This is a genomic window from Mycobacterium sp. NGS33 (assembly GCF_059812885.1).
Genome location: NZ_JCALDN010000015.1, coordinates 1 through 56485, shown reverse-complemented (window position 1 = coordinate 56485; position 56485 = coordinate 1). Strand labels below are relative to the sequence as shown.

The following is a 56485-nucleotide window of genomic DNA, read 5'->3' as shown; positions in this document are numbered from 1 at the left end:
GAGCCAGCCGCGCAGCGCCGACATGCCGTCGGCCTGCTGGTTGCCCAGCGTCAGCCCGCGCGCCCGCGCCCGGTCCTCGTCGGTGAAAGTCCCGTCGGGGTTGAGGCAGTCGGCCAGGGTGGTGGCCAGCGCGGCCAGTTGTTCGGGGCGAAACCGGCTGCCCTCCTGGGCCAATCGCGCTTCGGCGTGCTCGCGGGTGGGCATGTCGATCCAGCCGGGCAGGGCGTGGCAGAACTTGCGGATCACGCTCACCTGGCCGGGCCCCAGCGCACCGGCGCGTTGGGCGGCGGCGGTGGCCGGCAGCGCGGGTGGGATCGGTTCGCCGGTCAGGCCGTGGCGTGGGCCCAGATCGCGTGCCTCCTTGAGGCGCCGGGAGGCTTCGGTGCGGCTGATCAGGGTGGCCTCGGCGATCGCATGCACCACCGTGCCGCCGAGCTCGACAGACGGCGCCTGGCGGGCAAGGGAATTGATCACCGGATGCTCGACGGCGGGGATGCGCCGGCGCTGCTTTTCGCACCGCTGCAGTACCGCCAGCTGTTGGCGCGGATTCAGCGCCTCGACGTTGAGCGCGCAGACTCGATCCCAGGCGGCATCGAGCGCGTCGAACGCCGCGTCGATATCCTGCTGATCAGTCACACCGCCAAACTAGCCACACCCACCGACAAAAAACGCGCCGGTGTTACTCCTGAAACTGAAGTGGCGCAAGTTTTTTCGCTAGAAATCCAGACCCGAGAACATCAGCCGGGTGGGGTCGTACTTCTGCCGGACGGTCGTCAGGAGCGACAGATTCGGACCGTAGTAGCGCGCGGGCGCGGTATTGGCCTCCAGGTAGTTGACGTAGCCGCCGACCGAGAACTGTTGTACCGCTTGGTGCGCCGCACCCAGCCAGGTGCTGGCGGCGGAGAGCTGGTTGGCGGCGGGCTCGACGTACCACTGCACCACCGCGGACTGATTGCGCCACGGGAACGCGGTGTCGCCCGGGGCGACGTCGGCGACCGCGCCGCCCAGCGGATCGATCAGCACCGAAGCCTGCCCCGCGCCCGACGCCGGCCAGTGCCCCGCCGCGGTCGCAATGGCATGGGCCGCAGCAGAAGTCATCGGCCCGATAACGTCCGGACCGGCCACGAAACCGCGCGCCGGGCTGGTCGCGCTGCCACCGGCCAGATAGGTCACCAGGTCCATGTGGCTCAGCGTCTTGTTCGTCACGGCGCTGGGCGCCAGTCCCACCGCCGATTTGAGGGCGTCGGCCACACCGGAGCCACTCCCGGCCGGGGACGTCGCCAGCACATGGCAATTCGCCTGCGCCGAACCCACCGACAGATCGACCATCCCCCAGGTGTTCCGGTCGGCGCCCGCGAGCCACGACTGCCAGCCGGTGAGCACCTGCACCGCCGACGACGGCGGGAAGTCCAGCCGGACCAGGTCGCTGTCCGCGGTGGCGAAGGTCGCGAAGGTCATCGACGTCGTCACCCCGAAGTTGCCGCCGCCGCCACCGCGCAAGGCCCAGAACAGATCCGGGTTGTCGTTGGCCGACGCGGTCACCACGTCGCCGCTGGGCAACACCACCGTCGCCGACTGCAGCGCATCGCAGGTGAGTCCGGCACGCCGGGCGTCGGCGCCCACCCCGCCGCCCAGCGCGAGCCCGGCCATGCCGACGGTGGGGCAGGTGCCGACGGGAACGGCGCGGCCGGCGCCGGCCAGGGCCTGGTGTACCGCATACAGATTGGTCGCCGGGGTCACCGTGACGTTGTTGCCGTCGAAGTTCGCCCCGCCGGGCAGGCCGCGCAGATCGAGCACCATGGTGCCGTTGGCGCTCGACGCACCGACGTACGAATGACCGCCGCCGCGCGGCGCGATCTTGAGATTGTTAGTCTTCGCGAACGCGACGGCCTTTTGCACGTCGGCCTGCGACGAAACACGCACTACTGCAGCGGGATTGGAGCCGTTGTAGAACGAGTTGAAAACCTGCTTGCCGGTGGAGAATTGGGCGCCACTGGCCGGCAACAGCACACTGCCGCCGATCGAGGAGGCCAGGCCGCTCCAGCCAGTGGGGTCCGCGGCCGCCGGGGCGGTGCCGAACACCGCTCCCGTCGCCAACATTCCGACGGCGCCGCGAAGAAACGTCTGACGCGAGATCTCGTGGTGGGGTGGGCGGGTCGTCATGGGGCGGATTCTGGTTCATCGGCCGCCCGGAAGTCCGGTGCCACCGCCCGTGTTACGTCACAGTGTGGCGTCGATATGCCCAGCGGCCTTGCGCAATCCGGCCGCGTAATAACCGATGCCGCGCCGGCCGCGACCACACGAAACGCTTATTGTGCGAACCTTTACCCCACCGTGTCGCAAACGTGACAGTGATAGCTCAGAGTTCGTAAGCGTGATTCGAGTGCCTCAGGCGCACTCCATGGCGGACGGGGAGGCTGCGTGAAGGCACTTGCACGAACTCATCAATGGATTTGGGTTTTTCGTCATCAGCCCTTCACCATCCGCCTGCTGGCTGCGGCCGCCGGCCTGCTGACCGTGGCCTCGGCGTTCGCGGCGCCGGCCGGGGCAGAAGGAAACGGCGACGACTTCATCGACGCGCTCAACCACGCCGGCATCGACTTCGGTGAGCCAGGAAACGCGATGTCCGTCGGCGAGTCGATCTGCCCGATGCTGTCACAGCCGGGCGGCAATTTCGCGGCCGCCGCATCCAGCGTCGCCGGCCGCGGCATGTCACCCACGATGGCACGCGTGTTCACCACGATCGCGATCCAGACCTACTGCCCCCAGGAGATGGCAAACATCGCCAACGGCAACCTGTCCGGCGCCATGCCGCAGGTTCCGGGCATGCCGGGCCAGATCCCCGGGATGACCGGACAGATCCCCGGAATGCCGGGACAGGTTCCCGGGATGGCGGGACAGATTCCCGGGATGGCCGGACAGGTCCCGGGAATGGCGGCGATGCCCGGGCAGGTTCCGGCGCTGCCCAGGTACTAGGCCCAGGTACTAGCGGGTGCCCAGCGGGTCGATGGTCCAGGCGATATAGAACATCGCCGCCCCCACCGCCGCGGTGGTGATGAAGTCGGTTCCCTTGCCGCGCACCACCAGAAGGCCGGCCCGGTCCTCGGACAACAGCAAGCGCAGCAGCGCGGCCACGCCGACACCGATGCCGATCAGCAACGAACCGCGGCGCCAGAAGTTGGCCCCCACCAGGGCCAGCGCCGTCGCGAAGATCAAGCCCACCAACAGAATTGGCCACTGGGCCCGCAACACGGTCCGCGCGGTCATCCCCGCTCGGCCAGTTCGACGACGTTGGTCAGCAGGAACGCACGGGTCAGCGGGCCCACCCCGCCGGGATTCGGTGAGACGTGGCCGGCCACCTCCCACACGTCTGGGTGCACGTCGCCGGCGAGCTTGCCGTCCACCCGGCTGACACCGACGTCGAGCACCGCCGCGCCGGGACGCACCATGTCGGCGGTCACCATGTGCGGCACCCCGACGGCGGCGACGATGACGTCGGCCTGCCTGGTCAGAGCCGGCAGGTCGCGAGTTCCGGTGTGGCACAACGTCACCGTGGCGTTCTCGGAGCGACGGGTCAGCAGCAGGCCGAGCGGCCGGCCGACGGTGACACCGCGGCCGATGACGACCACGTGCGCCCCGGCGATCTCAACGTCGTAGCGGCGCAACAGATGCACGATGCCGCGCGGGGTGCACGGCAGCGGCGCGGGGTTGTTGAGCACCAGCCGGCCCAGGTTAGTGGGGTGCAGGCCGTCGGCGTCCTTGTTCGGGTCGACCCGCTCCAGCGCCGCGTTCTCGTCCAGGTGCTTGGGCAGCGGCAGCTGCACGATGTAACCGGTGCACTCGGGGTTGGCGTTGAGTTCGTCGATGGTCTCGTTGAGCGCCTCGGTGCTGATGTCGGCGGGCAGGTCGCGGCGGATCGAGGTGATGCCGACCTTCGCGCAGTCGGCGTGCTTGCCCCGCACGTACGCCTGAGACCCGGGGTCGTCGCCCACCAGGATGGTGCCCAGCCCGGGGGTGCGGCCCGACGCGGTCAACGCGGCCACCCGCTGTTTGAGGTCGACGAAGATCTCGTCGCGGGTGGCCTTGCCGTCCAGCGTGATTGCTCCCACGCTGACAGTCTGGCAGACATCGACGATGGCGACCCGCCGCGCCCGGCTTCGCCGCGCTCGCGATCGCCGGCAGACATCGACGATGGCGACCCGCCGCGCCCGGCTTCGCCGCGCTCGCGATCGCCATTAGGCTCCGGGTATGTCTACCCCGCCGGACGTGTTGAGCCCCGCGAAACTCGGGCCGATAACGCTGCGTAACCGCACCATCAAGTCCGCCACCTTCGAGGCGCGCACGCCCGAGGCGCTGGTGACCGACGACCTCATCGAATACCACCGGCTGCCCGCCGCCGGTGGGGTCGGCATGACGACGGTCGCCTACTGCGCCGTCTCCCCCGGCGGGCGCACCGAGGGCAACGGCATCTGGATGCGGCCGGAGGCCGTGCCCGGGTTCCGCCGGCTCACCGACGCGATCCACGCCGAGGGCGCGGCGGTCAGCGCGCAGATCGGCCACGCCGGCCCGGTGGCCAACGCCAAGTCCAACAAGGCCAAGGCCCTGGCGCCGGTCCGGTTCTTCAACCCGATCGGGATGCGATTCGCCAAGAAGGCGACGCGGGCGGACATCGACGACGTCATCGCCGGGCACGCCAACGCCGCCCGCCTGGCCATCGAGGCCGGCTTCGATGCCGTCGAAATCCACCTGGGCCACAACTATTTGGCGAGCTCGTTTCTGTCCCCGCTGATCAACCGCCGCGACGACGAGTTCGGCGGATCGCTGGAAAACCGGGCCAAGGTCGCCCGCGGCATGGTGATGGCCGTTCGGCGGGCGGTGGAAAAGGAGGGCACGCCCATCGCGGTGACGGCCAAGCTGAACATGGCCGACGGGGTCCGCGGCGGCATCAGCACCGAGGAGTCGCTGACCACCGCCAAGTGGCTCGAGGAGGACGGCGGGCTGGACGCCATCGAACTCACCGCCGGCAGCTCGCTGGTCAACCCGATGTACCTGTTCCGCGGCGACGCGCCCCTCAAGGAGTTCGCCGGGGCGTTCAAGCCGCCGCTGAGCTGGGGCATGCGCATGACGGGCAAGAAATTCCTGCGCGAGTACCCCTACCGCGAGGCCTATCTGTTGCGCGACGCCAAGCTGTTCCGCAACGAGCTGAAGATGCCGCTGATCCTGCTCGGCGGCATCACCAACCGCGAGACGATGGACCTGGCGATGGCGGAGGGATTCGAGTTCGTCGCCATGGCCCGCGCGCTGCTGGCCGAGCCGGATCTGATCAACCGGATCGCCGCTGATGGCGCCGGACACCACGTGCATTCGGCCTGCACGCACTGCAATCAGTGCATGCCCACGATCTACACCCGGACGCATTGCGTGGTCACCGGCGCGCCCGATGTGGTCGCGGGCGCTCCCCGGTAATCCACAGGGGCGCAAGCTACAGTTGTGGCGATGTCAGCACCAGCCCCGCCAGCGCTAACCGTCCATCACGAAGGATCGGAACGCACCTTCGCAGCGGGCCACGATGTAGTAGTCGGGCGCGATCTGCGAGCGGACATGCGTATCACCCACCCGCTGATTTCGCGCGCCCACCTGCTGCTGCGTTTCGACCAGGGCAAGTGGCTGGCCATCGACAACGGTTCGCTCAACGGAACTTTCGTCAATGGCCGGCGCGTGCCGGTGGTCGAGATCCACGACGGGCAGGCCCTCAACATCGGCAACCCGGACGGACCGCTGCTGACCTTCGACGTCGGCCGCCACCAGGGCATGGCCGGACGTCCGCCCCGCACCGAATCGATGAACATCCCGGTGGCGGCACCGCCGCAGGCCGCGGCGTGGTCGGCGCAGCCGGCCCCGCCCGTCGGGGTCCCACCCCCGCCCCCGCCCGGCCGGGCGCCCAACTGGGCGGCGCCGCCGCGGCGCCCGCAGCCCGCGCCCGCGCAGCGCCAGCACCCGCCGGGACACACCATGTACGGCGGTGGCGGGCGCCCGCCCGCGTTCCCACCCAGCGCACCGCCCCCGCCGCACGCCGCACCGCCGATCGCGCAGATGCCCGCCGTCGGGTCCCCGCACACCCAGATGGCACCTGCCTCCGCCAAGCCGCCCGAGGTGGCGAACCTGGCCACCAAGATGTTCCAGGCGCTGATGCCGTCGCGCTCCGGCGCGATCCAGAAGCCGGCCGGCTCGCAGACCATCGGCCGCGCCACCGACAACGACATCGTCATCCAGGACGTGCTGGCTTCGCGCCACCACGCCTTCTTGATCCAGACGCCGCTGGGCACCGAGATCCGCGACGCGCACAGCGTGAACGGGACGTTCGTCAACGGCGTCCGGGTCGGCTCGGCGGTGCTGACCGAGGGCGACGTCGTCACCATCGGCAACGTCGACCTGGTGTTCACCGGCGACAACCTGGTCCGGCGCACCGAGGCGGCCACCCGCTCCGGCGGCCTGGAGGTCAACTCCGTCTGCTACACCGTCGACCACGGCAAGCAGCTGCTCGACCACATCTCCCTGACCGCGCGGCCCGGGACGCTGACCGCCATCATCGGCGGTTCGGGCGCGGGCAAGACCACGTTGTCGCGGCTGATCGTCGGCTACACCAGCCCGACGTCGGGCAACGTCACCTTCGAGGGCCACGACATCCACACCGAGTACGCCTCGATGCGCAGCCGGATCGGGATGGTCCCGCAGGACGACGTCGTGCACCGCCAGCTCACGGTCAACCAGGCCCTCAACTACGCTGCCGAGCTGCGCCTGCCGCCCGACACCAGCAAAGAGGAGCGGGCCCGCGTCGTCGCGCAGGTGCTCGAGGAACTCGACATGACCCAGCACGCCGACACCCGGGTCGACAAGCTCTCCGGCGGCCAGCGCAAGCGCGCCTCGGTCGCCCTCGAGCTGCTCACCCAGCCGTCGCTGCTGCTGCTGGACGAGCCCACGTCGGGGCTGGACCCGGCGCTGGACCGCCAGGTCATGCTGATGCTGCGCCAGCTGGCCGACGCCGGCCGCGTGGTGCTGGTGGTGACCCACTCGGTGTCCTACCTAGACGTGTGCGATCAGATCCTGCTGGTCGCGCCCGGCGGCAAGACCGCGTTCTGCGGGCCGCCGGATCAGGTCGAGGCCGCTATGGGAACCCGCAACTGGGCCGACATCTTCGCCAAGGTGGGCGCCGACCCGGACGAGGCCAACCGCCGCTTCAAGGAGCGCAACCAGCAGTCGTCGCGGCCACCGACGCCGGAGAGCCCGGCGGATCTGGGCGAACCACCCCAGACCGACCTGTTCCGGCAGCTGTCCACGATCGCCCGGCGCCAGGTCCGACTCGTGGTGTCCGACCGCGGTTACACCATCTTCCTGGCGATCCTGCCGTTCCTCATCGGCGCGTTGTCGCTGACGGTGAAGGGCCCCCACCCCGGCCTCGGACCGGCCGACCCGCTGGGTCCCGCGCCCACCCAGCCGCAGTACATCATGGTGTTGCTGAACATCGGTGCCGTCTTCATGGGCACCGCGCTGACCATCCGCGACCTGATCGGCGAGCGGGCCATCTTCCGGCGCGAACAGGCGGTCGGCCTGTCCACCACCGCCTACCTGCTGGCCAAGATCGCGGTGTTCTGCGTCTTCGCCACCGGCCAGGCGGCGATCGCCACCATCATCGTGCGGCTGGGCAAGGGGGCGCCGACGGCGCATCCCCAGTTCTTCGGCAACTCGACGTTCTCGCTGTTCGTCACCGTCGCGGGCACCTGCGTGGCCTCGGCCATGCTGGGCCTGCTGCTCTCGGCGGTGGCGCAGTCCAACGAACAGATCATGCCGCTGCTGGTGGTCTCGATCATGTCGCAGCTGGTGTTCTCCAGCGGCATGATCCCGGTGTATCAGCGCATCGGCCTCGAGCAGATGGCGTGGCTGACGCCCGCCCGGTGGGGCTACGCCGCGGGCGCCTCCTCGATCGACTTCCCGTCGCTGGTCAAGGTCAAGCAGATCCCCACCAACGACCCAATCTGGCAGCACTCGAAGCACATCTTTGTGTTCGACATGCTCATGCTCGCGGCCCTGTCGATCGGCTACACCGGCTTCGTCCGCTGGCACATCCGGCTGAAGCGCTGAGGCCGGGCCGCGCGCACACGACCCCCAACCTGGATGCGATGACGCGATCTGCACAGCCCGTGCTGACGGCTCGAGCTGACCGATCAGAAGGTAGCTTCGCCGCCGGCCGCGACGTGGTCGTCGGCAGCGATCTGCGCGCCGACCTGCGCGTGGCCCACCCGTTGATCGCCCGCGCGCACGTGCTGCTGCGCTTCGACCAGGGCCGGTGGCTCGCCGTCGACAACAACACGCTGAACGGGGTCTACCTCGACGGCCAGCGGGTGCCGGTTGTCGACATCCACGACGGCCAGACCATCAACATCGGCAAGCCCGACGGCCCCCGGATCACCTTCGAGGTGGGTCAGCACACCGGCAGCGTCGGGTCGCTTCCGCCCGCGGCCGCCCCGCCCCGACGGCAAGTTGCTCCCCCGCGCCCGCTCGCCCCGCCCCCGTCGCGGCCCTTCCGGCGGCCGGGTCCGCGCGGCGCCGCGCCGCGGCCCGGGCCCTACCCCGGGGACTTCCCGACCGCGCAGATCGGCGTGCCTGGCCCGCAATCCGACCGGCGACCGCCGCCGGCGCGCGGCGCCTCGATCGGACGCGCGCTCAACAACGACATCGTCGTCCACGACGTGCTGGCCTCGCGCCACCACGCCTACCTGACCCCGACGCCGACGGGCGCGGAAATCCGCGACGCGAACAGCAGCAACGGCACCTTCGTCAACGGCGTCAAGGTCGGGTCGGCGGCGCTGTCCGACGGCGACGTGGTGACGATCGGCAACGTCGACCTGGTCTTCCACGGCGGCGTGCTGGTCCGCCGCCAGGAGGCGGCGTCGCGGGCCGGCGGCCTGGAGGTGCGCGAGGTCAACTACGGCGTGGACGGCAAGAGCCTGCTGGAGCGGATCTCGCTGGTCGCCCGGCCGGGCACCCTGACCGCGCTGATCGGCGGGTCGGGCGCGGGCAAGACCACGCTGTCGCGGCTGATCGCCGGGTACGCCACCCCGTCGGCGGGCTCGGTCACCTTCGAGGGCCACGACATCCACACCGAGTACGCGTCGCTGCGCACCAGGATCGGGATGGTCCCGCAGGACGACGTCGTGCACCGCCAGCTCACGGTCAGCCAGGCGCTGGGCTACGCCGCCGAGCTGCGCCTGCCGCCCGACACCAGCAAGGCCGACCGCGAGCAGGTGGTCGCCCAGGTCCTCGACGAGCTGGGCCTGACCGAGCACGCGAACACCCGGGTCGACACCCTGTCCGGGGGGCAGCGCAAGCGCGCGTCGGTGGCCCTGGAACTGCTGACCGGGCCGTCGCTGCTGATCCTCGACGAGCCGACCTCCGGGCTGGATCCCGCGCTGGATCTGCAGGTCATGACCATGCTGCGACAGCTCGCCGACGCCGGCCGCGTCGTGCTGGTGGTCACCCACTCGCTGACCTACCTCGACGTCTGCGACCAGGTGTTGCTGATGGCGCCCGGCGGCAAGACGGCCTACCTGGGTCCGCCCGGGCGGATCGGCGCGGCGATGGGGACCACCAACTGGGCGCACATCTTCGCCAAGGTGGGCGCCGATCCCGACGAGGCCAACCGCCGCTTCCTCGCGCAGAACAGGCCGCCGCCCACCCGGACCGAGGCGCCCGCCGAGCTGGGCACCCCGGCGCACACCAGCAAGCCCCACCAGTTCTCCACGATCGCCCGCCGCCAGGTCCGGCTAGTGGTCTCCGACCGCGCCTACTTCACCTTCCTGGCGGTGCTGCCGTTCGTGATGGGCGCGCTGTCGCTGACCGTTCCCGGCAGCGTCGGATTCGGTTACGCCGACCCGGTGAGCGAATCGGCCGGCGAGGCCGGGATGATCCTGACCCTGCTCACCATGGCCGCGGCGTTCATGGGTACCGCGCTGACCATCCGCGACCTGATCGGCGAGCGGCCGATCTTCCGGCGCGAACAGGCGGTCGGCCTGTCGAGCACCGCCTACCTGCTGGCCAAGGTCGCGGTGTTCTGCACGTTCGCCGTCATCCAGGCGGCCATCGCCACGGCGATCGTGGTGCTGGGCAAGGGGCCCCCGACGCGACCGGCGGTGCTACTGGGAAACGCCACCCTCGAACTGTTCGCCGGGGTCGCGGCGACGTGCGTGGCGTCGGCCACGCTGGGCCTGCTGCTCTCGGCGCTGGCGCGGTCCCACGAGCAGATCATGCCGCTGCTGGTGGTGTCGCTGATGATGCAGATGGTGCTCTCCGGCGGCATGGTGCCGGTCACCCACCGGATCTTCCTCGACCAGCTGTCCTGGCTGGTGCCCTCCCGGTGGGGGTACGCGGCGCAGGGGTCGACGGTCGACCTGTGGACGGTCTCGCCCGGCCCGCAGAGCCCGCGGGACAGCCACTTCGAGCACACGCCGGGGGCCTGGCTGTTCGACATGGGCATGCTCGCGGTCCTCACGATCGGCTACGCCGCGCTGGTGCGCTGGCGCATCCGGCTGACCCGCTGAGGGCTCAGCCGCCGTCCAGCCGCAGCCCGTGGGCGAGCGCGAAGGCCACGGCCTGATCGACGTCGACGCGGGCGCCGGCCAGCGAGGCCGTCGTCCACAACGTGGGATCCGCCCCCGCGCCGCGCAGGTCGGCGTCGTCCAGGCGGGCGCCGGCGGTCCGCGCGCCGCGCAGGTCCGCGCCGCGCAGCACGGCCTTGCGCAGGTCGGCCTCCACCAGGCTGGCCTCCCGCAGCCGGCAGCCGCTCAGGTCGACACCGCGCAGGTCGATGCCGCCGAGCGTGGCCAGCGTGAAATCCACCTCGTCGAACGTGATCGGCCGCAGCCGGCACTCCACGAACACCGACCCGAGCATCGAACACTGGGCGAACGTGCTGTGCCACAACGACGTCCGCCGGAACGTGCAGTTGCGAAACGCCGAGCCGCGGTGTCTCGACTCGGCCAGGTTGGCGCCGCTGAAGTTGCATTCGGTGAACACGACCCGCTCGGTCTGCAGCCGGCTGAGGTCGTCGTCAGTGAAGTCGTGACCCTCGAATTCCCGGTCGACCCACGGGGCGGTCAATTGGCCGACAGGCTGGCCAGGGCGTATTCGCTGACCGCGATCAGGGCGTCGGTCGCCGAGCGGCGGTCCCTGGCGTCGACGGTGATCACCGGGATGTGCGGCGGCAGGGTCAGCGCCTCGCGCACCTCGGCCACCGGGTAGCGGGGAGCGCCGTCGAACTCGTTGACCGCGACCAGAAACGGCAGGTTGCGGTGCTCGAAGAAGTCCACGGCGGCGAAGCTGTCCTGCAGGCGCCGGCAGTCCACCAGCACGACCGCGCCGATCGCGCCGCGCACCAGGTCGTCCCACATGAACCAGAAGCGGCGCTGCCCCGGCGTGCCGAACAGGTAGAGCACCAGATCTTCGGCCAGGGTGATCCGCCCGAAGTCCATCGCGACGGTGGTGGTCCGCTTGTCCGGGGTGGCCTCCAGCGCGTCGACGCCGGCCGAGGCGTCGGTGAGCATCGCCTCGGTGCGCAGCGGCATGATCTCCGACACCGCCCCGACGAAGGTGGTCTTGCCGGCCCCAAAGCCACCGGCGATCACGATCTTCGTCGACGCGTGGGCGCCGGAGTCGGGCTGCACCTCAGAGTGCGCGTAAGCCACGCAGTGTCCTTCCTATGAGTTCGGAGCGCTCATCTCTGGTCGAGCGCTCGGACAACGTCTCGTGCACCCGAAGGTAGCCGGACAGCACCAGATCTCCGACCAGGACGCGCGCGACGCCGAGCGGCAGGTCTAGGCGGGCCGAGATTTCCGCGACCGACGGGTGCTCGACGCACAGTTGGATGATTCTGCCCCGCGGGTCGTTGGGCGGCCACCGGTGCGCCAGTCCGGCCTGCAGCGCCTGAATCGGCGCCTCCAGGGGGAGGTCGACGTTGGTGTCGGTCCGTCCCGACGTCAGGGTGTACGGGCGGACCAGGTTCCCCTTACGGTGCGCCGGCCAGGTCTCGGGGGTGTCCATCGCGGCTCACGAGACGCCAGACCGGCGGGTGGATTGCACCACGCCCCCGACCCGTTCGACGAGGACGGCCATCTCGTAGCCGATCTGACCGATGTCGCACGACGTCACGGCCAGCGTCGCCAGGTGCGAGCCGTCCCCGACCCGCATCAACAGCAGGTAGCCGTTGGCCATCTCGACCACCGACTGCAGCACCTGCCCGCCCTCGAACAGTTGCGCGGCGCCGGTGGCCAGGCTGGCCAGCCCGGAGGCCACCGCGGCGAGCTGGTCGGCGCGTTCCCGCGGGAGATGCTCGCTGGCGGCGATGGGCAGCCCGTCGACGGACACCAGCAGCGCGTGGGCGACGCCGGGGACCTCGCGGGCGAACCTGGTCACCAGCCAGTCCAGGGACCGGTCTGAGGGATTGTCGGGGGAGGTCATTATTCGTCGGATCCTTGATCGGTGTCGCGGGCGTGCGAGCGTCCGGTGCGCACGCCGCCGAAATGGCTACTGAACGAGGCGCGCACCGCCTCGGGGTCGCGGGTGACGGCCGCGTGCTGCGGCTCCCGGTGCGACGGGGATCCGCCGCTGCGCTGCTGGTCGGGTTCGGCCGGCTCGCCCTGGTCGGCGCGGTTGGCGCCGCCCGGCACCAGCCGGGCACCCGGGGTGCGCACCGGCAGCCCGTGGTCGGTGGTGTGCGCCTCGACGGGCTTGTCCTCGGCCGCGGCCGCCAGCGTCCAGCCCCGGTCCCAGACCGACTGCCAATCCAGGTCGGGGCTGTTGACCAGGTCATGCGGGTCACCCAGCATCTCCGAGAGCATCCGCCGGTAGATGACGTCGTCGTCGACCGGCGCCGCCGGTGCTTCGGGGGCCGACGGGAGGGAGGCGACCGGGGCGGGCCTGGCCGGCTTGTCCTGGCGGGTCTGCGTGCGGCCGTCGGCCTCCCGGGGGCGGGCCGCGAAGAACGCCGACGTGTCCGACGCCGCCCGGGCCGGCGCGGGTTCGGCCGCCGGGGTGGGGATGGGTTTCGGCTCGGGCTTCGGCTCCGGTGTCGGCGCCGCCTTCGGGGCGTTCTCCCACCAGGGGGTCGCCAGCTCGCGGCGCTCGCGGCGGGGCGGCTGCTCGGCGGGCGGCGCGGGGACTTCGGTGATGCCGCTGGAACCCGGGTTGCGGCGCGGCAGCAGCGTGACCGACGGCCCGGCCGCGTCCGGGGCGGTGCGCGACGCGGGCTCGAGCGAGCCGTCGGGCCGCGCGGCGTCGTCGGCGGGCGCGGCCGTCGCGCTGGCGAGCTTGGCGCTCGGCGAGGAGACCGCCCGGATGTGCCGGGCCGCAGCCGACTCGGCGACGGCCGACCTGGCGAGCACCGTCGGCGGCAGGTAGACCTCGGCGGTGGTGCCCGAGCCGGACTCGTTGGCGGCAGGGCCGCGCAGCCCCACCCGGATGCCGTGCCGGGCCGCGATCCGGCCGACCACGAAAAGACCCATGTGCCGGGCGTTGTCAGGGCTGACGTCACCGCCGGCCTGCAGCCGCATGTTGGCCATGCGCCGGTCGGTGTCGTTCATCCCCAGACCGGAGTCGGCGATCCGCACCACGACGCCGCCGTCGCCGCCGCGTGAGGCCGAGATCCGGGCCGAGGTGGTCGGCGGCGAATAGCGCAGCGCGTTGTCGATCAGCTCGGCGAACAGGTGGATGGCGCCGCCGGCGGCCGCGCCGATCAGCGAGCATTCGGGCAGCCCGGCGAGTTCGACGCGGCGGTAGTCCTCGACCTCGGACACCGCGGCGTTGATGACCGTGGCCAGCGTCACCGGGTCGCGCTGGTCGCGGGCCAGCTGCGCGCCGGCAAGCACCAGCAGGTTGGCGCTGTTGCGGCGCAGCCGCGCCGCCAGGTGGTCGAGCCGGAACAGGCTGTCCAGCCGGTCGGGGTTGTCCTCGTTGCGCTCCAGCCGGTCGATGAGCGCCAGCTGCTGGTCGACCAGCGAGCGGCTGCGCCGCGACATCGTCTCGAACATGTCGTTGACCAGCAGCCGCAACCGCGCCTCGTCGCCGGCCAGCAGCAGGGCCTGGGTGTGCAGCTCGTCGACGGCGTGCGCGACCTGACCGATCTCCTCGGTGGTGTACACCGGCAGCGGGCTCGGAATCGGTTCGGGCCCACCGGCTTTCACCCGGGCGATCTCCTCCTCGAGGTCGGTGTGGGCGACTTTGAGCGCGGCGTCGCGCAGGATGCGCAGCGGCCGCACCAGGGCGCGCGCCACCAGCAGCACGACCGCCAACGCGATCACGATCGCGGCCAGCACCAGGACGGTGTCGGTGATCGCGGCCGAGCGTCGCTCGGCGGCCTGGGCGTGCACCGCCTTGGTCACCGACGCGGTGGCGTTCTTGATGACCTGGTCGGCGATGTCGTCGGTGGTCTGGATCGAACGCAGCAGGTCGGCGTTGTCGACCAGCACGCTGGCCGGATCGGACATGATCGCCATCCGGTTCACCATCTGCTGTTGCAGCGCCTTGGCCTCCGGCGAGCCGGCCCCCAGCACCTCGCTCATGCCGAACAGCGTCGAGGGTTCGGTGCCCGCCAGGGTGGCCATCGAGGTCCGCAGCTGCGGCTCGGGCAGGTCGGCCCCGCGGGTGACCAGGATTTTCTGCATCGTCATCTGGCCGCGCGCGCCCACCGCCCGGCTCAGGCCCTGCGCCTGGGCGCGGATCTTCTCGTCGTCGACGCGCACCGAGGCGTTGATGACGTCCTCGGCCGTCAACAGGATCGGCGCGTAGAGGGTGACCCGTTCCCGCAAACCGAGGGCGGGGTCGGCCGCCTTGTTCACCAGCATCTGGCCGCCGTCGAGCAGGTTGTTCACCCCGGAGCGGACGTCGGAGCTGACGTCGGTGTCGTCCAGCCTGGACTGCAGTTCGTACTTGCGCGCCTCGTAGTTCTTCTTGGCGCCGTCGACGTCGCGTCCGGTGGAGCTGGCCAGCAGCGCGACGTCGAGCGCGGACATGTATTTGGTGATGACGGGGACGACGTCGGCGCGGGTCGCGGCCAGCCGCAGGCCGGCCGCGTTGGCCATGGCGCCGTTGATGCGCAGCACCCCGAAGACCGTCGCCAATACTAGCGGGACCAGGACGATCGCCAGCACCTTCCAGCCCACCGGCCAGTTGCTCAGCGACCAGGACGGCGGGCGCTTGGCCGGCGCCGCGGCGGGCGCGCCCACCGGGGCGGGCTGCACGACTTCCGCCTCGGCCGGTTTGGTCGGGCGGGTGAACATGGTCACGTCATCGCGGCCGCGCGACCGGCCGCTGCGCTGACGCTGAGCGCTGAAGGTAACGAGAAACTCATTGAAACTTCCTGCTTTATTCGCCCGCCCCGCGCCAGATAGGCGTGTGCGTGTAGGTGTGGCAATCCGACGAGTATGACAGCCCGCGGCGCAGGCCACCAGAATCGTTACTGAGCAGACAGGTCCCTCCAAGGTGGCGCCGCGCCCGCGCGGCCGCCCCTGGCAAACACCGGAGCGCGCGAAACCCTAGGCGGGCCGAAGCAGCGCGACGAGGAAATCCGAGTCGTCGGTGAAGGGGCGCATGTCCCAGGTGGACAGCAGCAGGTCGGGCGCGAAGCCCGCGTCGACGGCGTCGTTGAGGAACACGTCGAACTCGTAGTCGCGGCCGGCGCCGAAGCCGATCGCGGCGCGGCCGTCGTCGGCGATGTGGGCGCGCAGCCGGCTCAGCACCTGGATCCGGGTGCTCGGCGCCAAGAACGCCATGACGTTGCCGGCGGAGACGATGACGTCGAACGGTTCGGCGATGCCGCGCGGCGGCAGGTCCAGCTCGGCCAGGTCGCCGACCAGCCAGCGGGGGCCGGGGTAGTCCTGTTCGGCCGCCTCGATCAGCGCCGGGTCGACGTCGACGCCGACCACCCGGTGGCCCACCGTGGCCAGATATCCGCCCAGCCGGCCGGGGCCGCAGCCGGCGTCCAGAATGTGGGCGCCGCGCGGCGCCATCGCGTCCACGAAGCGGGCCTCGCCGGCCAGGTCGTCACCGGCGCGGGTCATCGCACGGAAACGCTCGATGTACCACTGCGAATGCCCGGGATCGGCAGCGACCTTCTGCATCCAGATGCTCTGCTCGACCATGCGACCATTATCCCCGTTGTGTTCAAGCTGATGTTCCTGGCGCCGCGGATCCCGCCCAATACCGGCAACGCCATCCGGACGGCGGCGGCGACGGGCTGCGAGTTGCATCTGGTCGAGCCGATGGGGTTCGACCTGTCCGAACCCAAGCTGCGGCGGGCCGGGCTGGACTACCACGACCTGGCGTCGGTCACCGTGCACGCGTCGCTGACGGCGGCCTGGGCGGCGCTGTCACCGCAGCGGGTGTTCGCCTTCACCGCGCACGCGCCCACGTCTTTCGCCGACGTGCGCTACCGGGCCGGCGATGTGTTGATGTTCGGCCCCGAACCCACCGGGCTGGACGCCGCGACGCTGGCCGACCCGCACATCACCGGGCAGGTGCGCATCCCGATGCTGGCGGGCCGGCGCTCGCTGAACCTGTCCAACGCCGCGGCGATTGCGGTCTACGAGGCCTGGCGGCAACACGGCTACGCCGGCAGCTAGGTAGCGGTAAGTTCCGCGACCGGCGGGAGTCAACAGTGATATGCCTACCTTCATCACGATCGGTTACGGCCAGGAGGCCGGATACCACCAGCTGACAGACGACCGCAAACAGGCCGCGCACGCACGCGACGACGAACTCAGCGCCTCCGGGCCGCTCGTCGGCCGAGCCGGGGACCCCGTCCAGGTGCGCAATCCGGACGACGCGGGGGTGCGGGTCGAGCCGGGGCCCTTCCTCCGCTCGACGTTGCCGATCGCGGGGTTCGCGGTCTTGGAGGCCGATGACCTCGAGGCGGCGATCGAGCGGGTGAGTCAGACGCCCTGCGCGGTCGCGCACGGGGTGGTCGAAGTCTGGCCGCTGGTCACCACGCGTCCCAGTGCGTGACCTGGTCGGCGGGCAGCCGCTTGGCCGGGCGGAAGTCGGTGCCCTTGGTGTAGGCGATCGGGAACAGGCCGCCCTGGCTGTAGCGGTCGTTCGGGATGCCCAGGATGTCGGCGACCTGTTGCTCGCCGTCGCGCAGCAGGTGCAGCGTCGTCCAGCAGGACCCCAGTCCCCGCGAGCGCAGCGCCAGGCAGAAGCTCCAGACCGCCGGGAACAGCGACGCCCAGAACGACACCCCACCCAACGGTGACCTGTCCGGGCGACCCTCGAGGCAGGGGATCAACAGCACCGGCGCCTCGTGCATGTGCTCGGCGAGGTAGGTGGCGGAGTCGCGGACCGCGCCCATCCGCTGGCCCCGCGTGTCCCCCTCGGGGTACTCGGCCCCCGGAGCGCTGAGGTAGCCGCGGGCGTTGGCCAGGTAGACGTCGGCGATCGCCTTCTTCTTGTCCGCGTCCTCGACGAACACCCACTGCCAGCCCTGCGAGTTGGAACCGGTGGGCGCCTGCAGCGCCAGTTCGAGGCATTCCCTGAGCACGTCGCGGCTCACCGGCTTGTCGAAGTCGAGACGCTTGCGGACCGAGCGGGTGGTGGTGAGGAGTTCGTCGACGGACAGGTTGAGGGTCATGTGTGGAGACTACCGACGGCCGCGAAACTGTATTCCACGACGCGTTTCTCGAGTGAGCCCGTTGCTAGTTACAGCCTCGCGAAGACCATCAGCGGAAGTCGCGGGACTTGGAGCCGACCGCCAGGGTGATGCGGCCCAGCCGCTCGGCGACGACGGTGATCGCGCCGCTGGCGTTCTGGACCTGCCCGCGCACCAGCAGCGCCGGCGCCGAGTTCGCCAGCTTGCGATGCCGCGCCCACACCCACGGCGCGCAGAGCACGTTGACCATCCCGGTCTCGTCCTCGAGGTTGATGAACGTGACCCCCTGCGCCGTGCCGGGCCGCTGGCGATGGGTGACCGCGCCGGCGATCAGCACCCGGTCGCCGTCGGGCACCGAGCCCAGCTTCCCGGCGGGCACCACCCCCATCGCGTCCAGGTCGGCCCGCAGGAACTGCGTCGGATAGCTGTCCGGGGAGACGCCGGTGGCCCACACGTCGGCGGCGGCCAGTTCCAGCTCGCTCATCCCGGGCAGCGCCGGGATGCGCGACGACGAGCCGACGCCCGGCAGCCGGTCCGGGCGTTGGGTGGCGGCCGCCCCGGCCGCCCACAGCGCCTCGCGCCGCGACATGGCAAAGCAGCCGAGCGCCCCGGCCGTCGCCAGCGCCTCGGTCTGCGGCACGCTCAATTGCAGCCGGGTGGTCAGGTCTAGCAGAGAAGCGAACGGGCCGTTGGCTTTTCGTTCCTCGACCAGTCGCTCGGCGAGGTCGTCGCCGATGTGGCGCACGGCGCCCAACCCGAGGCGGACCTCGGTGCCCGCGTTCTCCAACGTGGCGTGCGCCAGGCTGGCGTTGACGTCCGGGCCATGCACCGTCACGCCGTGCCGGCGCGCATCGGCGACCAGCGACTGCGGCGAGTAGAACCCCATCGGCTGCGCGCGCAGCAGCGCCGCGCAGAACGCCGCCGGGTGGTGCAGCTTGAACCACGACGAGTAGAACACCAGCGACGCGAAGCTCAGCGCATGGCTTTCCGGGAAGCCGAAATTGGCAAAGGCCTCCAGCTTTTCGTAGGTGCGGTCGATCACCTCGTCGGGCGCGCCGTGCAGCGCGCGCATGCCCTCGTAGAACCGGCCGCGCAGCCGTCGCATGCGTTCGGTCGAGCGCTTGGATCCCATGGCGCGGCGCAGCTGATCGGCCTCGGCCGCGCTGAAGCCGGCGCAGTCGACCGCGAGCTGCATCAGCTGCTCCTGAAAGAGCGGCACTCCCAACGTCTTTCGCAGTGCCGGTTCCATGGAGGGGTGGTCGTAGACCACCGGGGCCTGCCCGTTGCGACGCCGGATGTAGGGATGCACCGACCCGCCCTGGATGGGGCCGGGACGGATCAGCGCGACCTCCACCACCAGGTCGTAGAACACCCGCGGCTTCAGCCGCGGCAGCGTGGCCATCTGCGCGCGCGACTCCACCTGGAACACGCCGACGGAATCGGCGCGGGCCAGCATCTCGTACACGGCAGGCTCGGACAGGTCGAGGCGGGCCAGGTCCACCTCGATCCCCTTGTGCTCGGCCACCAGGTCGATGGCGTAGTGCAGCGCCGAGAGCATCCCCAGCCCGAGCAGGTCGAACTTCACCAATCCGATTGCCGCACAGTCGTCTTTGTCCCACTGCAAAACGCTGCGGTTCTCCATGCGCGCCCATTCCACCGGACACACGTCGGCGATCGGGCGGTCGCAGATCACCATGCCGCCGGAATGAATGCCCATGTGCCGCGGCAGGTTCCGGATCTGGTTGGCCAGATCGAGCACCGGCTCGGGGATGCCCTCGACATCCGGGGAGTCTGCAAGCCCGTTCCAGTGGTTGATCTGCTTGCTCCACGCGTCCTGCTGGCCCTGCGAGAAGCCCAGGGCGCGGGCCATGTCGCGCACGGCGATCTTTCCCCGGTAGGTGATGACGTTGGCGACCTGGGCGGCGTAGTCGCGGCCGTATTTGTCGTAGACGTACTGGATGACCTTTTCGCGCTGATCGGACTCGATGTCCATGTCGATGTCGGGCGGCCCGTCGCGGGCCGGCGACAGGAAGCGCTCGAACAGCAGCTCGTTGGCCACCGGGTCGACGGCGGTGACGCCGAGGGCGTAACAGACCGCGGAGTTGGCCGCCGATCCGCGGCCCTGGCACAGGATGTTGTTCTCCCGGCAGAACCGGGCGATGTCGTGCACCACCAGGAAGTAGCCCGGAAACGTCAGCTGGGCAATGACTTTGAGCTCGTGTTCGATCTGGGCGTAGGCGCGCGGCGCGTTCTCGGCCGACCCGTAGCGCCGGCGCGCCCCGGCCATGGTCAGCTGCCGCAGCCAGCTGTCCTCGGTGTGCCCGGCCGGCACGTCGAACGGCGGCAGCTGCGGTGCGATGAGCGCCAGCCCGAACGCGCACTGCTCGCCCAGCTCGGCGGCCGCGGTCACCACGTCGGGGCCCCCACAAGGCACATCCGCGAACAGCCGGGCCATCTCCTCACCGGAGCGCAGGTGCGAACCGCCCAGCGGGGCCAGCCACCCGGCGGCCGAATCCAGGGACTCCCGCGCCCGGATGGCGCCCATCGCCATGGCCAGCCGGCGCCGCGACGGCCCCGCGAAATGCGCGCCGGTGGTGGCCACGACGCCCACCCCGAAGCGCGGGGCCAGCGCGGCCAGCGCGGCGTTGCGTTCGTCGTCGAGGGGTTGACCGTGATGGGTGAGCTCGATGCTGACCCGCTGGGCTCCGAACCGGTCCACCAGGTCGGCCAGCGCCCGCTCGGCCGCCGCCGGGCCACCCTCGGAAAGCGCCTGGCGTACATGGCCTTTGCGGCAACCCGTCAGGATGTGCCAGTGTCCGCCGGCGGCCTCGGTCAGTGCGTCGAAATCGTAACGGGGCTTGCCCTTCTCGCCGCCGGCCAGGTGTGCGGCGGCCAGCTGCCGCGACAACCTCCGGTAGCCCTCGGTTCCGCGGGCCAGGACCAGCAGGTGTGGGCCGGGCGGATCCGGCGCCTCGGTGCGCGCGCCCGGGCCGAGCGACAGTTCGGCACCGAACACGGTGCGCATGTCGAGTTCGGCCGCCGCCTCGGCGAACCGCACCGCCCCGTACAGGCCGTCGTGATCGGTGAGCGCCAGGGCGCGCAGGTCAAGCCGGGCCGCCTCCTCGACCAGCTCCTCGGGCGTGCTCGCCCCGTCCAGGAAGCTGAACGCCGAATGCGCATGCAGTTCGGCGTAGGCGACGGACGAGCGGGACGTCCGTCCGTCATCCGGCGGGCGGTACGTCGCGCGCCGGCGCGACAGGGGGGCGTCCTCGGGAAGCCCCGCCGGCTCACCGGCGCGGCGCGGCTTGCTGTCGAGCACCCGCTCCATTTCCGCCCAACTCGGCGGCCCGTTGAACCAGCCCACACCCGCAGTCTATCGAAAGTATGTTCGATAGTCGCTATCGTGAGAGGGTTGGTTCATGCCGGTCATCATCGATCCGCGCCGCCATGACGCGGTGCTGTTCGGCGCCGGCAGCGCGCTCGGCTCGGCATTGGCCGCGCAGCTGCGCGAAATCGGGGTGGGCGTCGCCGTCGCCGCCGACGACCCGGTGCGCGCGGCCGACCGGCTGCAGGTGCGGCCCGGCCGCTGCGTGGTGGTCGCGGGGGACGCCGCGGGCGTCGAGGCCGCCCGCGCCGCCGGGTTCGCGTTGGTGATCGGCCTGGACCCGGCCGGGCGCGACGCGCTGGATGGGGCCGGGGCCGACGCGGTGGTCGCCGACCTCGGCGAGGTCACCGTGCGCACCGGTGACCGCCGGATGTCGCAGCTGCCGGATGCGTTGCAGGCCTTGGCCGATGGGCTGGCCTCCCGGCGCCCGGCCGTGTTCTTCGACTTCGACGGCACGCTCTCCGACATCGTCGACGACCCGGACGCGGCGCGGCCCGTCGCCGGGGCCACCGAGGCGCTGGAAAAGCTGGCCGCCCGGTGCCCGGTCGCGGTGCTGTCCGGCCGCGACCTGGCCGACGTGGCGAAACGCGTTGGCGTGCCGGGCATCTGGTACGCGGGCAGCCACGGCTTCGAGCTGACCGCCCCCGACGGCACCCACCACCAGAACGAGGCCGCGGCCGCCGCGATCCCGGTGCTCGAGCGGGCGGCGGCCCACCTGCGCGAGGAGCTGGGCGGGCTCGACGGTGTGGTGGTGGAGCACAAGCGGTTCGGGGTCGCCGTGCACTACCGCAACGCCGCACGCGACCGCGTCGGCGAGGCGCTGGCGGCGGTGCGCGCCGCGGGCCGCCGCGACGGGCTTCGGGTCACCACGGGCCGCGAGGTCATCGAGCTGCGCCCAGACCTGGACTGGGACAAGGGCAAGACGCTGCGCTGGGTGATCGATCACCTGCACGAGGCCGGGTCGGGGGCGCTCACGCCGGTCTACCTCGGCGACGACATCACCGACGAGGACGCGTTCGACGCGGTGCGCACCGACGGCGTGCCGATCCTGGTGCGCCACGGCGATGATGGCGACCGGGCGACCGCCGCGCTGTTCGCGCTGGACAGTCCCGCGCGCGCCGCCGAATTCACCGACCGGCTGGCCGACCAGCTGGCGCGCTAGGCAGACACGTATTCCGCCGCGCCGTCGTCGAGCACCACGCGGGGGCCGGAACCCTCCGCGCCGGACGCCTCGGTGCGAAACACCGCCTTGCCCGGTTCGGTGCGCCAGATCAGCGTGGTCAGCGTCTCGCCGGGGAACACCGGCGAGGTGAACCGCGAGGCGATCGAGGTGATGTTGGCCGCGACGCCCCCGCCGAGCTCGGACACCAGCGCGCGACCCGATACCCCGTAGGTGCACAGCCCGTGCAGGATCGGCTTGGGGAATCCGGCCAGCTCGCGGGCGAACCACGGGTCGCTGTGCAGCGGGTTGCGGTCGCCGGAGAGCCGGTAGATCAGCGCCTGGTCCTCGCGGGTGGGCAGCGCGATCCGGGCGTCGGGCTCGCGGTCCGGGAATTCCGGGGCGACCGGCCGCTGACCCGGCATCCCCCCGAAGCCGCCCTCGCCCCGGATGACCAGCGTGGTGAGCGTCTCGGCGATCAGCTGCCCGGACTCCGGTTCGGTGCCGCGGCCGCGCAGCACCAGGATCGCGTTCTTGCCCTCGCCCTTGTCCTGGATGTCGGCGACCTCGGACACCACCGAGAGCTTTCCCGCCGGGGGGAGTGGAGCGTGCAGCCGGATGCTCTGCGATCCGTGTAACAGCATGGCCCAGTTGAACTTTCCGACCAGGCCCGCCGCGCCGAAGGCCGGGCAGCAGATCACCGCGTAGGTCGGCAGCACCTGCTGGTCGATGTCGTGGCTGTTCTCGGTGGTGAAGGCCAGGTCGTCGATCCCGGCGCCGACGCCGAGCGCGTAGAGCAGCGTGTCCCGATCGGTCCATTCGAACTGCATGGGTTCGGTGACCGCGCCGACGGCACTCGGATCAATCGCCATGGAAGTCTCCTGATCGTTGGTAGGGATCCTCGGTCCACTCTGGCATCCGGCGAAGCGCGGGCATGATCAAGGCCCTCCGCACGGCGCCGGGCGGTAACAAACCATGGCAAACCCTTCCCACCGAAGCGGTCGGCAGGGCAGGCTATCTCCCATGCCCAAGCGCAGCATGATCCGCACGTTCTCCGTGGCGCTCGCCGCCCTCACCGCCGCGATGATCGTCGCCGGCTGCGGGGGCGGTTCACCGCAGGCGCGGTCCATCACGGTGACGTTGATCCGGCACGCCCAGTCCGAGGCCAACGCCAGCGGCGTCATCGACACCGAGGTGCCGGGTCCCGGCCTGACGCCCGAGGGCAAGGGACAGGCCGAACAGCTCGCGCACCAACTCGGCCGCAAGGACTACGACAGCGTTTACGCCTCCACCATGACCCGGACGCAGCAGACCGCGGCCCCGCTGGCCGCCGAACTCGGCAAGCAGGTGGAGGTGCTGCCCGGCATCCAGGAGATCAACGCCGGCTGGTTCAACGGCAGGCCCGAGTCGATGGCGAAGTCGACGTACATGGTGGCGCCGGTGGACTGGATCAACGGCGACGTCTCCAACAGCATCCCCGGGTCGATCAGCGGCAAGGAGTTCAACGACCAGTTCACCGCGGCGATCAACAAGATCTACAACAGCGGCCACCGCAACCCGGTGGTGTTCTCGCACCGCAACTCGATCATGGTGTGGACGCTGATGAACGCGCGCAACGCCAAGGACAGCCTGATGAGCAGCCACCCGATCCCCAACACGGGTCGCGTGGTGATCAGCGGTAACCCACTGACCGGCTGGACGCTGGTGGACTGGGACGGGATCCGCGACTTCCACAACTAGTCGCCACTGCGCGACATCGGCGGTTGACGTGCGCGGCCGCCGCCGCCACGATGTCTTCATGCGGTATGTCGTTACCGGCGGTACCGGGTTTATTGGTCGCCGCGTCGTGTCTCGTCTTCTGGAGTCCCGCGCCGACGCGCGGGTGTGGGTGCTGGTGCGGCGCCAGTCGCTGGGCCGCTTCGAGCGGCTCGCGACCGATTGGGGCGAGCGGGTAAAACCGCTGGTCGGCGCGCTGCCGGAGCTGGAACTGAGCGACGAGGTGCTCGCCGAGCTGGGTCGGGTCGATCACGTGGTGCACTGCGCGGCGATCTATGACATCACCGCCGGTGAACCCGAACAGCGGGCCAGCAACGTCGAGGGCACCCGCGCGGTGATCGCGCTGGCGCAGCGGTTGGACGCGACGTTGCACCATGTGTCGTCGATCGCGGTGGCCGGCGATTTCCCCGGCGAATACACGGAGGACGACTTCGACGTCGGCCAGCGGCTGCCGACGCCCTATCACCAGACCAAGTTCGAAGCCGAGCTGCTGGTGCGCTCGGCGCCGGGCCTGCGTCATCGCATCTATCGCCCGGCGGTGGTGGTGGGCGATTCGCGCACCGGCGAGATGGACAAGGTGGACGGCCCGTACTACTTCTTCGGGGTGCTGGCCAAGTTGGCGGTGCTGCCGTCGCTGACCCCGATCTTGTTGCCGGACACCGGCCGCACCAACATCGTGCCGGTGGACTACGTCGTCGACGCGCTGGTCGCCCTGATGCACGCCGACGGCCGCGACAGGCAGACGTTCCACCTGACCGCCGAGAAGACCATCGGCCTGCGCGGCATCTACCGCGGCGTGGCCAAGGCGGCCGGGCTGCCGCCGCTGCGCGGGTCACTCCCCCGCGCGGTGGCCGCCCCGGTGCTCAAGGTGCGCGGTCGCGCCAGGGTGGTGCGCAACATGGCGGCCACCCAGCTGGGCATCCCCGCCGAGGTGCTGGACGTGGTCGACCTGGCGCCCACCTTCGTCAGCGAGAAGACGCGAGAGGCCTTGCGGGGCACCGGGATCGAGGTTCCCGAGTTCGCCGGCTACGCGCCCATGCTGTGGCGGTACTGGGCGGAGCACCTCGATCCCGATCGCGCGCGCCGCGACGATGCACGGGAACCGTTGCGGGGCCGGCACGTCATCATCACCGGGGCGTCCAGCGGCATCGGCCGCGCGGCGGCCATCGCGATCGCCGAGCGGGGCGCCACCGTGTTCGCGCTGGCCCGCAACGGCGCGGCGCTGGATTCGCTGGTCGCCGAGATCCGCGCCAATGGTGGTGCCGCCCATGCCTTTACCTGTGACGTCACCGATTCCGCGTCGGTGGAACACACCGTCAAGGACATCCTGGGCCGCTTCGACCACGTCGACTACCTGGTGAACAACGCCGGCCGGTCGATCCGCCGCTCGGTGGTCAACTCCACCGACCGGCTGCACGACTACGAGCGGGTGATGGCGGTCAACTACTTCGGCGCGGTGCGCATGGTGTTGGCGCTGCTACCCCATTGGCGTGAGCGCCGATTCGGCCACGTCGTCAACGTGTCGAGCGCCGGTGTGCAGGCACGCAACCCGAAGTACAGCTCCTACCTGCCGTCGAAGGCGGCGCTGGACGCGTTCTCCGACGTGGTGGGCACGGAGGTGCTCTCCGACCACATCACCTTCACCAACATCCACATGCCGCTGGTGCGCACGCCCATGATCGCGCCCTCGCACCGGCTCAACCCGGTGCCGGCGATCAGCCCCGAGCGCGCGGCGGCGATGGTGGTGCGTGGCCTGGTTGACAAACCGGCCCGCATCGACACCCCGCTGGGCACGCTCGCCGAGGCCGGCAACTACTTCGCCCCGCGGACTTCCCGGCGGGTCCTGCACCAGCTCTACCTCGGTTATCCCGACTCGGCCGCGGCGCGCGGGCTGACCGCCGAACCGGCCCCGAGCCCAGCCCCGCGGACTCCGCGGCGCAGGCCCAGCCGGCCCGTGCGCGCCGTCACCCGCGGCATCCGGACACCCCGTCCGGTCAAGCGGCTGGTCCGCCTGGTGCCCGGGGTGCACTGGTAGTCACTTCTGCAGCGTGAACTGGTTGACGTCGGTGTATCCGATCCGGAATGCGTCGGCGCAACCGGTCAGGTATTTCATGTACCGCTCGTAGACTTCCTCGGACTGCAGCGCGATGGCCTCGTCCTTATGGGCTTGCAGTGCGGCGGCCCAGATGTCGAGCGTCTTGGCGTAGTGCGGCTGCAGCGACTGCACGCGGCTCACGGTGAAGCCGTTCGCGGTCGCGCGCTCTTCGACCATCGGTATCGACGGCAGCCGCCCGCCCGGAAAGATCTCGGTGACAATGAATTTGATGAACCGGGCGAACGTGAACGAGATGGGCATGCCACGCTCGGCCATCTCCGTCGGGTGCAGCCCGGTGATGGTATGCAGCAGCATGGCCCCCTCGTCGGGCAGCAGGTCGTGCATCAGGGTGAAGAACGCGTCGTAGCGCTCGTGCCCGAAGTGCTCGAAGGCGCCGATGCTGACGATCCGGTCGACCGGCTCGTCGAACTGCTCCCAGCCCTGCAGCAGGACCCGTGCCGAACGAGGGCTGCCGGACTGGGCGATCAGCTGTTCGACGTGGTCGGCCTGGTTGCGGCTCAGGGTGAGGCCGACGACGTTGACGTCGTACTTTTGCTGGGCCCGCATCATGGTGGCGCCCCAACCGCAGCCGACGTCGAGCAGCGTCATGCCCGGTTGCAGCCCGAGTTTGCCGAGGGCGAGGTCGATCTTGGCGATCTGGGCCTCTTCCAGCGTCATGTCGTCGCGTTCGAAGTACGCGCAGCTGTAGGTCTGGGTGGGGTCGAGGAATAGCCGGAAGAAGTCGTCCGACAGGTCGTAGTGGGCCTGCACATCGTCGAAGTGCGGCGTGAGATCAGTCCCCTCGGGGGGCTCCGACGTCGTTGGCATCTTGCCAGCCTAGCGCCGGTATGTTGGAGACAATGAATGCGCCCGTTTTCGTTGACGTCGATACCGGCGTGGACGATGCGCTGGCGCTGATCTACCTGTTCGCCAGCCCGGACGCCGACGTGGCCGGCATCGCCTCGACCGGGGGAAACGTTGGGGTGGAACAGGTTTGCGAAAACAACCTGGGCCTGCTGGCGCTGTGCCGGCGCACCGGCATACCGGTCTCCCAGGGTTCTCCGGAGACCCTGACCGGCCCCATGCGGTTGCCCTCAAAAGTCCACGGCCCCAGGGGATTGGGCTATGCCGACCTGCCGCCGGGATCGGGTCGGCTCACCGACTACGACTCGGCCAGCGCCTGGGTGCGCGCGGCGCGGGCCTTTCCCGGCGAGCTCATCGGGGTGGCGACGGGCCCGTTGACCAACCTGGCGCTGGCGCTGCGCGCCGAGCCCGAGCTGCCGACGCTGCTGCGCCGCCTGGTGATCATGGGCGGGTCCTACGACCACCGGGGTAACACCACCGCGGTGGCGGAGTGGAACATCAGCGTCGATCCCGAGGCCGCTGCCGAGGTGCTGGCGGCATGGTGCCCCGAAACCAGTGGACGACAGCGACTTCCGATCCTATGCGGCCTGGACCTGACCCGCAAGGTCGCGTTGACGCCGGATCACCTTGCGCGGCTGGCCGCGGCCGCGGAGTCGACGACGACGCGGCTGAGCGAACACGACGAACCCGGAACCCGTTCGCGCGCGTCCAATCCGCTGATTCGGGTGATCGAGGACGCGACGCGGTTCTATCTGGAGGCCTATCACCAACTGGGCCACGGGTATCAGGCGCACATGCACGATCCGTTGGCCGCCGCCGTCGCGCTGGACCCCGACCTCGTCACGACGCGCCCGGCGACGGTGGACATCGAACTGACCGGGACCCTGACCCGCGCCATGACGGTGACCGATTGGACGGATCGTCGAGAACCCAACGCGCTGATCGGGATTGACGTGGACGCCGCGGCGTTCTTCGATCGATTCATCGACCGGGTGGGTCCTTTCGCGCGGCAATTAGGGGGCGCCGAATGAAGATTCGGGCGATCGAGCTGATCCGGGCCGGGTGGGGCGCGGTGTTGGTGGCCGCACCCGCCGAGGTGCTCGACCACATCCACGGGGTCCGGGTCGACCGCAAGGCGCTCGTCGTCACCCGGATCCTGGGCGCCCGCCATCTGGCCCAGGCGCTGCTGTCGGGAGTCAACCCCGGCCCCGAGGTGCTGGCGGCCGGCGTCTGGGTCGACGCCGTGCACTCCGCGACCGCGCTCGGCCTGGCCGTGGTCGACCGGCGCCGCGCCCGCGGCGGGGTGACCGACGCCGCCGTCGCTGCGTCCTGGGCGGCGCTCGGCTGGCGGCATCTGCGCGCCGGGCGAGCCAGGACCGACGGCATCCGCGGGCGCGACCGGCTGGCCCGCACCGTGGTGGGCGCCCTGCCCGGCGGTCGCGGGCTGATGGCGCGAGCGCAGGCGGTGCGCGCCGGCTAGCGGCGGATCCGCCGCGCCGTCCAACGAAAAACGAGCAGCTGATGGCGGGTTTTTGGGCCGGGAATCCGGCTTTCGCCGTGTCTCGTTGCCCCGACTTTTCGATGTTGGGACAATGGAGGTTTGTATCTGACGATTTGGTGGGGAGTGGGGCTCGACGTCCAGCGTCATCGGCTCTCATCAAGTGAAAGGTTTTGCGAGTCATGACGGAGTTGGTTACCGGGAAAACGTTGCCGAACGTGGTCGTCACGGGCGTGGCCATGACGACGGCGCTGGCCACGGACGCCGAGAGCACCTGGAAGCTGCTGCTGGACAGCCAAAGTGGTATCCGCAAACTCGAGGATTCCTTCGTCGAGGAGTTCGACCTGCCGGTCCGCATCGGCGGGCACCTGCTGGAGGACTTCGACGGCGCGCTGACCCGCGCCGAACGCCACCGGATGGGCTATCTGCAGCGTATGTCGGCCGTGTTGAGCCGGCGGGTCTGGGAGAACGCCGGCTCCCCCGAGGTCGACCCCAACCGCCTGATGGTGTCGATCGGCACCGGTCTGGGGTCCGCCGAGCAGATCGTGTTCAGTTATGACGATTTGCGCGCCCGGGGCATCGCGGGGGTCTCGCCGCTGGCGGTGTCGAAGTACATGCCCGACGGCGCGGCCGTCGCGGTGGCCCTGGAGCGGCGCGCCAAGGCCGGGGTGATCACGCCGGTGTCGGCGTGCGCGTCGGGTTCCGAGGGCGTGGCGCAGGCCTGGCGCAACATCGTGTTCGGCGAGGCCGATGTGGCCATCTGCGGTGGCGTCGAGGTCCGGATCGAGGCGGTCGCGATCGCGGCGTTCGCCCAGATGCGCATCGTGATGTCGACCAAGAACGACGACCCGGCGGGGGCCTGCCGCCCGTTCGACCGCGACCGCACCGGCTTCGTGTTCGGCGAGGCCGGCGCGCTGATGGTCATCGAAACCGAAGAACACGCCAAAGCTCGCGGCGCCAATATCTTGGCCCGCATCATGGGCGCCAGCATCACCTCCGACGGCTACCACATGGTCGCCCCGGACCCCAACGGCGAACGCGCCGGGCACGCCATGAGCCGCGCCATCCAGCTCGCCGGCCTGAGCCCGTCCGACATTCACCACGTCAACGCCCACGCCACCGGCACCTCCGTCGGCGACGTCGCCGAGGCCCAGGCCATCAACAACGCCCTGGGCCCGCACGGCGGCAACGCCGCCGTCTACGCCCCCAAGGCCGCCCTGGGCCACTCGGTGGGCGCGGTCGGCGCGGTGGAATCCATCCTGACCGTGCTCGCCCTGCGCGACCAGGTCGTCCCGCCCACGCTCAACCTGGAAAACCTCGACCCCGAAGTCGACCTGGACGTCGTGGCCGGCAAACCACGCCCCGGCAACTACGAGTACGCCATCAACAACTCGTTCGGCTTCGGCGGACACAACGTGGCCACCGTCTTCGGGCGGTACTGAGCCTCGTTTGGTGGGCGGAGCCGGGGGTAAAGCCCCGACTATGGCTTTCGCCGAGTATCAAAACGAGCTGTACGAGGAGTCGCTGCACGGCAATCAGCCGCAGTATCCGATCAGGTTCGAGGAGCTGGAGGCCAAGGCCGCGGCGGCGATGACGCCGAAAGTGCTGGGCTATGTGGCCGGCGGCGCCGGTGACGAGCACACCCAGCGCGCCAACTGCGAGGCCTTCAAGCGGTGGGGCTTGTATCCGCGCATGGGGATCGCCCCCGAGCAGCGCGATATGTCCGTCGAGTTGTTCGGCATCAGGTTTCCGTCTCCCATCTTCATGGCACCCATCGGCGTCATCGGGGTGTGCGACCCCGACGGCCACGGGGACATGCTCTGTGTGCGTGCCTCGGTCCGCACCGGCGTGCCGTTTTTCGTGGGAACACTGTCGGCCGACCCGATGGAAAACCTCGCCGCCGACCTCGGTGATACCCCGGCGTTTTTCCAGCTGTACACGCCCCCGAACCGCAAGATGGCCGCCAGCCTGGTGCACCGGGCCGAGGCGGTCGGCTTCAAGGGCATCGCCGTCACCCTGGACACCTGGGTCACCGGCTGGCGTCCCCGCGACCTGAGCGGCGGGAACTACCCGCAGGTGCCCAGCGGGTGCCTGGCCAACTACACCAGCGACCCGGTTTTTCGCGCCACGCTGAGCCGGGGTGAAGACGCCACGGAGGCGGCGGTGCGTAAGCTGCCGATCTTCGGTGGGCCGTTCCGGTGGGAGGACCTGGAGTGGCTGCGGTCCGAGACCAGCCTGCCGCTGATGGTCAAGGGCATCTGCCATCCCGACGACGTTCGCCGCGCCAAAGACCTTGGCGTGGACGCCATTTACTGCTCCAACCATGGCGGACGGCAAGCCAACGGCGGGCTGCCCTGCCTAGATTGCCTGCCCGGGGTCCTCGAGGCCGCCGACGGGATACCGGTGCTGTTCGACTCGGGGGTGCGCGGGGGCGCCGACATCATCAAGGCGCTAGCCCTGGGTGCGACCGCCGTTGGGATCGGCCGGCCGTACGCCTACGGGTTGGCGGTCGGTGGTGTCGACGGCATCGTGCACGTGTTGCGCTCGCTGCTGGCCGAAGCGGACCTGATCATGGCCGTCGACGGGTATCCCTCGCTCAAGGACCTCACCCCCGACGCGTTGCGACGCGTCGAATACGCTCGGTAACAAGACTATTCGTAACTCCCCTCCACGTACCAGTGCCGCTGGCGATAGCACAGCAGCAGCGCACGCTCGCTCTCCAGCAACACCTGGGCGCGGGCGGTGCGGCCCTTGCCCAGGTCGGGATCCCACCACCGCTCGTCGACCGGCCAGGGCCCGGACCACCAGCACAGCCGTTCGTCCCGGCCGTGGGCGACGATGCGCGCGGGGTCGGCGGAGAACAGCCCCCGGATGGTCACCCGTATCGGATTCCCTTGGGCGTCAAGCAGTTCCACCGGTTCGTCCAGCAGCACCGCCGGTGACGGCTCGGGCAACCGGCCGGGCCACGGCAGATCGGGATCGGCCCGCGGCACCGGCTCGTCGCCGAGCGGGATCAGCGTGATGCGCTCGGCCGGGCCGCGCCCGCCGGACAGCACCGGCACCCGCACCGCCTCCGGGCCGAGCAGGCCCTGCACCCGTACCAGCGCGCGGCGGGCCCGCAGCCTGTCCTCCTCGCCCAGGCCGCCCCAGAGCGGCAGCTGCAGCGCCTCGGCCGAGACCACCTCCACTGCGGCAAGCCGCAACAGCGTCACCGCGGCGGTGGGACGGGGAGTGCGCGCGGTGCGGCTGCTCAACCATCCGTCGAGCTGCCAGCGCACCCGATCGGCGGTGGCGTCCTCGGTCAACGGTTCGGCGCACCGCCACACCCGGTGCAGTTCTTCGCCGTTGGCGGTGACGGCGTGGATGGCCAGCCGGGTGCATCCCACGCCGGCGTCCATCAGCGCCTGATGCAGCCTACCGGCCAACGAGCGGCCGGCGAACGCCGCGGCATCGACCCGGTCGATCGGTGGATCGCAGTCCAGCACGGCCTCGAGTTCGGCGGGCGGCTCCCGCCCGGAGGGCGGCCGTTCGGGCTCGCCGCGGGCCAACCGGTGCGCGGTCACCCCGTCGGCGCCGAACCTGGAGGCCACGTCGCTGCGCGACAGCGCGGCGAACTGCCCGATGGTGCGAATCCCCATCCGCCACAACAGGTCCGTCAGTTCTTCGCGGCCGGCACCGGACAGGCTCGGTTCGGTGGCAAGTTGGCGGATGGACAGCACCGACAAAAATTTCGCGTCGCCTCCCGGCTCGACGATCCGGCCCGCCCGGGCCGCGAAGACCGCGGTGGACAACCGGTCGGCGGTCCCGGCCTGACACTCGGCGCCGGCGGCGGCCACCGCGTCGATCAGGCGTTCGGCCGCGGTGGCCTCGGACCCGAAATAGCGGGCCGCCCCGCGCACCGGCAACACCAGGAGGCCGGGCCGCAGCACCTCGGCGCGGGGCACCAGGTCGTCCACCGCCGCGATCACCGCCTCGAAGAAGCGGGCGTCGCGGTCCGCGTCGGCGGCGGTGACGTGCAGTTGCGGGCACCGCGCCGCCGCCTCCCGGCGCCGCAGCCCCCGCCGCACTCCCGCCGCACGGGCGGCCGACGAACAGGCGATCACCCGGTTGGCCAGCGTGACCGCGATCGGGGATGTCGCGGACAGACCCGCGGCGGCCGCCGCCGCGACCGCGGGCCAATCCATGCACCAGATCGCCAAAACCCTTGAACCAGAAGGGTTTACCACGGTTTTTACCCGGCTCGAGCCTGGGCCGTCACCCGTCGTCCCGCACACGTCCCGCTGACCTGCAGCCGCACCCCGCCAATGCGGCCGAATCCAGGACGGCCCTCGGCGGTGATCTCGTACCCACAGACCCGGGCGGCAAGGCGCGTCGGCGCCCCCTGCCAATCGCCGCCGGTGACCAACAGGGTGCAGCCCTTGTTCCGGGCGCGGGCCACCACCGCCCGCGCCCGGGTCGGCGGCACCCGGCGCCCGCCCAGCCCCAGGACCACCAGGTCCATGCCGTCGACGAGCACCGCGGCCACCTCCACCGGATCGGTGCCGGGATCCGGTATCACCGCGAGCCGGCTCAGATCCGCCCCCATCTCCGCGGCGGCCAGCAGCCCGATGTCCGGCTGGCCCACGATTGCGGCGTTGCCACCGGCCGCCGTGACGGCGGCCACCACGCTCAGCAACAGCGACCGGGCACCCGAGAGCACCGCGACCGTTCCCCGCGGCACCGGCGCGGGCAGCAGGTCGGCCAGCCACGGCGGGAGGGCCAGCTGCGACTCCGAGTCCGGCAGCAGATCGTCGGCGGGCGCGGCGGCGGGCCCGGCCTTCCTCCCGGTGATGCTCGCCATCCGCCGGCGAAGCGATTCCAGCTGCTCAGCGCGGGTTTCCTGGCGGTGGCTGGAGGCAAAAGCCGCGGTCATGACAGCCTCCTACACCACGTTCGGGGAAGTGCGTTCGAATGTATGTTCGATACATTTCGAAGTAAACACCCCCCTCCGACAACCGTCAAGCGACGCAAGGGGCAGCGTTATGCGATCGGTACTGGTGTGGCTGATGGGTGCCATGTGGCCGCATTTTCGCGGGCGACTAGGCCGGGCCGCCTACTCCCATTCGATGGTGCCGGGCGGTTTGCTGGTGATGTCCAGCACCACGCGGTTGACCTCGGCCACCTCGTTGGTGATCCGGGTCGAGATACGCTCCAGCACCTCGTAGGGCGCCCGGGTCCAGTCCGCGGTCATGGCGTCCTCGCTGGACACCGGGCGCAGCACGATCGGGTGCCCGTAGGTGCGACCGTCGCCCTGCACCCCGACCGAGCGGACGTCGCCCAGCAGCACCACCGGGCACTGCCAGATCAGGGCGTCCAGGCCGGCCGCGGTGAGTTCCTCGCGGGCGATCGAGTCCGCACGCCGCAGCGTGTCCAACCGGGCAGCGGTGACCTCCCCGACGATCCGGATCCCCAGGCCCGGACCCGGAAAGGGTTGGCGCGCAACGATTTCCTCCGGCAGTCCCAGCTCGCGGCCAACCGCGCGCACCTCGTCCTTGAACAGCAGCCGCAGCGGCTCGACGAGCGTGAACTTCAGGTCGTCGGGCAGGCCGCCGACGTTGTGGTGGCTCTTGATGTTCGCGGTCCCGCTGCCGCCGCCCGATTCCACCACGTCCGGATACAGCGTGCCCTGCACCAGGAACTCCACGTCAGAATCGTTGTCCCCCACGATATCCCGCACCGCACCCTCGAAGGCCCGGATGAACTGGCGGCCGATGATCTTGCGCTTGCCTTCGGGATTGGTCACGCCCGCGAGTGCGGAGAGGAAGGTGTCGGCCGCGTCGACGGTGACCAGGTTGGCCCCGGTGGCGGCGACGAAGTCGCGCTGGACCTGCGCGCGCTCGCCGGCGCGCAGCAGGCCGTGGTCGACGAACACACAGGTCAACCGGTCCCCGATGGCGCGCTGGACCAGCGCGGCCGCCACCGCGGAATCCACCCCGCCCGACAGACCGCAGATCGCCCGGCCGTCACCGATCTGGGCGCGCACCTGCTCGATCAGCACCTCGGCGATGTTGGCGGCCGTCCAGTCCGCGCCGAGACCGGCGAAGTCGTGCAGGAATCGGCTGAGCACCTGCTGCCCGTGCGGGCTGTGCATGACTTCCGGGTGGTATTGCACGCCGGCCAGGCGGCGGGCCCGGTTTTCGAAGCCGGCCACCGAAGCGCCGGAGCTGCTGGCCACCACCTCGAACCCGTCCGGTGCGGCCGTGACCGCGTCACCGTGGCTCATCCACACCGGTTGCACACTCGGTAGACCCGAATGCAGTTCGCCGCCAAGGACTTTCAGTTCGGTGCGACCGTATTCGCTGGTGCCGGTGTGGGCGACTGTCCCGCCCAGCGCCTGCGCCATCGCCTGAAAGCCATAACAGATGCCGAACACCGGCACCCCGAGATCGAACAGCGCCGGGTCGAGCTGGGGCGCGCCGTCGGCATAGACGCTGGCCGGGCCGCCCGAGAGCACCAGCGCCAGCGGGTCGCGGGCCTTGATGTCCTCGACCGTGGCGGTGTGCGGGATGACCTCGGAGAACACCCGCGCCTCGCGGACGCGCCGGGCGATCAACTGCGCGTACTGCGCGCCGAAGTCCACGACCAGCACCGGTCGAGCCGGCGCTCCGGACACCTCGGAGATCTCGAGTTCAGGGCTTTCAGTGGGGTCGGCCACGCACGAGAGTCTAGTGGCTGGCCGCGTCGTCTCCGCCCGCAAGGCCTACAGCGCAAACGCGGTGCGCAGTGCGCGGATGGCAGCGGCGTCGCCGTCGAACTCGATTCGCCGCAGGGCGGCGTTGCGCTTGGCTTCGTCGGCCCCGAGCCGGGCGGTGACGAGATCCGCCGCGGCCGCCGTGAAGGTCACCGCGGGCTCCCCACGAGCCGCGCCCAGGCGGCCCTGTGTGACGGCGAATTCGAAACGGCGGCCGTCGATCTCGACGCGGTAAGTCGCCTCCAGGTCCCTCGCGGCGCCGGAGTTGAAGCCGAGCAGTATCCCGGCCAGAAAACCGTTGAGCGGCGATACCGGCCCATCGCCGATCGGGTCCAGGTGGTCCACGCCGAACCACGCGAGGCCCTGCAGGATGGGAAGCACCCGCTGCCAACCCAGGTCGCTGAGCGTGTAGACGGTGCGGCCGATCGGGGCCGGCAGGTCGGCCCGCTCGATGAGCCCGGCCTCCCGCAGCTCCTTGAGCCTCTCGGCAAGCAGATTGGTCGCGATGCCGGGCAGTTCGGCCCGCAGGTCGCCGTAGCGACGGGCCCCGCCGACGAGTTCGCGCAGGATCAGCAGCGTCCACCGCTCGCCCAGCACATCGAGGCCGCGCGCGATCGGGCAGTTCTGGTTGTAGTTCCTGCGCGACGCCACCAGGCCACCCTACCTGGGTTAGACATTTTTTCAACCTCTTACTTGATTACTTTGTCTATTGGATTTACTGTCTTGTCCATGCGCACTGAGCCGACGTTTCGCAATCACCCCGTTGCCGCGCTCTCCGTCATCTGCCTTGGCGTCTTCGTCATCAGCGTCGACGCCACCATCGTCAACGTCGCGCTGCCCACGTTGTCGCGTGAACTCGGTGCGGACACCGCACAACTGCAATGGATCGTCGATGCCTACACCCTCGTGATGTCCGGACTGCTCCTCTCGGCGGGCAGCCTGTCCGACCGCTACGGCAGGCGAGGCTGGCTCAACTTCGGGCTCACACTGTTCGCGATCACTTCTGCGATTGCCGCACAGATGAATTCGGCCGACGCGTTGATCGCGGCGCGCGCGGCCATGGGTGTGGGCGCGGCGGTGATCTTCCCGACCACGCTGGGCCTGATCACCAACATCTTCACCGACCCGATACCGCGTGCCAAGGCGATCGGACTATGGGCGGCGATGGTCGGCGTCGGAGTCGCCGTCGGGCCGATCAGCGGCGGATGGTTGCTCGAACACTTCTGGTGGGGCTCGATATTCATGGTGAACATTCCGATCGCGGCCTTGGCCATCGTCGGCGCCAGGCTGTTCGTTCCCACCTCGCGTGACCCCGCGGCGCCGCGCGTTGACGTCCCCGGCCTCATCCTGTCCGCGACCGGAGTCACGATGCTGGTCTACACAGTCATCGAGGCGCCCACCTGGGGGTGGACTGACGGGCGGACCGTCGCCGGATTCGCCCTCGCCGCAACCTTTCTAGCGACCTTTGCGCGCTGGGAACAGCGCAGTACCCATCCGATGCTGGACGTCACGGTGTTTTTCAACCCCCGATTCTCCGGCGGCAGCCTGGCGGTGACCGCAGGGTTTCTCACCCTGTTCGGATTCATCTTCGTCATCACCCAGTACTTCCAATTCATCAAGGACTACACCGCGTTTCAGGCCGGCGTGCGCCTGTTACCGGTGGCCGTCTCGATCGCGCTGGCCAGCATCCTGGGGCCCCGGCTGGTCGAACGCGTCGGCACCACCGCCGTCGTCGCCGCCGGTCTTGCCGTATTCGCGGCCGGCCTGGCCTGGGCGTCCACCGCCGACGCCGCCACGCCGTACATCCAGATCGCCATGCAGATGCTGTTGCTCGGTGGCGGCCTCGGCCTGACGTTTTCGCCGGCTACGGAGGCCATCATGGGATCGCTGCCGGTCGACAAGGCCGGCGTGGGTTCGGCCGTCAACGACACGACACGCGAACTGGGCGGTACCCTCGGCGTCGCCATCGCGGGCAGCATCTTCGCATCGGTGTACTCGGGACACCTCGGGGTTTCCGCACTGACGGGATTGCCCGCCGACGCGATGCGCCACTCGATGGCACTGGCGCACACAGTGATTCAGAGTCTCCCCCCACAGCAAGCCGACCATGTGCGCGCCGCCGTTGACCGCGCGTTTCTGGACGGGATGCGGGTGAGCTCGCTGGTGTGCGCGGGCATCGCGCTCGGCGCGGCGATCGTCGTCGGCTGGCTTCTCCCAGCAAGGGAGCCGGCGCTTCTACAGGAAAGGACGGGAACGCGATGAGCACCGCACCACAAGGCAGCACCTACGTCTTGGGCCATGCCGACGCAGAGGTGCGGCGGCTCCTCCTGCAAGGACGGCTGTACGACCACTACACGGAGAACGCGCTGCGACTCGCCGGGCTGCGGCCGGGCATGCGGGTGCTCGATATCGGGTCCGGGCCCGGCGATGTGTCGTTTGTCGCCGCGCGGCTGGTCGGTCCGACGGGGACGGTTCTGGGCGTCGACGCCGCACCCGCGATGGTCGAGCTTGCCCGCGCCCGCGCCCACGAAAAGGGCTTGTCCACAGTGCGTTTCACCTTGAACGCGGTCGACACGATTGTCCTGGATGAACCGGTGGATGCCGTGATCGGCCGATTGATCCTGATGCATTTGCCGGACCCCGCCGCGACATTGCGGCGCCTCAGTTCCTACGTGCGCCCCGGTGGCGTGATCGCGTTCTCGGAGAACGACATCACCGGTGCGCACGGCGTGCCGGATACGCCGCTGTTCCATCGGGTGACGGGTGGGATCGTTCGCGCCTTCGAGGCCATGGGGCTCAGCCCGCGGTTCGGCACCACGCTGCACACGCTCTTCGCCGACGCCGGCCTGGGCGCGCCTCGATTGACCCTCGGCACGCCGGTCGGCACGGCCGCCGACGCCGACATCCTGGCCTACCTCGCAGAAGTGTGGCGGCTGGTCTCCCCTATCGCCGAACAAGGGGGCTTCGCCATCGACGAGCTCGCCGACATCGACGAGTTCGTGCCGCGATTCCGCGAAGAGGCACGGGCGGCCGACGCCCTCATCGCGATGCCTCCCCTCATTACCGCGTGGGCTCAGGTGCAGTAATGAACGACACCATCCAAACCCAGTACTCGACGGGCCTGGCGCGCAACAACGTCGAACGGGCACTCGTCTCCGCCGGCAAGGACCTCGACCGCCTGACCCCCGCCGACCTGGCCCTGCTGGAGGACTTCCACACCATGGGCCGTATCGCGACCGCCCAGCTGGCGGACCTTGCGGGGATCACGAGTGAGAGCGAGGTCCTAGACGCCGGCAGCGGTGTCGGCGGCACCGCCCGCTACGTCGCCGATCGCTACGGCCCGCGGGTGACCGCCGTGGACCTCACCGGCGAGTACTGCGAGACGAACCGCTGGCTCAACGGGCTTGTTGGGCTCGAGGACCGGATATCGGTTCGCCAAGCGGACGTCACCGCGCTGCCCTTCGACGACGCGACTTTCAACGTCGTCTTCAGCCAGCACGTGCAGATGAACGTGGCCGATAAGGCGCGCCTGTACTCCGAGGCGCGACGAGTGCTGAAGAAAGGCGGTCGACTTGCCCTGTGGGACATCACGATTGGAGACCGCGGCGAACTCGACTACCCCTTGCCGTGGGCCGATCACGCGGCACGCAGCCACCTGGTCACCCCCGCTGAGCTGCGTGCCGGCGTCGAATCGGCCGGCTTCGCCGTCGTGGCGTGGAGCGACCTCACCGACCAGGCGGCCGAGCTCATGCGGGCGATTCTGGCCCAGCCCGCCGGCCCGCTGGGCCTGCACGCCTTTGTCACCGACTTCGCCCGCAAAGCCGAAAACCTCACACAGGCCCTGGCCGACGGGCGCCTCCGCGCCATCCAGGCCGTATTGGAAGCGTGAATGACGCGCACCGCGCCCCTCGGGCGCGATCACGTCGTCGGGCAGCTCCGTGTCAACACATCCCGCGGCGGCCGATCGCGGCGACCCGATTCCCCACGAGAAATCCAGGATCCGGTCTGGGCGGTGAGGCACTTTATGTCTTTGGTATGAGATCCGCCCGCCCGTATTGATAACGATATTCATTTGCATTTACCTTCTCGGTGATTCTGTAAAGCTCGCCCAGCCCAGGAGTTGCCGTGATGACGTTGCCCTCCGCGATCAGGCCGCTGATCGTTGACCGCATCGGAGGCGTCCGACGATGACCTCGCCGATATGGATGGCTTCCCCGCCGGAGGTGCACTCGACGTTGCTGAGCAGCGGTCCCGGCCCGGCCTCGCTGTTCGCCGCGGCCGCGGCATGGAGCGCGATGGGTGCCGAATACGCCTCGGCGGCAGAAGAACTCAGCGGGCTGCTGGCCTCGACGCAGGCCGGGGCGTGGCATGGCTGGAGCGCCGAATCCTACGTCACCGCGCACGCCCCGTATCTGGCGTGGCTGACGCAGGCCAGCGCGCGCAGCGCCGCGGCGGCCGCACAGCACGAGACGGTGGGCACCGCCTATACCGCCGCGCTGGCGGCGATGCCGACCCTGCCCGAGCTCGCCACCAACCACGTCGTCCACGGCGCCCTGGTCGCGACGAATTTCTTTGGCATCAACACCATTCCAATCGCGGTCAACGAGGCCGACTATGCGCGGATGTGGGTCCAGGCCGCCGCCACGATGGGCACCTATCAGGCCGTCTCCGGGGCGGCCGTGGCGGCCACACCGCACGCCGACCCGGCGCCGCCGATCCTGAAATCCGACGCCACCGTGCAACACGAGCACGAGGAAGACGACGACCACCACGACCATGAGCACGGGTTCGACAGCCCGCTCAATCAGTTCATCGCCCAGATCCTGCGCCTCTTCGGACTCGATTGGGATCCGGTCGAGGGGACACTCAACGGCTTGCCCTACGAGGCCTATAACAATCCCGCAGACCTGCTCTGGTGGGTGGTCCGGGCCCTCGAACTGTTTTCGGATTTTCAACAGTTCGGGGCCCTACTGCAGGAAAATCCGGCGGCGGCGTTCGAGTTCATCACCGACCTCGTGCTGCTCGACTGGCCCACTCACCTGGGTCAGCTCGCCAGTTGGCTCCCGGCCCAGCCCCAGTTGCTGTTGGTGCCCATGCTCGTCGCCGTGGCGCCTTTCGGGGCGCTGAGCGGCTTTGCGGACCTGGCCGGGCTTGGGCCCTCGGCCAGTGCGGTCCCGATGCCGCCGGCCCCGGCGGCCGCGGCGCCGCCCAGCCTGCCGGCCGCCCTCGGCACCGCGCCGATCACCGCACCCGCCGCGGCCCCCGCTTCGGCGCCCGCCCCCGCGCCTGCGACCACGGCCAGCGCGGTGGCCAACCCGGCGCCGGCCGCCCCACCGGCCTCGGGCGGGATCCCGTTCGGACCTCCGTATGCCCTCGCGCCGCCCGGTATCGGTTTTGGTTCGGGCATGAGTGCGGGCGCTGCCGCCGGTGCGAAAAGGAAGTCCCCTGAGCCCGATTCGGCCGCGGCCGTCGCCGCGGCGGCGGAGCGGCAGGCGGCGCGGGCCAGGCGGCGCCTGCGGACGCGGCAGCGCGATCACGGCGACGAGTTCTTGGAGATGAACGTCGACGTCGATCCGGACTGGGGCGAGCCGGCGACGACGGCGTCGGACAGCGACGCCGGAAGCCTGGGCTTCGCCGGTACGGCACGCAAGGCAACGGTTGCCGCGGCGGGGCTGACCACCCTGTCCGGTAATGAATTCGGGGCCGGGCCCAGCATGCCGATGATGCCGGGCACCTGGGCACCGCAGGACACCGCGCAGACACACGACGGCGAGACTTGAGGTACAAGTCAAAGTTAAATCCGTTGCAGCGCAATGGGATAACCAAGCATCCCGGCGGGAATCGGCCGGGGCCGTGGATGCGGCGCCGCCCCCAACCCCAATCACCGTCTTCGCTCGTGGCGGCATGTTGGCCGGCGGGACATGCCGGCGTTGCGGCCAGCGCAAGACCCGATACGGCTGCGAGGGGATTGCCCGGCATGGTGGAGTGGGTATCGCATACCCAGTCCGTCAAGACCAGAGAGCGAGGTCCGCCGTTGAGCTCAGCGTTGGGTCTGCCGGAGGAGGTGCGTGCCTGTCTGTTCGACCTCGACGGCGTGCTCACCGACACCGCCAGTGTGCACACCAAGGCCTGGAAGGCCATGTTCGACGCCTACCTGTCCGACCGGGCCAAGCGCACCGGTGAGGAATTCGTCCCCTTCGACGAAGCCGCCGACTACCGCGAGTACGTGGACGGCAAGAAGCGCGAGGACGGCGTGCGGTCCTTCCTGGAAAGCCGCGACATCCAGCTGCCCGACGGCAGCCCCGACGACCCGGACGACGCCGAGACGGTCTACGGCCTGGGCAACCGCAAGAACGACATGTTCCAGAAGGTCCTGAAGGAGGACGGCGTCAAGGTGTTCGACGGGTCCCGCCGCTATCTCGAGGCGGTGTCGGCCGCGGGCCTGGGCATCGCGGTGGTGTCGTCGAGCGCCAACACCCGCGACGTCCTCGAGGTGACCGGCCTGGACCGGTTCGTGCAGCAGCGGGTGGACGGCATCACCCTGCGCGACGAACACATCGCCGGCAAGCCCGCCCCCGATTCCTACCTGCGCGGGGCGCAGCTGCTCGACGTCGACGCCGGGGCGGCCGCGGTGTTCGAGGACGCGTTGTCCGGCGTGGAAGCCGGCCGGGCCGGTAACTTCGGTTTCGTGGTGGGCGTCGACCGGGTGGGCCAGGCCGAGGAACTGCGCCGCAACGGCGCCGACGTGGTGGTCACCGACCTCGCCGAGCTGCTGCGCTCATGATCACCGACGAATCGTTCCCCGTTGACCCCTGGCACGTGCGCGAGACCCAGCTCGACCTCAACCTGCTGGCCCAGTCCGAATCGTTGTTCACCCTGTCCAACGGGCACATCGGGCTGCGCGGCAACCTCGACGAGGGCGAGCCCTACGGTCTGCCGGGCACCTACCTGAACTCCTTCTACGAGATCCGGCCGCTGCCCTACGCCGAGGCCGGTTACGGCTACCCCGAAGCCGGCCAGACGCTGGTCGACGTCACCAACGGAAAGATCATCCGGCTGCTGGTCGAGGACGAGCCGTTCGACGTCCGCTACGGCGAAGTGCTGTGCCACGAACGGGATCTGGACCTGCGCGCCGGGACGCTGACCCGCAGCGCGCACTGGCGCTCGCCGGCCGGCAAAGAGGTCAAGCTGGTCTCCACCCGGCTGGTGTCGCTGGCCCAGCGCGGCGTCGCCGCCATCGAATACGTCGTCGAGGCGATCGGCGAGTTCGTCCGCGTGACGGTGCAGTCGGAACTGGTCACCAACGAGGACCAGCCGGAGACCTCCGGTGACCCCCGGGTGTCGGCCATCCTGGAGAACCCGCTCGAAGAGGTGGCCCACGAATACACCGACACCGGAGCGGTTCTCATGCACCGCACGCGCAGCAGCGCGCTGATGATGGCCGCGGGCATGGATCACGAGGTCGACGTTCCGGGGCGCGTCGAGGTCAGCACCGACGCGCGCGCCGACCTGGCCCGCACCACCGTGATCTGCGGGCTGCGCGAGGGGCAGAAGCTGCGCATCGTCAAGTACCTGGCGTACGGATGGTCGAGCATGCGCTCGCGCCCGGCGCTGCGCGACCAGGTCGCCGCCGCGCTGCACAGCGCCCGCTACACCGGCTGGGAGGGCCTCCTGGACGCGCAGCGCGAATATCTGGACAACTTCTGGGACTGCGCCGACGTCGAGGTCGAGGGTGACCCCGAATCCCAGCAGGCCGTGCGCTTCGGGCTCTTCCACCTGCTGCAGGCCAGCGCCCGCGCCGAACGCCGCGCCATCGCCGCCAAGGGACTCACCGGAACCGGCTACGACGGCCACGCCTTCTGGGACACCGAGGGGTACGTGCTGCCGGTGCTCAGCTACACCGCGCCGCACACGGTGGCCGACGCGCTGCGCTGGCGCGCCTCCACCCTGGACCTGGCCAGGGAGCGGGCCGCCGAACTGGGATTGGAGGGCGCCGCGTTCCCCTGGCGGACCATCCGCGGGCAGGAGTGTTCGGCCTACTGGCCGGCCGGCACCGCGGCCTGGCACATCAACGCCGACATCGCGATGGCCTTCGAGCGCTACCGCATCGTCACCGGAGACGACGACCTGGAAGCCGATTGCGGGCTCGAGGTGCTGGTCGAGACCGCCCGGCTGTGGCTCTCGCTCGGCCACCACGACCGGCACGGCGTCTGGCACCTCGACGGCGTCACCGGCCCCGACGAGTACACGGCGATCGTGCGCGACAACGTCTTCACCAACCTGATGGCCGCGCACAATCTGCGCGTGGCCGCCGACGCCTGCAACCGCCACCCCGACGCGGCCAAGGCGCTGGGGGTCACCAACGAGGAGACGGCGGCGTGGCGCGATGCGGCCGGTGCCGTCAACATTCCGTACGACGAGGGGTTGGGCGTCCACCAGCAGTGCGAGGGGTTCACCACCTTTGCCGAGTGGGACTTCAAGGAGAACCACTCCTACCCGTTGCTGCTGCACGACCCGTACGTGCGGCTGTATCCGGCGCAGGTGATCAAGCAGGCCGACCTGGTGCTGGCGATGCATTGGCAAAGCCACGCGTTCACGCCCGAGCAGAAGGCGCGCAACGTCGACTACTACGAACCGCGCATGGTGCGCGACTCGTCGCTGTCGGCGTGCACGCAGGCGGTGATGTGCGCCGAGGTCGGGCATTTGGAGCTCGCACACGACTACGCCTACGAGGCCGCCCTGATCGATCTGCGCGATCTGCACCACAACACCCGCGACGGTCTGCACATGGCCTCATTGGCCGGCGCCTGGACGGCGCTGGTGTCCGGCTTCGGCGGCCTGCGCGACGACGAGGGCGTCCTGTCGCTGGATCCTCAACTGCCCGATGGCATTTCGCGGCTACGGTTCCGGCTGCGGTGGCGCGATTTCCGGGTCACGGTCGACGTCAACCACGACGATGTCACCTACGCGCTGCGCGACGGGCCCGGCGGTGAGCTGACCATCCGGCACGCCGGCGAGGACCTCGAGCTGAGCACCGAATCCGCGACGACGGTCGCGGTGCGCCCGCGCAAGCCGCAAATGCCCCCGCCGCAGCAGCCGGCGGGCCGCGAACCGCTGCATCGGCGGTCCCTGATCGCCGAATCGGTGCGGGCTCAGTGAGTCTCGGTCGGCCCGAGGATCCGTTGCACCTCGGCGCCGGCCGCCTGGCGTATTTCCTCGTCGGTCAACTCTTCAATCCCGGTGGCCGAGCGCAGGATCGGGGCGAACAGACGCCAACCGAACTGCAGCGCAAGGGCGTTGGCGACCGCGAGCCGGGCTTTGACGTCGTCGTCGTAGAGCGGGCGCACCCCGTCGAGCAGCGTCGCGATGTTGGGAAAGCGCTTCTGTAGCTGGCCGGCCGGATAGCCGTCGAGCACGGTGCGGGCCATCACCCGCATTTGGCGATCCAGGGAACTCTCCAGCACGGCCGCCGGGGCATCGGTGCCCAGCAGCGTGCTCAGGTTGGCGCCCAGGTGATCGAGCACGGCGCCGACCAGCTGCTCCTTGGTGCCGAAGTGGCGGAACACCAGTCCGTGGTTGACGTTGGACCGCGCGGCGATGTCGCGAATGGACGTTGCGGCCGGACCGCGCTCGGCGAACAGCTCGGTGGCGGCCTCCAGGATCGCCGCGGCCACCTCCGCGCGCCCGGTGGGCATTTTCCCGCGGCCTGTTGCCGAAGTTGTAGTCATGTGACTACACTACCAATGTAGTCAGTTGACTACGCCCGTTTTGACTCAAGGAAACGACAATGACAGGTCAGATAACCGTCACCAAGCTGGGCAGTCGCATCGGCGCGCGGGTGGACGGGGTTCGCCTCGGCGGCGGCCTCGACCAGGACGCGGTCGACACGATCCGCCGGGCGCTGTTGACCCACAAGGTGATCTTCTTCCGTCACCAGCACCACCTCGACGACTCCGGGCAGCTCGCGTTCGCCGGCCTGCTGGGCACGCCCATCGGCCATCCGGCCGCTGCGGCCCTGGCCGCCAAGCACCTCCCGGTGATCACCCCGATCGACTCGGAGTACGGCAAGGCCAACCGCTGGCACACCGACGTGACATTCGCGGCCAACTACCCGTCGGCGTCGATCCTGCGTGCGGTCACGCTGCCGGCCTACGGCGGCTCGACGCTGTGGGCCTCGACCGTGGCGGCCTACCAGCAGCTGCCCGAACCGCTCAAATGTCTGGTGGAAAACCTCTGGGCGCTGCACACCAACCGCTACGACTACGTGAGCGTCGACGCCATGAGCGAGGGCCAGCGGGCGTTTCGGCAGGCCTTCGAAAAGCCGGACTTCCGCACCGAGCATCCCGTGGTGCGGGTGCACCCCGAGACCGGCGAACGCACCCTGGTTGCCGGCGATTTCGTACGCGGCTTCGTCGGCCTGGACAACCACGAGTCCAGCGCCCTACTGGAACTGCTGCAGCGGCGAATCACCATGCCGGAGAACACCATTCGCTGGAGCTGGGCGCCCGGCGACGTCGCCATGTGGGACAACCGCGCCACGCAGCACCGGGCCGTCGACGACTACGACGACAAGCCCCGGCTGATGCACCGCATCACCCTGATGGGCGACGTGCCGGTCAGCGTGCGCGGGGAGCGCAGCCGGGTCGTCAGCGGCGCGCCGCTGCAGGTGCTGGCGAGCTAACTGGCGTCGGCGGTGGAGTTTATGTGGTTGCTCGGCAACCAGCGCAGCGCACCGGGCGCCTCGGCCGGCACCACGGGCGCCTTGGGCGGGATCGGCTCCAGCCGGCGATACGGCTCACCCTGTGACGGGCGCTGGTCGTTCTCGCCGTTGTTCGGCCACAGCGAGGCGGCCCGCTCGGCCTGGGCGGTGATTGACAACGAGGGGTTGACGCCCAGGTTCGCCGAGATGGCCGCGCCGTCCACCACGAACAGCGTCGGGTAGCCGTAGACCCGGTGGTAGGGGTCGATCACGCCGTGCTCGGCGCTGTCGCCGATCACGGCGCCGCCGAGGAAGTGCGCGGTCAGCGGGATGTTGAACAGCTCGCCCCAGGTGCCCCCGGCCACGGCGTCGATCTTGTCGGCGATGCGCCGGGTGACCTGGTTCCCGACCGGGATCCACGTCGGGTTGGGCTCGCCGTGCCCCTGTTTGCTGGTGTACCAGCGGATGCCGAGCTTGCCGCGCTTGGTGTAGGTGGTGATCGAGTTGTCCAGGTGCTGCATCACCAGGGCGATCAGCGTGCGTTCGCTCCACTGACGGGTGTTGAGCAGCCGCATCATGCGGCGCGGATCCTCCCGCGCCTGGTCCAACAGCTGCTTCCAGCGCGGCACGTCGGTGCCCTCGGGACCGGCCCCGTCGGTCATCAGCGTCTGCAGCAACCCCATCGCGTTGGAGCCCTTGCCGTAGCGCACCGGCTCGATGTGGGTGTCCGGCGTCGGATGGATCGACGACGTGATCGCCACCCCGTGCGTCAGGTCGAGGTTCGGGTCGACCTCGAGCTTCCCGGCGCCGACGATGGACTCGGAATTGGTGCGGGTCAGCATGCCCAGCCGGTTCGAGAGCCGGGGCAGCAGACCCTGATCGCGCATGTTGAACAGCAGGTGCTGGGTGCCCCAGGTGCCGGCGGCCAGGATCACATGCTTCGCCGTGTAGGTGCGACGGTCGCGGCGCAGCCAACTGCCGGTGCGCACGGTGCGGACCTCCCACAGTCCATCGGGACGCTGCTGGAAGCGCTTGACCGTGGTCATCGGAATCACCTGCGCCCCAGCAGATTCCGCGAGGGCGAGGTAGTTCTTCAGCAGGGTGTTCTTGGCGCCGTAACGGCAACCGGTCATGCAGCAACCACATTCCAGGCAGCCGGTGCGCTCGGGACCCGCGCCACCGAAGTACGGGTCGGGCACGGTCTTGCCCGGGGCTTTGGTGCCGTCGGGGCCGAAGAACACGCCGACCGGCGTCGGGACGAACGTGTCGCCACAGCCCATCTCGTCGGCGACCTCCTTGACCACCCTGTCGGCGTCGGTGAACGTCGGGTTCTCCACCACGCCGAGCATCCGCTTGGCCTGTTCGTAGTGCGGCATCAGCTCGTCGCGCCAGTCGGTGATGTGCTTCCACTGCGGGTCGTTGAAGAACGGCTCCGGCGGCACATAGAGGGTGTTGGCGTAGTTCAGCGAGCCACCGCCCACGCCGGCGCCCGCCAGGATCAGCACGTTCTTCAGCGGGTGAATGCGCTGAATCCCGTAGCACCCCAGCCTCGGCGCCCACAAAAACTTGCGCAGCTCCCAGGACGTCTCGGCGAAATCCTCGTCGGCATACCGGCGCCCGGCCTCCAATACGCCGACCCGGTAGCCCTTTTCGGTCAGCCGCAACGCGCTGACGCTGCCCCCGAAACCCGAACCGATGATCAGGACGTCGTAATCCGGCTTCATCGCACCAGTATGGCCGTACCCGCGGGTAACAAGCCAGCGGCCCGCGCCGGGCTAGCTACCGACGGTCAGGCCGACCTTCTGGAACTCCTTGAGGTCGCAATAGCCGGCCTTGGCCATCGACCGGCGCAGGCCGCCGACCAGGTTGAGGCTGCCGAACGGGTCGTCGGACGGCCCGTTGAGCACCTGCTGCAGCGGCGGGCGCTCCCCGACGGCGATCTGCAGCAACGCCCCGCGCGGCAGCGATGGGTGCGCCGCGGCGGCCGGCCAGAACCAGCCCTCGCCGAGCGCCTCGGCGGACTCGGCCAGCGGGGTGCCCAGCACCACGGCGTCGGCGCCGCAGGCGATGGCCTTCGCCAGCTCGCCGGAGGTGTGGATGTCGCCGTCGGCCAGCACGTGCACGTAGCGGCCGCCGGTCTCGTCGAGGTATTCGCGCCGCGCGGCGGCGGCGTCGGCAATCGCGGTGGCCATCGGCACGCTGATGCCCAGCACCTCGTCGCTGGTGGTCACTCCCCTGGTCGCGCCGTAGCCGACGATGACGCCGGCGGCGCCGGTGCGCATCAGGTGCAGGGCGGTGCGGTGGTCCTGCACGCCACCGGCGACCACCGGCACGTCGAGCTCGGAGATGAAGGTCTTGAGGTTCAGCGGTTCGCCGGCCCCTTCCCGATCCTGGGCCACTCTTTCGGCCGAGACGATGGTGCCCTGGATGACCAGCAGGTCGATCCCGGCGGCCACCAGCACCGGCGTCAGCGCCTGGGCGTTCTGCGGGCTGACCCGCACCGCGGTGGTGACCCCGGCCTCCCGGATCCGGGCCACCGCGGAGCCCAGCAGGTCCGGGTTCAGCGGGGCCGCATGGAACTCCTGCAGCAGCCGGATGGCCGCCGAGGGCTCGGGCTCCTTGCTGGCGGCCTCGACGAGCTGGGCGATCTTGGCCTCGACGTCCGCGTGGCGCCCGATCAGTCCCTCGCCGTTGAGCACGCCCAGGCCGCCGAGCTTGCCGAGCTCGATCGCGAACTCCGGCGACACCAGCGCGTCGGTCGGATGCGCGAGCACCGGAATCTCGAACCGGTAGGCGTCCAGCTGCCAGGCGGTCGACACGTCCTGCGAGGAGCGGGTGCGCCGGGAGGCCACGATGCTGACTTCGCTCAGTTCATAGCTGCGACGGGCGACGCGGCCCATCCCGATCTCGACCATCTCCGGCCCTAGCGTGCGTAGTAGTTGGGGGCTTCGACCGTCATGGCGACGTCGTGCGGGTGGCTCTCCCGCAGTCCGGCCGCGGTGATCCGGACGAACTGCGCCTGCTGCAACGCCTCGATGCTCGGCGCGCCGGTGTAGCCCATCGCGGCGCGCAGGCCGCCGGTCAGCTGGTGGATCACCGAGGACAGCGGGCCGCGGAAGGGCACCCGGCCCTCGATGCCCTCCGGCACGAGCTTGTCTTCGGACAGCGCGTCGTCGGCGAAGTAGCGGTCCTTGGAGTACGACTTGCCGCCGGTCGAACCGCGGCCGGCCATGGCGCCCAGCGACCCCATCCCCCGGTAGCTCTTGAACTGCTTGCCGTTGACGAAGATCAGCTCGCCCGGGGCCTCGGCGGTGCCCGCCAGCAACGAGCCCAGCATGGCCGTCGACGCGCCGGCGGCCAGCGCCTTGGCGATGTCGCCGGAGTACTGCAGGCCGCCGTCGGCGATCACCGGCACGCCCGCCGGGCCGCACGCCGCGACCGCCTCCAGGATCGCCGTGATCTGTGGCGCGCCGACTCCGGCCACCACCCGCGTGGTGCAGATCGATCCCGGTCCCACGCCCACCTTCACCGCGTCGGCGCCGGCGGCGACCAGGGCCGCGGCCGCCGACCGGGTGGCGACGTTGCCGCCGATCACCTCGACCTTCTCGCCCACCTCGGCCTTGAGCTTGCCGACCATGTCGAGCACCAGCCGGTTGTGCGCGTGCGCGGTGTCCACGATCAGCACGTCCACCCCGGCGTCGACCAGCATCATCGCGCGGACCCAGGCGTCGCCGCCGACGCCGACGGCGGCGCCGACCAGTAGCCTGCCGTCGCTGTCCTTGGTGGCCAGCGGGTGTTGTTCGGTCTTGACGAAGTCCTTGACGGTGATCAGCCCGGTCAGCCGGCCGTGGCCGTCGACGATGGGCAGCTTCTCGATCTTGTGTCGGCGCAGCAGCCCCAGGGCCGCGTCGGCGGACACACCCTCCTGGGCGGTGATCAGCGGGGCCTTGGTCATCACCTCGGCGACCTTCTTGGTCTGGTCGACCTCGAAGCGCATGTCGCGGTTGGTGATGATGCCGACGAGCGCGCCCGACTCGTCGACCACCGGCAGCCCGGAGATGCGGAACCGCGCGCACATCGCGTCGACCTGGGCCAGGGTGTTGTCCGGGCGGCAGGTGACCGGGTCGGTGACCATGCCGGCCTCCGAGCGTTTGACCATCTCGACCTGCCCGGCCTGTTCGGCGACCGGCAGGTTGCGGTGCAGCACTCCCATGCCGCCGGCCCGGGCCATCGCGATGGCCATCCGCGATTCGGTGACCGTGTCCATCGCCGAGCTCACCAGCGGCACCTTGAGCCTGATCTTCTTGGTGAGCTGGCTGGACGTGTCCGCGGTGGCGGGCACCACGTCGGACGCCGCGGGCAGCAGCAAGACGTCGTCGAACGTCAGCCCGAGCATGGCGATCTTGTGGGGGTTGTCGCCCCCGGTGGGCACCGGGTCGTCGACTAGGCCACCCACCCGCACATACGCACTGCCGACGAGGTCAGAGCTGTCTTCCAGGTGGGACGTGCCACGGGTCATCTGCGCCCTCCATACGATGCGGCGTGAGAGACCCATCCTATCGGCTCGCCTGCTCGTGTCGTCCGCTTGCTCGGGCGCGCCGCGCGCACCAAACGGCGCGGCCGAACCATCCGGCACGGCGGGTAGCTGCCTGCTGGCGTTATCCGGGGCGGGCTGCGTAGGCTAGAGGCGTGCGCGACCACCTCCCACCGGGTTTGCCGCCCGACCCTTTCGCCGACGACCCCTGTGATCCGTCGGCCGCATTGGAAGCCGTCGAGCCAGGCCAGCCCCTGGATTCCCAAGAGCGAATGGCCGTCGAGGCCGACCTCGCCGACCTGGCCGTGTACGAAGCGCTGCTGGCGCACAAGGGTATTCGCGGCCTGGTGGTCTGCTGCGACGAATGTCAGCAGGATCACTACCACGATTGGGACATGCTGCGGGCCAACCTGCTGCAGCTGCTGATCGACGGCACCGTGCGTCCGCACGAGCCCGCCTACGACCCCGAGCCGGACGCCTACGTCACGTGGGATTACTGCCGCGGGTACGCCGACGCGTCGCTCAACGAGGCGACCTCGGACGCCGACGGTTTCCACCGCAGGCACTGAGCTAGCGGCTCACTGATTCGCAGGCAGCGGCGCCACCGGAGGTGGCGTGTGGCCGTGATGGTGATGCTTACCCACTGATGGGCTCGGCGTCGGACTCGGCGCGACCGCCGGCGGCGTGAGCGGTGCGGGCGGCGCCGCGGGGATCGCGGAGGCCGGCCCGGCCGGTGCCGCGGGGGGCGAGGCCACCGGGAGCGTCGCGTTCGGGTCGCGCGCATCGACCTTGGCGTTCAACAGCTTCAGCTGGTTGGTCAGCTCCTGTTTGCTGGCCGGGTCGTCAATCGACTGCACCAGGCTGCTCACCTCGGTCAGCTGATTCTTGGCCTGGTCCCACTGGCCGCGGTCGATCGATTCCTGCACCTTCGCCAGGTCGGCCTTGGCGGCCAGCATCTCCTGCTTTTCGTGGACCTGGGGCTGGTCGAAGAACATCGCGTGCAGCCCGTACAGGGTTCCGCCGGGCCGCGCCTCGACCACCATGGCTCCGAAGCCGCTGAGCACCATCAGCGCCGCGGCCACCGATCCGACGACGGTCAGGCCGCGATGGCCGCGCCGCTGTTCGGCCAAGCCGGTACGCAACGCGTTGACGGCCTCTTCGGGCGTCACCAGCGCGCTGGCCGGCGGCCACCGCAGGTTGTCGCGCCAGTCCTCCAGCAGGGTGGTGAGCACGTCGGCGTCGGGATCCTCGACGTCGACCGGCCGGCGCTGGGCGAGCGCATCGAGCATCAGGTCGGTGCGGGCGAATTCATCCAGGGAGTCAGGCACAGTCACCTGCCGCAATCATCTCGGACTTCAGCCGCGACAGCGCGCGGTGCTGGGCAACTCGGACCGCCCCGGTGGTGCTGCCGACGGCGGCTGCCGTCTCCTCGGCGGACAGGCCGACGACGACGCGCAGGATCAGGATCTCGCGTTGCTTGGCGGGCAGGATCTCGAGCAATTCGCTCATCCGGCTCACCGAATCCGCTTCGATCGCAAGCTGTTCGGGTCCCGCATCGTTCGACCAGCGATCGGGGATCGATTCGGTGGGATAGGCGAGATCGCGTCCGGCAGCGCGGTGCGCATCGGCGACCTTGTGGGCCGCGATGCCGTACAGGAAGGCCAGGAATGGACGCCCGCGATCGCGATAGCGCGGCAGCGCCGTGATAGTCGCCAAGCACACCTCCTGTGCCACGTCATCCGCTGACAGGCCACCCCGATCGACCGTGCCGACACGCGCTCGGCAATATCGCACGACGATCGGACGAATGGTCTCCAGCACCTCCCTCAATGCGTTGTGGTCTCCGGTCACGGCCTTGGCGACCACAGCGTCGAGACGTTCCCCTGCTGGAATTGTCATCGACGGTGATATCTCCAACGTTACGAAGCGGACACATCGCGGGCCAACCGGGCTAACTAACGAAATGACAATAACGGTCGGAAGGCCGTTTCAAGCGGAACGCCACGTCCCACCGGCGCGCCGCACCTGGCCTGCGCAGACATCGCGTATTTCGTGCAGCTGATGTGCCGGAAATGTGACACTTTCGATGTCGATCAGCAAGCAGGCCAACGCCCAACGAAGCGGCAGCAGCCCTAGCCTGCCCGCGGTCGCCAGCGCGGCGTCCGCGACCGCGCGGGCCCGCCCGAGGTCGCCCGCGCAGCACAGCGCGGCGGCCAGCACCACGTCGCTTTTGACCCGGTGGCGCGGCGAGGCGACGGTCATGGCCGCCGCGAGCTCCACGCCTTCGCGGGCGTGACGGACGGCGGCGTCGCCGTCGCCGCGGGCCATCGCCAGCTCGGCGGCCACCCAGCGCCGGCGCACCGGCAGCCGATCGGGCAGCGGCGCTTCGGAATTCGTCGACGCGAGCAGCGGATCGGTGCGCGCCAGCAGTGTCGCCGCGGCGGCGAAGCGCCCGACGCCCAACGCGTCGGCGGCCAGCCCGACCAGGGCGTCGACGCACCCCTCGGGGTCGCCGCCGGCCAGCGCGAGGGCGCGTCCGTCCCAGCCCCGCGCCACGCTGTGCCAACCGAGCTGACGCAGGAACGAGGCCTGGGTGCTCAGCCCCAACGACGCCAGGCGGCCGGTCGGCGCGGTGCGCCGCAGCACCGCGAGGTCGCGGTAGGCGGCGCCATAGCGACCCTGTCCCCCGGCCGCCACGGCGCGCAGCCACAACTGGTCCGGGGTCGTCGCCGACGGCAGCGGCCAGTCGGCGGGGCGGTCCCCGAAGGCGGCGTCGGCCAGCCGCCGCCCAATCAAGGAAGTGTGACGAGTTTCAATCACAATGATGTAGTAAACAGTTTGTGGTCTTCATGTTACCGAACCGTTAATCACTATAGCCCATGGATAAATTCGCCTTATCCCGCTCCCGCGCGCTGAGCTGGGCAATCTCGTTTCGGCCAACCGCCTGGTAGCACGGCATAGGTTTCGCATTTTCAATCGAGATGAACGCAAAGTTAATTCCGCTCTAACGCGCACATACTTTGTCGGGCTAAGTGGCTATTGACGGAAATTCACCGTCGCCCCTAACGTCTACGCATGACGGGTAGTCATCGGGGACTCCACTCCACTTAATTTAAGTTGCACCCAACCGCTTTCACGAACCTGACCTCGAGCGGGCGGTGCAGAGAGGGAACGAACCAATGCCACAGCCGGAGCAGCTACCTGGACCCAACGCCGACATCTGGAATTGGCAACTGCAGGGCTTATGCCGCGGCGTTGACTCGGCGATGTTCTTCCACCCCGATGGTGAGCGTGGCCGGGCCCGCATGCAACGCGAGCAGCGCGCGAAAGAAATGTGCCGGCAGTGCCCGGTGATCCAGGAGTGCCGCTCGCACGCCCTCGAAGTCGGTGAGCCCTACGGGGTTTGGGGCGGGCTGTCCGAGTCCGAGCGCGACCTGCTGCTCAAGGGCGACATCGGCCGCGGGCGCACCATCCGCCGTTCGGCCTAGTCCCCCATTCGCCCGCGGTTGAACGATCCCCGGGGCCAACCCGTGTCCTAGTCATGGACCGGGCCGGTTTGGTCGCGTCCTAGTCGACGCGGCGTCGAGCCCGTTGCGTCACGCCGGCTCTCGCCTACACCGGAGGACGCCATGGCGAAACGGTGGCAGCATTTCGACGATCGGATCCGCACGGCCGGGGTCAGCGTTCGGACGACTTTGGGCCGGCAAACGTGGCTGGATCGGCCCGGCTACCGGCTCGAGCACGCGCTCACCTTCGCGTTCGCCGCCATGGGCCGCAACCGCGATCGAATCAGCAACGCGCTGCACGGCACCTGGCTCGGCCATCCGCTGCACCCCGCACTCACCTCGGTGCCGACCGGCGCGGTGGCGACGACGCTCGTCATGGACGCGGCCGGCCTGCTGCCCGGCAGCCCCGCCGGACTGCGGGACGGGTCCCGCTTCGCGTTGGGTGTCGCGCTCGCGGGCAGCGTCGGCGCCGCCGCGACCGGCGTGACGGACTGGCAGCACACCCACGAGCAGTCGCGCCGGATCGGCCTCGTGCATGGCGCGCTGAACGCGCTCGCCACCGGACTGTATGCGGCGTCGTACCGGGACCGGCGCCGCGGCCGGCACCGTCGCGCGATGGCGAGCAGCGCGCTGGGCTACGGCCTCACCCTGGGCAGCGGCTATCTCGGCGGAGCCTTGGTATTCGGCGCGGGCCTCGGCGTGGACCGGTCCGGCGACCGGTTGGGCGGCGACCGCTGGCTGCCGGTGCTGCCGGCGGCCGCGCTGGACGGCCAACCGCAGCGCGTCGCGGTCAACGGCGTCGGCGTGGTGCTGTATCGGGACGACGGCCAGGTGATCGCGGTCGGCGAGCACTGCCCGCACCTCGGCGCGCCGATGAGCGACGGGTGGATCGACCGCGGCCGAATCGTATGCCCCTGGCACGGTTCCCGATTCGCGTGCGGGTCGGGCGATGTGCTGCGCGGACCGGCTACGGCGGCGCTGCCGCATTACCCGGCGCGGATTCGCGACGGGCTCGTCGAGGTGCGCGGGGTGGCGAAATGAACGCCTACGAGGTGCTTTTCGAGCACCACCGGGTCCTGCGCGGTCTGTGCGCGAAGATCACCGAGATGCCGGCGGATACCGACGAGCGGCAGGACGCGCTCGATGAACTGCTGATCGAGCTGGACATCCACATGCGCATCGAGGACGACCTGTTCTACCCGGCCGTATCGGAGGCCAGCACATTGGTTGCCATCGCCCATGCCGAGCACCGACAGGTGTGGGACCAACTGGCGGTGCTGCTGCGCACGTCGCCCACGGCGCCCGAATACGCCGACGAGTGGCGGTCGTTCGTCACGGTCCTGGACGCCCACGCCAGCGAAGAAGAGCGCGACTTATGTCCGGCCCCAATAGATTTGAGTGAGGACATGCTCGACGCGCTGGGCAACCGGATGGTCGAACGCATCACCCGGCTGCATCGATCCCCCATCAACAGGTTCCGCGTTCGCAGCCGCAAGGCCCTGCTGAGCTCGCTGGGCCGGTAGGCTTGGTCACCGGGGACGCCGAACGGAGGGGAACGCAGATGGCCGACACCGTGTCAGATCGCGCTATTAACAACGTCTTTGAGGCGGTGAACACGACGGCGACGCATCTCGGGCGGATCGTGGGGCTGGTCGCCGGCGCGGCGGGTCGGGCCGCGCACGAGGTGGTCGACCTGGTGTGGGACTACCGCGACCTGGCCAACGAGGTGCGCAAGCCCGCCGAGTAGGCCGTTTCGTCGCGGGCCAATGTGGGTAGGCACCGCAAATGAACAAGGCCGCATGCTTTGCGGTCGCGGCGCTGACCGCGACCGTGGCGCCGCTAGCCGCATGCTCAAACCAGCAAGGCAGCCAGCCCAGCACCTCGACCAGCTCGACCCCGGGAGCGGAGCGGCTGACCACCCAGCTGAAGACCGCCGACGGCAGTCCGGTCGCCAACGCCACCTTCGAATTCGCCAACGGCTATGCGACGGTGACCGTGGAAGCCGGTCCCAACCAGGTACTCAGCCCCGGTTTCCACGGCCTGCAAATCCATGCGGTGGGCAAATGTGAGGCCAATTCGGCTGCGCCGAACGGCGGCTCGAGCGGGGACTTCGACTCCGCCGGAAGCGTTTACCAGGCGGCCAACCACACGAGCTACCCCGCCAGCGGCGACCTGACCGCCTTGCAGGTGCGCTCGGACGGCTCGGCGAAACTGGTCACCACCAGCAACGCGTTCACCTCCGCCGACCTGAGAAACAGCGCGGGTACCGCGCTGATCATCCACCAGACCGCGGATAATCTGGGCACCACCGCCCCCACCGCCGACTCGGGCAAGCGGCTGGCCTGCGGGGTGATCGCGGCGTCGGCGGCGACCACGACCTCGTCGACCACCAGCGTCACGACCAGCACCACCACCACCGTCGTGCCGCCGGCGTCCACCAGCACGAGCACCAGCACCGTCACGGTCACCAGCAGCACCCCGACCCTCACGACATCCATGCCGACCACCACGGTGACGACGCCGCCCACCTATCCGCCCGGGCGCTGACGC

At 70.0% G+C, this 56485-nt stretch carries 51 protein-coding genes (1 of these 51 cut by a window edge); 26 read left to right on the top strand and 25 right to left on the bottom strand.

Annotated elements, in window-relative coordinates; genetic code table 11:
* A protein-coding gene (locus AC5Y5B_RS19855; RefSeq protein ID WP_500006172.1) for an HNH endonuclease signature motif containing protein crosses the window boundary here: on the bottom strand, positions 1-636 show its 5' end (the start). The gene continues 723 nt to the left of window position 1, outside the view; the window shows 636 of its 1359 coding nt (coding positions 1-636); it begins with the start codon at positions 634-636; its stop codon lies off the left edge, out of view.
* 78 nt (positions 637-714) lie between these two features.
* Entirely contained in the window at positions 715-2163 is a 1449-nt protein-coding gene (locus tag AC5Y5B_RS19850; RefSeq protein WP_500006171.1) for an FAD-dependent oxidoreductase, read from the bottom strand.
* Between the two features lie 258 nt (positions 2164-2421).
* On the opposite strand from AC5Y5B_RS19850, the gene AC5Y5B_RS19845 reads away from it, so the two are divergent.
* Positions 2422-2976: a DUF732 domain-containing protein gene (locus AC5Y5B_RS19845; RefSeq protein ID WP_112633667.1), complete on the top strand. Its 555-nt coding sequence runs from the start codon at positions 2422-2424 to the stop codon at positions 2974-2976.
* Between the two features lie 9 nt (positions 2977-2985).
* Here the strand turns inward: AC5Y5B_RS19845 and AC5Y5B_RS19840 are convergent, their stop codons facing one another.
* Together AC5Y5B_RS19840 and AC5Y5B_RS19835 are read right to left on the bottom strand one after the other, a co-directional pair.
* Complete coding sequence (locus AC5Y5B_RS19840; protein ID WP_112633668.1) at positions 2986-3267, bottom strand: DUF3017 domain-containing protein; 282 nt, start codon at positions 3265-3267, stop codon at positions 2986-2988.
* Positions 3264-4109, bottom strand: coding sequence for a bifunctional methylenetetrahydrofolate dehydrogenase/methenyltetrahydrofolate cyclohydrolase (locus AC5Y5B_RS19835; RefSeq protein ID WP_112633669.1), 846 nt, complete (start codon positions 4107-4109; stop codon positions 3264-3266). The genes AC5Y5B_RS19840 and AC5Y5B_RS19835 overlap by 4 nt, the downstream gene beginning before the upstream one ends.
* 139 nt (positions 4110-4248) lie before the next feature.
* Between AC5Y5B_RS19835 and AC5Y5B_RS19830 the strand changes: the two genes are divergently transcribed.
* The 3 genes from AC5Y5B_RS19830 to AC5Y5B_RS19820 are packed head-to-tail and all read left to right on the top strand — an operon-like array spanning position 4249 to position 10595.
* On the top strand, positions 4249-5466 hold the full coding sequence (locus AC5Y5B_RS19830) for an NADH:flavin oxidoreductase (protein WP_112633670.1): 1218 nt from the start codon (positions 4249-4251) through the stop codon (positions 5464-5466).
* A 30-nt stretch (positions 5467-5496) separates the two neighbouring features.
* Positions 5497-8139, top strand: coding sequence for an ATP-binding cassette domain-containing protein (locus AC5Y5B_RS19825; protein WP_500006170.1), 2643 nt, complete (start codon positions 5497-5499; stop codon positions 8137-8139).
* A gap of 38 nt (positions 8140-8177) precedes the next feature.
* Complete coding sequence (locus AC5Y5B_RS19820) at positions 8178-10595, top strand: ATP-binding cassette domain-containing protein (protein WP_500006169.1); 2418 nt, start codon at positions 8178-8180, stop codon at positions 10593-10595.
* 4 nt (positions 10596-10599) lie between these two features.
* Here AC5Y5B_RS19820 and AC5Y5B_RS19815 read toward each other — a convergent pair whose 3' ends face one another.
* From AC5Y5B_RS19815 to AC5Y5B_RS19790, 6 genes are all read right to left on the bottom strand, one after another.
* Positions 10600-11154: a pentapeptide repeat-containing protein gene (locus AC5Y5B_RS19815; RefSeq protein WP_289176572.1), complete on the bottom strand. Its 555-nt coding sequence runs from the start codon at positions 11152-11154 to the stop codon at positions 10600-10602.
* A complete protein-coding gene (locus AC5Y5B_RS19810; RefSeq protein WP_066872187.1) occupies positions 11151-11738 on the bottom strand; it encodes a GTP-binding protein in 588 nt (195 codons plus the stop codon). Before AC5Y5B_RS19810 ends, AC5Y5B_RS19815 begins: the two co-directional genes overlap by 4 nt.
* Positions 11719-12093, bottom strand: a complete 375-nt coding sequence (locus tag AC5Y5B_RS19805) for a DUF742 domain-containing protein (protein WP_289176571.1) — start codon at positions 12091-12093, stop codon at positions 11719-11721. Before AC5Y5B_RS19805 ends, AC5Y5B_RS19810 begins: the two co-directional genes overlap by 20 nt.
* A gap of 6 nt (positions 12094-12099) precedes the next feature.
* Positions 12100-12510: a serine protease inhibitor gene (locus AC5Y5B_RS19800; RefSeq protein WP_289176570.1), complete on the bottom strand. Its 411-nt coding sequence runs from the start codon at positions 12508-12510 to the stop codon at positions 12100-12102.
* Positions 12510-15326: a sensor histidine kinase gene (locus tag AC5Y5B_RS19795; RefSeq protein WP_500006168.1), complete on the bottom strand. Its 2817-nt coding sequence runs from the start codon at positions 15324-15326 to the stop codon at positions 12510-12512. Before AC5Y5B_RS19795 ends, AC5Y5B_RS19800 begins: the two co-directional genes overlap by 1 nt.
* A 255-nt stretch (positions 15327-15581) precedes the next feature.
* Complete coding sequence (locus tag AC5Y5B_RS19790; protein ID WP_500006167.1) at positions 15582-16187, bottom strand: class I SAM-dependent methyltransferase; 606 nt, start codon at positions 16185-16187, stop codon at positions 15582-15584.
* Between the two features lie 18 nt (positions 16188-16205).
* On the opposite strand from AC5Y5B_RS19790, the gene AC5Y5B_RS19785 reads away from it, so the two are divergent.
* Both AC5Y5B_RS19785 and AC5Y5B_RS19780 read left to right on the top strand, forming a co-directional pair.
* Entirely contained in the window at positions 16206-16667 is a 462-nt protein-coding gene (locus AC5Y5B_RS19785) for a tRNA (cytidine(34)-2'-O)-methyltransferase (protein WP_112635658.1), read from the top strand.
* A 40-nt stretch (positions 16668-16707) separates the two neighbouring features.
* A complete protein-coding gene (locus tag AC5Y5B_RS19780) occupies positions 16708-17049 on the top strand; it encodes a YciI family protein (protein ID WP_500006166.1) in 342 nt (113 codons plus the stop codon).
* Here AC5Y5B_RS19780 and AC5Y5B_RS19775 read toward each other — a convergent pair.
* Together AC5Y5B_RS19775 and AC5Y5B_RS19770 are read right to left on the bottom strand one after the other, a co-directional pair.
* Positions 17027-17671: a nitroreductase family protein gene (locus tag AC5Y5B_RS19775; RefSeq protein ID WP_112635662.1), complete on the bottom strand. Its 645-nt coding sequence runs from the start codon at positions 17669-17671 to the stop codon at positions 17027-17029. The two genes, AC5Y5B_RS19780 and AC5Y5B_RS19775, sit on opposite strands and share 23 nt — an antisense overlap.
* 88 nt (positions 17672-17759) lie before the next feature.
* Complete coding sequence (locus AC5Y5B_RS19770) at positions 17760-21053, bottom strand: error-prone DNA polymerase (protein WP_112635664.1); 3294 nt, start codon at positions 21051-21053, stop codon at positions 17760-17762.
* Positions 21054-21108: 55 nt separating this feature from the next.
* Here AC5Y5B_RS19770 and otsB point away from each other — a divergent pair, with 55 nt between their 5' ends.
* Positions 21109-22236, top strand: coding sequence for a trehalose-phosphatase (gene otsB, locus AC5Y5B_RS19765; protein ID WP_289176568.1), 1128 nt, complete (start codon positions 21109-21111; stop codon positions 22234-22236).
* On the opposite strand, the gene AC5Y5B_RS19760 is transcribed toward otsB, so the two are convergent.
* The gene (locus tag AC5Y5B_RS19760; protein ID WP_112635692.1) at positions 22233-23105 is read right to left on the bottom strand and encodes a MaoC/PaaZ C-terminal domain-containing protein; all 873 of its coding nucleotides are present in this window, start codon (positions 23103-23105) and stop codon (positions 22233-22235) included. The two genes, otsB and AC5Y5B_RS19760, sit on opposite strands and share 4 nt — an antisense overlap.
* A gap of 151 nt (positions 23106-23256) precedes the next feature.
* Here AC5Y5B_RS19760 and AC5Y5B_RS19755 point away from each other — a divergent pair, with 151 nt between their 5' ends.
* Complete coding sequence (locus AC5Y5B_RS19755; protein WP_112635690.1) at positions 23257-23973, top strand: histidine phosphatase family protein; 717 nt, start codon at positions 23257-23259, stop codon at positions 23971-23973.
* A gap of 58 nt (positions 23974-24031) precedes the next feature.
* Positions 24032-26044: an SDR family oxidoreductase gene (locus AC5Y5B_RS19750; RefSeq protein ID WP_500006165.1), complete on the top strand. Its 2013-nt coding sequence runs from the start codon at positions 24032-24034 to the stop codon at positions 26042-26044.
* Here AC5Y5B_RS19750 and cmaA1 read toward each other — a convergent pair whose 3' ends face one another.
* On the bottom strand, positions 26045-26932 hold the full coding sequence (gene cmaA1 / locus AC5Y5B_RS19745; protein WP_500006164.1) for a cyclopropane mycolic acid synthase CmaA1: 888 nt from the start codon (positions 26930-26932) through the stop codon (positions 26045-26047). It abuts the gene before it with no gap.
* Positions 26933-26964: 32 nt separating this feature from the next.
* Here cmaA1 and AC5Y5B_RS19740 point away from each other — a divergent pair, with 32 nt between their 5' ends.
* From AC5Y5B_RS19740 to AC5Y5B_RS19725, 4 genes are all read left to right on the top strand, one after another.
* Positions 26965-27999 (top strand): nucleoside hydrolase, encoded by a 1035-nt coding sequence (locus AC5Y5B_RS19740; protein WP_500006163.1) that lies wholly within the window; start codon positions 26965-26967, stop codon positions 27997-27999.
* Positions 27996-28448 carry a hypothetical protein gene (locus AC5Y5B_RS19735; protein WP_289176567.1) on the top strand — a complete coding sequence of 151 codons (453 nt, stop codon included), beginning with the start codon at positions 27996-27998 and terminating at the stop codon, positions 28446-28448. The genes AC5Y5B_RS19740 and AC5Y5B_RS19735 overlap by 4 nt, the downstream gene beginning before the upstream one ends.
* Positions 28449-28648: 200 nt before the next feature.
* Positions 28649-29908, top strand: coding sequence for a 3-oxoacyl-ACP synthase KasB (gene kasB, locus AC5Y5B_RS19730; protein ID WP_500006162.1), 1260 nt, complete (start codon positions 28649-28651; stop codon positions 29906-29908).
* A 40-nt stretch (positions 29909-29948) separates the two neighbouring features.
* Positions 29949-31112, top strand: coding sequence for an alpha-hydroxy-acid oxidizing protein (locus AC5Y5B_RS19725; protein WP_500006161.1), 1164 nt, complete (start codon positions 29949-29951; stop codon positions 31110-31112).
* 5 nt (positions 31113-31117) lie between these two features.
* On the opposite strand, the gene AC5Y5B_RS19720 is transcribed toward AC5Y5B_RS19725, so the two are convergent.
* The 4 genes from AC5Y5B_RS19720 to AC5Y5B_RS19705 form a co-directional block, all read right to left on the bottom strand.
* A complete protein-coding gene (locus tag AC5Y5B_RS19720; protein WP_500006160.1) occupies positions 31118-32650 on the bottom strand; it encodes a DNA polymerase Y family protein in 1533 nt (510 codons plus the stop codon).
* Between the two features lie 47 nt (positions 32651-32697).
* The gene (gene imuA', locus AC5Y5B_RS19715) at positions 32698-33378 is read right to left on the bottom strand and encodes a DnaE2-dependent mutagenesis accessory factor ImuA' (RefSeq protein ID WP_112635610.1); all 681 of its coding nucleotides are present in this window, start codon (positions 33376-33378) and stop codon (positions 32698-32700) included.
* Between the two features lie 180 nt (positions 33379-33558).
* A complete protein-coding gene (gene guaA, locus AC5Y5B_RS19710) occupies positions 33559-35127 on the bottom strand; it encodes a glutamine-hydrolyzing GMP synthase (RefSeq protein ID WP_430920213.1) in 1569 nt (522 codons plus the stop codon).
* A 78-nt stretch (positions 35128-35205) separates the two neighbouring features.
* Complete coding sequence (locus AC5Y5B_RS19705) at positions 35206-35847, bottom strand: winged helix-turn-helix transcriptional regulator (protein ID WP_112635606.1); 642 nt, start codon at positions 35845-35847, stop codon at positions 35206-35208.
* Positions 35848-35925: 78 nt separating this feature from the next.
* On the opposite strand from AC5Y5B_RS19705, the gene AC5Y5B_RS19700 reads away from it, so the two are divergent.
* The 6 genes from AC5Y5B_RS19700 to AC5Y5B_RS19675 all read left to right on the top strand — a co-directional run bounded on the left by AC5Y5B_RS19700 (position 35926) and on the right by AC5Y5B_RS19675 (position 44355).
* Positions 35926-37458: an MFS transporter gene (locus AC5Y5B_RS19700; RefSeq protein WP_500006159.1), complete on the top strand. Its 1533-nt coding sequence runs from the start codon at positions 35926-35928 to the stop codon at positions 37456-37458.
* The gene (locus AC5Y5B_RS19695) at positions 37455-38282 is read left to right on the top strand and encodes a methyltransferase domain-containing protein (protein ID WP_112635600.1); all 828 of its coding nucleotides are present in this window, start codon (positions 37455-37457) and stop codon (positions 38280-38282) included. The genes AC5Y5B_RS19700 and AC5Y5B_RS19695 overlap by 4 nt, the downstream gene beginning before the upstream one ends.
* Positions 38282-39085 carry a class I SAM-dependent methyltransferase gene (locus AC5Y5B_RS19690; protein WP_500006158.1) on the top strand — a complete coding sequence of 268 codons (804 nt, stop codon included), beginning with the start codon at positions 38282-38284 and terminating at the stop codon, positions 39083-39085. The genes AC5Y5B_RS19695 and AC5Y5B_RS19690 overlap by 1 nt, the downstream gene beginning before the upstream one ends.
* 298 nt (positions 39086-39383) lie before the next feature.
* Entirely contained in the window at positions 39384-40976 is a 1593-nt protein-coding gene (locus AC5Y5B_RS19685) for a PPE family protein (protein WP_500006157.1), read from the top strand.
* A 197-nt stretch (positions 40977-41173) separates the two neighbouring features.
* Positions 41174-41980: a beta-phosphoglucomutase family hydrolase gene (locus AC5Y5B_RS19680; RefSeq protein ID WP_430920168.1), complete on the top strand. Its 807-nt coding sequence runs from the start codon at positions 41174-41176 to the stop codon at positions 41978-41980.
* Positions 41977-44355: a glycoside hydrolase family 65 protein gene (locus tag AC5Y5B_RS19675; RefSeq protein ID WP_500006156.1), complete on the top strand. Its 2379-nt coding sequence runs from the start codon at positions 41977-41979 to the stop codon at positions 44353-44355. Before AC5Y5B_RS19680 ends, AC5Y5B_RS19675 begins: the two co-directional genes overlap by 4 nt.
* Here the strand turns inward: AC5Y5B_RS19675 and AC5Y5B_RS19670 are convergent.
* Positions 44349-44924: a TetR/AcrR family transcriptional regulator gene (locus tag AC5Y5B_RS19670; RefSeq protein WP_112635398.1), complete on the bottom strand. Its 576-nt coding sequence runs from the start codon at positions 44922-44924 to the stop codon at positions 44349-44351. The two genes, AC5Y5B_RS19675 and AC5Y5B_RS19670, sit on opposite strands and share 7 nt — an antisense overlap.
* 59 nt (positions 44925-44983) lie before the next feature.
* Here AC5Y5B_RS19670 and AC5Y5B_RS19665 point away from each other — a divergent pair, with 59 nt between their 5' ends.
* On the top strand, positions 44984-45877 hold the full coding sequence (locus tag AC5Y5B_RS19665; protein WP_500006155.1) for a TauD/TfdA dioxygenase family protein: 894 nt from the start codon (positions 44984-44986) through the stop codon (positions 45875-45877).
* On the opposite strand, the gene AC5Y5B_RS19660 is transcribed toward AC5Y5B_RS19665, so the two are convergent.
* Genes AC5Y5B_RS19660 through guaB form a run of 3 tightly spaced genes read right to left on the bottom strand, consistent with a single transcriptional unit; the run spans position 45874 to position 50414 of the window.
* Positions 45874-47619 (bottom strand): GMC family oxidoreductase N-terminal domain-containing protein, encoded by a 1746-nt coding sequence (locus AC5Y5B_RS19660; protein ID WP_500006154.1) that lies wholly within the window; start codon positions 47617-47619, stop codon positions 45874-45876. The genes AC5Y5B_RS19665 and AC5Y5B_RS19660 overlap by 4 nt on opposite strands.
* Before the next feature lie 51 nt (positions 47620-47670).
* Entirely contained in the window at positions 47671-48810 is a 1140-nt protein-coding gene (locus tag AC5Y5B_RS19655) for a GuaB3 family IMP dehydrogenase-related protein (RefSeq protein WP_112635395.1), read from the bottom strand.
* 8 nt (positions 48811-48818) lie between these two features.
* On the bottom strand, positions 48819-50414 hold the full coding sequence (gene guaB, locus AC5Y5B_RS19650; RefSeq protein ID WP_112635394.1) for an IMP dehydrogenase: 1596 nt from the start codon (positions 50412-50414) through the stop codon (positions 48819-48821).
* 170 nt (positions 50415-50584) lie between these two features.
* Here guaB and AC5Y5B_RS19645 point away from each other — a divergent pair, with 170 nt between their 5' ends.
* The gene (locus AC5Y5B_RS19645; RefSeq protein ID WP_067101334.1) at positions 50585-50998 is read left to right on the top strand and encodes a DUF5319 domain-containing protein; all 414 of its coding nucleotides are present in this window, start codon (positions 50585-50587) and stop codon (positions 50996-50998) included.
* A gap of 9 nt (positions 50999-51007) precedes the next feature.
* Here AC5Y5B_RS19645 and AC5Y5B_RS19640 read toward each other — a convergent pair whose 3' ends face one another.
* From AC5Y5B_RS19640 to AC5Y5B_RS19630, 3 genes are all read right to left on the bottom strand, one after another.
* Entirely contained in the window at positions 51008-51763 is a 756-nt protein-coding gene (locus tag AC5Y5B_RS19640; protein WP_276310859.1) for an anti-sigma-D factor RsdA, read from the bottom strand.
* A complete protein-coding gene (locus tag AC5Y5B_RS19635; protein WP_112635392.1) occupies positions 51750-52328 on the bottom strand; it encodes a sigma-70 family RNA polymerase sigma factor in 579 nt (192 codons plus the stop codon). Before AC5Y5B_RS19635 ends, AC5Y5B_RS19640 begins: the two co-directional genes overlap by 14 nt.
* Before the next feature lie 90 nt (positions 52329-52418).
* Positions 52419-53249, bottom strand: coding sequence for a hypothetical protein (locus AC5Y5B_RS19630; protein ID WP_289176460.1), 831 nt, complete (start codon positions 53247-53249; stop codon positions 52419-52421).
* Between the two features lie 359 nt (positions 53250-53608).
* Between AC5Y5B_RS19630 and AC5Y5B_RS19625 the strand changes: the two genes are divergently transcribed.
* The 5 genes from AC5Y5B_RS19625 (at position 53609) to AC5Y5B_RS19605 (ending at position 56482) form a co-directional block, all read left to right on the top strand.
* Positions 53609-53917, top strand: a complete 309-nt coding sequence (locus tag AC5Y5B_RS19625) for a WhiB family transcriptional regulator (RefSeq protein WP_500006153.1) — start codon at positions 53609-53611, stop codon at positions 53915-53917.
* A gap of 141 nt (positions 53918-54058) precedes the next feature.
* The gene (locus AC5Y5B_RS19620) at positions 54059-54976 is read left to right on the top strand and encodes a Rieske (2Fe-2S) protein (protein ID WP_112634815.1); all 918 of its coding nucleotides are present in this window, start codon (positions 54059-54061) and stop codon (positions 54974-54976) included.
* Positions 54973-55458: a hemerythrin domain-containing protein gene (locus tag AC5Y5B_RS19615; protein ID WP_500006152.1), complete on the top strand. Its 486-nt coding sequence runs from the start codon at positions 54973-54975 to the stop codon at positions 55456-55458. Before AC5Y5B_RS19620 ends, AC5Y5B_RS19615 begins: the two co-directional genes overlap by 4 nt.
* Positions 55459-55496: 38 nt before the next feature.
* Entirely contained in the window at positions 55497-55682 is a 186-nt protein-coding gene (locus AC5Y5B_RS19610; RefSeq protein WP_112634817.1) for a hypothetical protein, read from the top strand.
* A 38-nt stretch (positions 55683-55720) separates the two neighbouring features.
* Positions 55721-56482: a superoxide dismutase family protein gene (locus AC5Y5B_RS19605; RefSeq protein WP_112634818.1), complete on the top strand. Its 762-nt coding sequence runs from the start codon at positions 55721-55723 to the stop codon at positions 56480-56482.
* Positions 56483-56485 lie beyond the last annotated feature (3 nt).

Bases quoted from the DNA above. Each gene is read 5' to 3' on its own strand.
- AC5Y5B_RS19850 (WP_500006171.1), bottom strand. From the start codon at position 2,163: ATGACGACCCGCCCACCCCACCACGAGATCTCGCGTCAGACGTTTCTT.
- AC5Y5B_RS19840 (WP_112633668.1), bottom strand. From the start codon at position 3,267: ATGACCGCGCGGACCGTGTTGCGGGCCCAGTGGCCAATTCTGTTGGTG.
- AC5Y5B_RS19830 (WP_112633670.1), top strand. From the start codon at position 4,249: ATGTCTACCCCGCCGGACGTGTTGAGCCCCGCGAAACTCGGGCCGATA.
- AC5Y5B_RS19825 (WP_500006170.1), top strand. From the start codon at position 5,497: ATGTCAGCACCAGCCCCGCCAGCGCTAACCGTCCATCACGAAGGATCG.
- AC5Y5B_RS19820 (WP_500006169.1), top strand. From the start codon at position 8,178: ATGACGCGATCTGCACAGCCCGTGCTGACGGCTCGAGCTGACCGATCA.
- AC5Y5B_RS19805 (WP_289176571.1), bottom strand. From the start codon at position 12,093: ATGGACACCCCCGAGACCTGGCCGGCGCACCGTAAGGGGAACCTGGTC.
- AC5Y5B_RS19800 (WP_289176570.1), bottom strand. From the start codon at position 12,510: ATGACCTCCCCCGACAATCCCTCAGACCGGTCCCTGGACTGGCTGGTG.
- AC5Y5B_RS19795 (WP_500006168.1), bottom strand. From the start codon at position 15,326: ATGTTCACCCGCCCGACCAAACCGGCCGAGGCGGAAGTCGTGCAGCCC.
- AC5Y5B_RS19790 (WP_500006167.1), bottom strand. From the start codon at position 16,187: ATGGTCGAGCAGAGCATCTGGATGCAGAAGGTCGCTGCCGATCCCGGG.
- AC5Y5B_RS19780 (WP_500006166.1), top strand. From the start codon at position 16,708: ATGCCTACCTTCATCACGATCGGTTACGGCCAGGAGGCCGGATACCAC.
- AC5Y5B_RS19775 (WP_112635662.1), bottom strand. From the start codon at position 17,671: ATGACCCTCAACCTGTCCGTCGACGAACTCCTCACCACCACCCGCTCG.
- otsB (WP_289176568.1), top strand. From the start codon at position 21,109: ATGCCGGTCATCATCGATCCGCGCCGCCATGACGCGGTGCTGTTCGGC.
- AC5Y5B_RS19760 (WP_112635692.1), bottom strand. From the start codon at position 23,105: ATGGCGATTGATCCGAGTGCCGTCGGCGCGGTCACCGAACCCATGCAG.
- AC5Y5B_RS19755 (WP_112635690.1), top strand. From the start codon at position 23,257: ATGCCCAAGCGCAGCATGATCCGCACGTTCTCCGTGGCGCTCGCCGCC.
- AC5Y5B_RS19750 (WP_500006165.1), top strand. From the start codon at position 24,032: ATGCGGTATGTCGTTACCGGCGGTACCGGGTTTATTGGTCGCCGCGTC.
- cmaA1 (WP_500006164.1), bottom strand. From the start codon at position 26,932: ATGCCAACGACGTCGGAGCCCCCCGAGGGGACTGATCTCACGCCGCAC.
- AC5Y5B_RS19740 (WP_500006163.1), top strand. From the start codon at position 26,965: ATGAATGCGCCCGTTTTCGTTGACGTCGATACCGGCGTGGACGATGCG.
- AC5Y5B_RS19735 (WP_289176567.1), top strand. From the start codon at position 27,996: ATGAAGATTCGGGCGATCGAGCTGATCCGGGCCGGGTGGGGCGCGGTG.
- kasB (WP_500006162.1), top strand. From the start codon at position 28,649: ATGACGGAGTTGGTTACCGGGAAAACGTTGCCGAACGTGGTCGTCACG.
- AC5Y5B_RS19725 (WP_500006161.1), top strand. From the start codon at position 29,949: ATGGCTTTCGCCGAGTATCAAAACGAGCTGTACGAGGAGTCGCTGCAC.
- AC5Y5B_RS19720 (WP_500006160.1), bottom strand. From the start codon at position 32,650: ATGGATTGGCCCGCGGTCGCGGCGGCGGCCGCCGCGGGTCTGTCCGCG.
- imuA' (WP_112635610.1), bottom strand. From the start codon at position 33,378: ATGACCGCGGCTTTTGCCTCCAGCCACCGCCAGGAAACCCGCGCTGAG.
- AC5Y5B_RS19700 (WP_500006159.1), top strand. From the start codon at position 35,926: ATGCGCACTGAGCCGACGTTTCGCAATCACCCCGTTGCCGCGCTCTCC.
- AC5Y5B_RS19695 (WP_112635600.1), top strand. From the start codon at position 37,455: ATGAGCACCGCACCACAAGGCAGCACCTACGTCTTGGGCCATGCCGAC.
- AC5Y5B_RS19690 (WP_500006158.1), top strand. From the start codon at position 38,282: ATGAACGACACCATCCAAACCCAGTACTCGACGGGCCTGGCGCGCAAC.
- AC5Y5B_RS19685 (WP_500006157.1), top strand. From the start codon at position 39,384: ATGACCTCGCCGATATGGATGGCTTCCCCGCCGGAGGTGCACTCGACG.
- AC5Y5B_RS19680 (WP_430920168.1), top strand. From the start codon at position 41,174: ATGGTGGAGTGGGTATCGCATACCCAGTCCGTCAAGACCAGAGAGCGA.
- AC5Y5B_RS19675 (WP_500006156.1), top strand. From the start codon at position 41,977: ATGATCACCGACGAATCGTTCCCCGTTGACCCCTGGCACGTGCGCGAG.
- AC5Y5B_RS19670 (WP_112635398.1), bottom strand. From the start codon at position 44,924: ATGACTACAACTTCGGCAACAGGCCGCGGGAAAATGCCCACCGGGCGC.
- AC5Y5B_RS19665 (WP_500006155.1), top strand. From the start codon at position 44,984: ATGACAGGTCAGATAACCGTCACCAAGCTGGGCAGTCGCATCGGCGCG.
- AC5Y5B_RS19660 (WP_500006154.1), bottom strand. From the start codon at position 47,619: ATGAAGCCGGATTACGACGTCCTGATCATCGGTTCGGGTTTCGGGGGC.
- AC5Y5B_RS19655 (WP_112635395.1), bottom strand. From the start codon at position 48,810: ATGGTCGAGATCGGGATGGGCCGCGTCGCCCGTCGCAGCTATGAACTG.
- guaB (WP_112635394.1), bottom strand. From the start codon at position 50,414: ATGACCCGTGGCACGTCCCACCTGGAAGACAGCTCTGACCTCGTCGGC.
- AC5Y5B_RS19635 (WP_112635392.1), bottom strand. From the start codon at position 52,328: ATGACAATTCCAGCAGGGGAACGTCTCGACGCTGTGGTCGCCAAGGCC.
- AC5Y5B_RS19625 (WP_500006153.1), top strand. From the start codon at position 53,609: ATGCCACAGCCGGAGCAGCTACCTGGACCCAACGCCGACATCTGGAAT.
- AC5Y5B_RS19620 (WP_112634815.1), top strand. From the start codon at position 54,059: ATGGCGAAACGGTGGCAGCATTTCGACGATCGGATCCGCACGGCCGGG.
- AC5Y5B_RS19615 (WP_500006152.1), top strand. From the start codon at position 54,973: ATGAACGCCTACGAGGTGCTTTTCGAGCACCACCGGGTCCTGCGCGGT.
- AC5Y5B_RS19610 (WP_112634817.1), top strand. From the start codon at position 55,497: ATGGCCGACACCGTGTCAGATCGCGCTATTAACAACGTCTTTGAGGCG.
- AC5Y5B_RS19605 (WP_112634818.1), top strand. From the start codon at position 55,721: ATGAACAAGGCCGCATGCTTTGCGGTCGCGGCGCTGACCGCGACCGTG.